This window comes from Bradyrhizobium jicamae (genome assembly GCF_018130695.1).
Taxonomy (GTDB): Bacteria; Pseudomonadota; Alphaproteobacteria; order Rhizobiales; family Xanthobacteraceae; genus Bradyrhizobium; species Bradyrhizobium jicamae_B.
The window spans coordinates 1-57671 of record NZ_JAFCJX010000031.1 but is presented as its reverse complement, the minus strand read 5'-3'; the positions used below and the strand labels follow the sequence as shown (position 1 = coordinate 57671).

48 protein-coding genes, 1 tRNA gene and 1 pseudogene (1 of these 50 running past the window's edge) are annotated in these 57671 nt (G+C 64.1%); 27 read left to right on the top strand and 23 right to left on the bottom strand.

Features of this window, described 5'->3' with window-relative positions; all coding sequences use genetic code 11:
- The 4 genes from JQ604_RS33540 to JQ604_RS33525 all read left to right on the top strand — a co-directional run.
- Window positions 1-427, top strand: the 3' portion of a protein-coding gene (locus JQ604_RS33540; RefSeq protein ID WP_212365002.1) for an aminoacyl-tRNA deacylase. 26 nt of this gene lie to the left of the window's left edge; 427 of the gene's 453 nt are visible here — the last part of the coding sequence; its start codon lies beyond the left edge, outside the window; it ends in the stop codon at window positions 425-427.
- Between the two features lie 56 nt (window positions 428-483).
- Window positions 484-639, top strand: a complete 156-nt coding sequence (locus JQ604_RS33535) for a response regulator (RefSeq protein WP_212365001.1) — start codon at window positions 484-486, stop codon at window positions 637-639.
- 97 nt (window positions 640-736) lie between these two features.
- Window positions 737-886 carry a hypothetical protein gene (locus JQ604_RS33530; RefSeq protein ID WP_212365000.1) on the top strand — a complete coding sequence of 50 codons (150 nt, stop codon included), beginning with the start codon at window positions 737-739 and terminating at the stop codon, window positions 884-886.
- Between the two features lie 84 nt (window positions 887-970).
- Window positions 971-2194 carry a threonine ammonia-lyase gene (locus JQ604_RS33525; protein ID WP_212364999.1) on the top strand — a complete coding sequence of 408 codons (1224 nt, stop codon included), beginning with the start codon at window positions 971-973 and terminating at the stop codon, window positions 2192-2194.
- Window positions 2195-2196: 2 nt separating this feature from the next.
- On the opposite strand, the gene JQ604_RS33520 is transcribed toward JQ604_RS33525, so the two are convergent.
- From JQ604_RS33520 to JQ604_RS33510, 3 genes are read right to left on the bottom strand one after another with little or no spacing between them, the layout of a single operon-like run.
- Window positions 2197-2709, bottom strand: coding sequence for a DUF1697 domain-containing protein (locus JQ604_RS33520; protein ID WP_212364998.1), 513 nt, complete (start codon window positions 2707-2709; stop codon window positions 2197-2199).
- 7 nt (window positions 2710-2716) lie between these two features.
- Window positions 2717-3358 (bottom strand): glutathione S-transferase family protein, encoded by a 642-nt coding sequence (locus JQ604_RS33515; protein ID WP_212364997.1) that lies wholly within the window; start codon window positions 3356-3358, stop codon window positions 2717-2719.
- 33 nt (window positions 3359-3391) lie between these two features.
- Window positions 3392-3694 carry a hypothetical protein gene (locus tag JQ604_RS33510; RefSeq protein WP_212364996.1) on the bottom strand — a complete coding sequence of 101 codons (303 nt, stop codon included), beginning with the start codon at window positions 3692-3694 and terminating at the stop codon, window positions 3392-3394.
- 170 nt (window positions 3695-3864) lie between these two features.
- Between JQ604_RS33510 and JQ604_RS33505 the strand changes: the two genes are divergently transcribed.
- The 6 genes from JQ604_RS33505 to JQ604_RS33480 all read left to right on the top strand — a co-directional run bounded on the left by JQ604_RS33505 (window position 3865) and on the right by JQ604_RS33480 (window position 12191).
- Entirely contained in the window at window positions 3865-5112 is a 1248-nt protein-coding gene (locus tag JQ604_RS33505) for a serine hydrolase domain-containing protein (protein ID WP_249159058.1), read from the top strand.
- Window positions 5113-5191: 79 nt separating this feature from the next.
- The gene (locus JQ604_RS33500) at window positions 5192-5956 is read left to right on the top strand and encodes a dienelactone hydrolase family protein (RefSeq protein WP_212364995.1); all 765 of its coding nucleotides are present in this window, start codon (window positions 5192-5194) and stop codon (window positions 5954-5956) included.
- A gap of 210 nt (window positions 5957-6166) precedes the next feature.
- Window positions 6167-6343, top strand: a complete 177-nt coding sequence (locus JQ604_RS33495) for a DUF3311 domain-containing protein (RefSeq protein ID WP_212364994.1) — start codon at window positions 6167-6169, stop codon at window positions 6341-6343.
- Entirely contained in the window at window positions 6333-7823 is a 1491-nt protein-coding gene (mctP, locus tag JQ604_RS33490; protein ID WP_212364993.1) for a monocarboxylate uptake permease MctP, read from the top strand. The genes JQ604_RS33495 and mctP overlap by 11 nt, the downstream gene beginning before the upstream one ends.
- Before the next feature lie 92 nt (window positions 7824-7915).
- Window positions 7916-11437, top strand: a complete 3522-nt coding sequence (locus tag JQ604_RS33485) for a hybrid sensor histidine kinase/response regulator (RefSeq protein WP_212364992.1) — start codon at window positions 7916-7918, stop codon at window positions 11435-11437.
- A gap of 112 nt (window positions 11438-11549) precedes the next feature.
- Entirely contained in the window at window positions 11550-12191 is a 642-nt protein-coding gene (locus tag JQ604_RS33480; protein ID WP_212364991.1) for a response regulator transcription factor, read from the top strand.
- Between the two features lie 175 nt (window positions 12192-12366).
- Here the strand turns inward: JQ604_RS33480 and JQ604_RS33475 are convergent, their stop codons facing one another.
- The 6 genes and pseudogenes from JQ604_RS33475 to JQ604_RS33455 form a co-directional block, all read right to left on the bottom strand.
- The gene (locus tag JQ604_RS33475; RefSeq protein ID WP_212364990.1) at window positions 12367-13461 is read right to left on the bottom strand and encodes a helix-turn-helix transcriptional regulator; all 1095 of its coding nucleotides are present in this window, start codon (window positions 13459-13461) and stop codon (window positions 12367-12369) included.
- A gap of 124 nt (window positions 13462-13585) precedes the next feature.
- A complete protein-coding gene (locus tag JQ604_RS33470) occupies window positions 13586-14695 on the bottom strand; it encodes a helix-turn-helix transcriptional regulator (protein WP_212364989.1) in 1110 nt (369 codons plus the stop codon).
- A 164-nt stretch (window positions 14696-14859) separates the two neighbouring features.
- On the bottom strand, window positions 14860-15252 hold the full coding sequence (locus JQ604_RS33465) for a GrlR family regulatory protein (protein ID WP_349631174.1): 393 nt from the start codon (window positions 15250-15252) through the stop codon (window positions 14860-14862).
- A 152-nt stretch (window positions 15253-15404) separates the two neighbouring features.
- Window positions 15405-15524: pseudogene (locus JQ604_RS41740) on the bottom strand (L-2-amino-thiazoline-4-carboxylic acid hydrolase); the annotation flags it as partial.
- Window positions 15525-15531: 7 nt separating this feature from the next.
- Window positions 15532-16248, bottom strand: coding sequence for a class I SAM-dependent DNA methyltransferase (locus JQ604_RS41735; protein ID WP_249159056.1), 717 nt, complete (start codon window positions 16246-16248; stop codon window positions 15532-15534).
- A 27-nt stretch (window positions 16249-16275) separates the two neighbouring features.
- Window positions 16276-17310 carry a UbiA family prenyltransferase gene (locus tag JQ604_RS33455; protein WP_212364988.1) on the bottom strand — a complete coding sequence of 345 codons (1035 nt, stop codon included), beginning with the start codon at window positions 17308-17310 and terminating at the stop codon, window positions 16276-16278.
- Between the two features lie 254 nt (window positions 17311-17564).
- Here JQ604_RS33455 and JQ604_RS33450 point away from each other — a divergent pair, with 254 nt between their 5' ends.
- A complete protein-coding gene (locus JQ604_RS33450) occupies window positions 17565-18551 on the top strand; it encodes a glycosyltransferase family 2 protein (protein ID WP_212364987.1) in 987 nt (328 codons plus the stop codon).
- A 206-nt stretch (window positions 18552-18757) separates the two neighbouring features.
- On the top strand, window positions 18758-20668 hold the full coding sequence (locus JQ604_RS33445; RefSeq protein ID WP_212364986.1) for a sensor domain-containing diguanylate cyclase: 1911 nt from the start codon (window positions 18758-18760) through the stop codon (window positions 20666-20668).
- Between the two features lie 116 nt (window positions 20669-20784).
- Here JQ604_RS33445 and JQ604_RS33440 read toward each other — a convergent pair whose 3' ends face one another.
- Both JQ604_RS33440 and JQ604_RS33435 read right to left on the bottom strand, forming a co-directional pair.
- The gene (locus JQ604_RS33440; RefSeq protein ID WP_212364985.1) at window positions 20785-21180 is read right to left on the bottom strand and encodes a TfoX/Sxy family protein; all 396 of its coding nucleotides are present in this window, start codon (window positions 21178-21180) and stop codon (window positions 20785-20787) included.
- Between the two features lie 104 nt (window positions 21181-21284).
- Window positions 21285-21482 carry a hypothetical protein gene (locus JQ604_RS33435; RefSeq protein ID WP_212364984.1) on the bottom strand — a complete coding sequence of 66 codons (198 nt, stop codon included), beginning with the start codon at window positions 21480-21482 and terminating at the stop codon, window positions 21285-21287.
- A 217-nt stretch (window positions 21483-21699) separates the two neighbouring features.
- On the opposite strand from JQ604_RS33435, the gene JQ604_RS33430 reads away from it, so the two are divergent.
- From JQ604_RS33430 to JQ604_RS33410, 5 genes are all read left to right on the top strand, one after another.
- Window positions 21700-21897: a hypothetical protein gene (locus JQ604_RS33430; protein ID WP_212364983.1), complete on the top strand. Its 198-nt coding sequence runs from the start codon at window positions 21700-21702 to the stop codon at window positions 21895-21897.
- Between the two features lie 106 nt (window positions 21898-22003).
- On the top strand, window positions 22004-22486 hold the full coding sequence (gene greA, locus JQ604_RS33425) for a transcription elongation factor GreA (protein WP_212364982.1): 483 nt from the start codon (window positions 22004-22006) through the stop codon (window positions 22484-22486).
- A gap of 59 nt (window positions 22487-22545) precedes the next feature.
- Window positions 22546-24573, top strand: a complete 2028-nt coding sequence (locus JQ604_RS33420; protein WP_212364981.1) for a YgiQ family radical SAM protein — start codon at window positions 22546-22548, stop codon at window positions 24571-24573.
- Between the two features lie 328 nt (window positions 24574-24901).
- Window positions 24902-26974 (top strand): S8 family serine peptidase, encoded by a 2073-nt coding sequence (locus JQ604_RS33415; protein WP_212364980.1) that lies wholly within the window; start codon window positions 24902-24904, stop codon window positions 26972-26974.
- 30 nt (window positions 26975-27004) lie between these two features.
- Window positions 27005-28255 (top strand): MBL fold metallo-hydrolase, encoded by a 1251-nt coding sequence (locus JQ604_RS33410; protein ID WP_212364979.1) that lies wholly within the window; start codon window positions 27005-27007, stop codon window positions 28253-28255.
- Window positions 28256-28420: 165 nt separating this feature from the next.
- Here the strand turns inward: JQ604_RS33410 and JQ604_RS33405 are convergent, their stop codons facing one another.
- The 3 genes from JQ604_RS33405 to solA form a co-directional block, all read right to left on the bottom strand.
- Entirely contained in the window at window positions 28421-31060 is a 2640-nt protein-coding gene (locus JQ604_RS33405) for a bifunctional diguanylate cyclase/phosphodiesterase (protein ID WP_212364978.1), read from the bottom strand.
- A gap of 360 nt (window positions 31061-31420) precedes the next feature.
- On the bottom strand, window positions 31421-31714 hold the full coding sequence (locus JQ604_RS33400; protein ID WP_212364977.1) for a DUF718 domain-containing protein: 294 nt from the start codon (window positions 31712-31714) through the stop codon (window positions 31421-31423).
- 156 nt (window positions 31715-31870) lie between these two features.
- Complete coding sequence (gene solA, locus JQ604_RS33395) at window positions 31871-33022, bottom strand: N-methyl-L-tryptophan oxidase (RefSeq protein ID WP_212364976.1); 1152 nt, start codon at window positions 33020-33022, stop codon at window positions 31871-31873.
- 261 nt (window positions 33023-33283) lie between these two features.
- On the opposite strand from solA, the gene JQ604_RS33390 reads away from it, so the two are divergent.
- Window positions 33284-33958 (top strand): hypothetical protein, encoded by a 675-nt coding sequence (locus tag JQ604_RS33390; RefSeq protein WP_212364975.1) that lies wholly within the window; start codon window positions 33284-33286, stop codon window positions 33956-33958.
- Between the two features lie 43 nt (window positions 33959-34001).
- Here the strand turns inward: JQ604_RS33390 and JQ604_RS33385 are convergent, their stop codons facing one another.
- Window positions 34002-34541 carry a DinB family protein gene (locus tag JQ604_RS33385; RefSeq protein WP_212364974.1) on the bottom strand — a complete coding sequence of 180 codons (540 nt, stop codon included), beginning with the start codon at window positions 34539-34541 and terminating at the stop codon, window positions 34002-34004.
- A gap of 91 nt (window positions 34542-34632) precedes the next feature.
- On the opposite strand from JQ604_RS33385, the gene JQ604_RS33380 reads away from it, so the two are divergent.
- Window positions 34633-35499 (top strand): LysR substrate-binding domain-containing protein, encoded by an 867-nt coding sequence (locus JQ604_RS33380; protein ID WP_249159054.1) that lies wholly within the window; start codon window positions 34633-34635, stop codon window positions 35497-35499.
- Here the strand turns inward: JQ604_RS33380 and JQ604_RS33375 are convergent.
- Window positions 35484-36386, bottom strand: a complete 903-nt coding sequence (locus JQ604_RS33375) for a hypothetical protein (protein ID WP_212364972.1) — start codon at window positions 36384-36386, stop codon at window positions 35484-35486. The genes JQ604_RS33380 and JQ604_RS33375 overlap by 16 nt on opposite strands.
- A gap of 212 nt (window positions 36387-36598) precedes the next feature.
- Window positions 36599-39952 (bottom strand): adenylate/guanylate cyclase domain-containing protein, encoded by a 3354-nt coding sequence (locus JQ604_RS33370; RefSeq protein WP_212364971.1) that lies wholly within the window; start codon window positions 39950-39952, stop codon window positions 36599-36601.
- Between the two features lie 554 nt (window positions 39953-40506).
- Between JQ604_RS33370 and JQ604_RS33365 the strand changes: the two genes are divergently transcribed.
- From JQ604_RS33365 to JQ604_RS33355, 3 genes are all read left to right on the top strand, one after another.
- Window positions 40507-40941 (top strand): hypothetical protein, encoded by a 435-nt coding sequence (locus JQ604_RS33365; protein WP_212364970.1) that lies wholly within the window; start codon window positions 40507-40509, stop codon window positions 40939-40941.
- 15 nt (window positions 40942-40956) lie between these two features.
- Window positions 40957-41265 (top strand): YciI family protein, encoded by a 309-nt coding sequence (locus JQ604_RS33360; RefSeq protein ID WP_212364969.1) that lies wholly within the window; start codon window positions 40957-40959, stop codon window positions 41263-41265.
- 63 nt (window positions 41266-41328) lie between these two features.
- Window positions 41329-41991: a winged helix-turn-helix transcriptional regulator gene (locus JQ604_RS33355; protein WP_212364968.1), complete on the top strand. Its 663-nt coding sequence runs from the start codon at window positions 41329-41331 to the stop codon at window positions 41989-41991.
- A gap of 121 nt (window positions 41992-42112) precedes the next feature.
- On the opposite strand, the gene JQ604_RS33350 is transcribed toward JQ604_RS33355, so the two are convergent.
- Window positions 42113-42189: transfer RNA gene (locus tag JQ604_RS33350), tRNA-Arg, on the bottom strand.
- Window positions 42190-42531: 342 nt separating this feature from the next.
- Between JQ604_RS33350 and JQ604_RS33345 the strand changes: the two genes are divergently transcribed.
- The 3 genes from JQ604_RS33345 to JQ604_RS33335 all read left to right on the top strand — a co-directional run bounded on the left by JQ604_RS33345 (window position 42532) and on the right by JQ604_RS33335 (window position 45955).
- Entirely contained in the window at window positions 42532-44430 is a 1899-nt protein-coding gene (locus JQ604_RS33345; protein ID WP_212364967.1) for a patatin-like phospholipase family protein, read from the top strand.
- A 95-nt stretch (window positions 44431-44525) separates the two neighbouring features.
- Window positions 44526-45605, top strand: a complete 1080-nt coding sequence (locus JQ604_RS33340) for an LLM class flavin-dependent oxidoreductase (protein ID WP_212364966.1) — start codon at window positions 44526-44528, stop codon at window positions 45603-45605.
- A 92-nt stretch (window positions 45606-45697) separates the two neighbouring features.
- Entirely contained in the window at window positions 45698-45955 is a 258-nt protein-coding gene (locus tag JQ604_RS33335) for a GCG_CRPN prefix-to-repeats domain-containing protein (RefSeq protein WP_249159050.1), read from the top strand.
- A 200-nt stretch (window positions 45956-46155) separates the two neighbouring features.
- Here the strand turns inward: JQ604_RS33335 and JQ604_RS33330 are convergent, their stop codons facing one another.
- The 4 genes from JQ604_RS33330 to JQ604_RS33315 form a co-directional block, all read right to left on the bottom strand.
- Complete coding sequence (locus JQ604_RS33330; RefSeq protein ID WP_212364964.1) at window positions 46156-46560, bottom strand: YccF domain-containing protein; 405 nt, start codon at window positions 46558-46560, stop codon at window positions 46156-46158.
- Window positions 46561-46777: 217 nt separating this feature from the next.
- Window positions 46778-49879, bottom strand: a complete 3102-nt coding sequence (locus JQ604_RS33325; RefSeq protein ID WP_212364963.1) for a bifunctional diguanylate cyclase/phosphodiesterase — start codon at window positions 49877-49879, stop codon at window positions 46778-46780.
- A 262-nt stretch (window positions 49880-50141) separates the two neighbouring features.
- The gene (locus JQ604_RS33320) at window positions 50142-51875 is read right to left on the bottom strand and encodes a putative bifunctional diguanylate cyclase/phosphodiesterase (RefSeq protein WP_212364962.1); all 1734 of its coding nucleotides are present in this window, start codon (window positions 51873-51875) and stop codon (window positions 50142-50144) included.
- Between the two features lie 255 nt (window positions 51876-52130).
- A complete protein-coding gene (locus tag JQ604_RS33315; RefSeq protein WP_212364961.1) occupies window positions 52131-53102 on the bottom strand; it encodes a sensor histidine kinase in 972 nt (323 codons plus the stop codon).
- 411 nt (window positions 53103-53513) lie between these two features.
- Here JQ604_RS33315 and JQ604_RS33310 point away from each other — a divergent pair, with 411 nt between their 5' ends.
- Window positions 53514-54539 (top strand): adenylate/guanylate cyclase domain-containing protein, encoded by a 1026-nt coding sequence (locus tag JQ604_RS33310; RefSeq protein ID WP_212364960.1) that lies wholly within the window; start codon window positions 53514-53516, stop codon window positions 54537-54539.
- A 110-nt stretch (window positions 54540-54649) separates the two neighbouring features.
- Here the strand turns inward: JQ604_RS33310 and JQ604_RS33305 are convergent, their stop codons facing one another.
- A complete protein-coding gene (locus JQ604_RS33305) occupies window positions 54650-56029 on the bottom strand; it encodes a cytochrome P450 (RefSeq protein WP_212364959.1) in 1380 nt (459 codons plus the stop codon).
- Between the two features lie 294 nt (window positions 56030-56323).
- Between JQ604_RS33305 and JQ604_RS33300 the strand changes: the two genes are divergently transcribed.
- A complete protein-coding gene (locus JQ604_RS33300; RefSeq protein WP_433996310.1) occupies window positions 56324-57133 on the top strand; it encodes a DUF4886 domain-containing protein in 810 nt (269 codons plus the stop codon).
- Window positions 57134-57671: the final 538 nt, after the last annotated feature.

Sequence of the window (57671 nt, the reverse complement as noted above, 5' to 3'; positions counted from 1 at the left end):
TGCGGTCTGGGGCGTTGGGGTGAGCATTCAGATTGCCATTCTGAAAGTATTGGCCAGTCACGGCAGTGGCCGTGCGACGCTCGATTCGCTCAAGCACGATCTCGCAATTCTCTCATCGAGCGGTCCGGAGTGGCAGGCGCGCATCAAGCGTCTGGCATCGCGGGTTCGGGACGTCGATATTTTCAGCAACGGTTATGTCGTGCGTGACGCCGACGGCTGGAAGATCACACAGGCAGGCCGCGATTTCCTGCAGACGCTGGAAGCGGTGACGCAGGACAACCGCGCGCCTGCGCCAGTGGCCGACGTGACCACGCGAGAGGGCGCGCTGATCGTCGTCGGCCATCGTTTCAAGACCAACGCGCGGCGTCCGCGTGATCTCGCGCACACGGGAACCGTTCGCCGCGGTCCCATTTCCGAGCAGCGTTGAACCGCAACGCCATCCAACGTGACTCACTCGCGGGGCACGGCTCTGGAAGGTCGCAAATGACGGCTATAACTCAATCGATCGCCCGCGCATTTCCCGCAAATTCAATTCAAGTCACCGTCGTCAGGCAGCTGCTGCTGTTCGCGCTTGCGGGTCTCTGCGTCTCGCTGCTGGTGGCCACTTACGGCCTCGATCTCAGTCCCGGCCTGTTCTGACGCCGCAACATTTTCGATCGCCAGGTCATATTGGATTAGCCGGGCCGGGTTAGCTAAGCGCACGCTTCCCTCTCATCGAACCCGGGCCGGATCTCCCATGGACAAGCCGATGCGCTGCCAGTGCGGCAGGACGCGAACCATTGCGCTCGACCAGCATTTCCGCACCGCTCTGCTGTGCCCGAAATGCGATGAGGTCGAACGCGCCAAGCCGGCGCCCTCGCGCGAGGATGCGCTGGCCGCGAAATAGGCGGGCCTTTTCGGGAACTCGGCCGTACCGATCGCGCGCAAACGCGCTATAAGCGTCGCTTGATCCGTAATAAGCGACGCTGAGATGGCCCGGAATACCGATGAAAGTCCCGTGACGCTCGCCGATATCCATGCGGCGGCGGCGGCCATTCGCGACCAGGTCCAGGTCACGGCCTGCAACGAGAGCCGCACGCTCGGCGAGATCTGCGGCTGCCGCCTGTTCCTCAAATTCGAGAACCTGCAGTTCACCGCGACCTTCAAGGAGCGTGGCGCGCTGAACCGCCTGCAGGCGCTCTCGCCTGACGCGCGCAAGCGCGGCGTCATCGCGATGTCGGCCGGCAACCACGCCCAGGGCGTGGCCTATCACGCCAAGCGGCTCGGCATTCCCGCCACTATCGTGATGCCCGTCGGCACGCCGATGGTGAAGATCGCCAACACACGGCGGCACGGCGCCGAGGTCATCATCACCGGCCAGACCCTGGAGGAGGCCGCCGCCTTCGTCCGCGAGCAGACGGTCGCACGCGGCCTGATCCAGATCCATCCCTATGACGATCCCCTGATCATTGCCGGGCAGGGCACGATCGGGCTCGAGATGCTCGCTGAAGTGCCTGACCTCGACGTGCTCGTGGTGCCGATCGGCGGCGGCGGCCTGATCTCGGGGATAGCGACCGCGGCGAAGGCGCTCAAGCCCGATATCCGTATCATCGGTGTGCAGGCGCAGCTCTATCCCTCGATGTACAACGCTGTCAGAGGCGAGCAGCTGCCGATGCGCGGCGACACGCTCGCCGAAGGCATCGCGGTGAAGGCGCCGGGCGCGATCACCACCAAGATCGTGCGCGATCTCGTCGACGACATCGTGCTGGTCAGCGAAGACCAGATCGAGGGCGCGGTCGCGATGCTGATCTCGATCGAGAAGACGGTGGTCGAAGGCGCCGGCGCCGCGGGCCTTGCCGCCGTGCTTGCAAACCCTGCGCAATTTGCCGGACAGAATGTCGGGCTGGTGCTGACCGGCGGCAACATCGACACGCGCCTCATCGCCTCGGTGCTGACGCGCGAGCTCGCGCGCGAAGGGCGGCTGACCCAGCTGGCGCTCGACATCGTCGACCGGCCCGGCCAGCTCGCCGCGGTCTCGATCCTGCTGGCGGATGTCGGCGCCAACATCATCGAGGTCTCGCATCAGCGCACCTTCTCAGACCTGCCGGCGAAGGCGACGCTCTTGGAACTCGTCATCGAGACCCGCGACCGCGCGCATCTGGAAGAGGTGCTGCTAAGGCTCGGCCAGGAGGGGTTTTCGGTGAGGGGCGGGTAGGCCTACTCGCCCGCCGCCATCTCGGCGAGCTTTGCGATCGTGTTGATGTTCCGAGCGGTGCCCTGGGCGGCCGCGGGAATCCTGAGCTTCGATTGTCCCATGCCGTTGCGATAGGCGACATAGATCTCGCGCTTGCCCAGCCGGACCTGCTCGTCCTGCTGACCCTTGATCTCCTTGAGCACGTCTTTCGGCGGCGCCTCGTCGAGGAAGATCGCAACGGTCCGGTTCGGCGGCTCCTTCGGGAACGGATTGGCCTTCAGCACCGCGGCCATTTCCTCGGCGGTGCGCACGGCGACGCCGACCGGTTTTCCCGCATAGGCCTGCAGTCGCGCCTCCAGCGCTGTCTTCACCTTGGCTGCGCCGAGTTTTGACGAGAACACCACATTGCCGCTGGCGATGTAGGTCGCGACGTCGGCAAAGCCTGCGTCGACGCACATCGCCTTCAATTCGGTCATCGGCAGCTTGCCGGTGCCGCCGACATTCACCGCTCGCAGCAGCGCGACATAGCGGGGCATGCGTGCCTCAGGTCAAGAGTAGCGCCATGCCCGGATCGCCCTTCTCCATCGCGCGGCGATAAGCGGGGCGTTCGGCGATACGGCCGAGATAGCTGATAATGTTGGGGCAGCGCTTCAGGTCATAGGGCAGGAAGTATCGCATCGTGGTCAGCGAGAAGCCGATCATGATGTCGGCCGCAGTGAACGCGTCGCTCGCCAGATATTTGGCGTCGCGCACCCGCGCATCGACGAGATCAAAGGAGCGGTCGACCCGCGCCTTGGTCGCGACCAGCATCGGATTGTCTGATGGCAGGTTGAGCCGGTTCAGGATCATGCTGCGGCCCATCTGCGCCTGCAGCGTGCCGTTGGCGAAGTGGAACCAGTACAGATAGTTCGCGAAGTCCGGATGATCCGGCTTCAGCGTCAGCCTTCCATTGCCGTATTTGCCGATGATGTACTCGACCACGGCGCCGGACTCCGCCAGCACCAGATCGCCGTCGGTGATGACAGGCGCTGCCCCGATCGGATGCAGCGCCTTGTAGTCGGCGGGTGCCAGCATGGTGACGGGATCGCGCACGGTGTGCTTCAGCTCATAGGGGATGCCAAGCTCCTCGCACAGCCAGACGATCCGCTCCGATTGCGACTTGCCGAGATGGTGGACGGTGAGCATCGGGACTCCTCCTGCAGCGTTCCCGGAATGGCTTTAGGCCTCTTCCTTCTTCGCCGGCTTCTTGGTCGGCAGCGGCTCTTCCATCGCCCGCTTCATGGCGCGGACATAGGCCTCGGCGGCGCTCTCGGCCGAGTTCTGCAGCCGCTTGGTCGTTGCGGCGGCGTTCAACGCGGTGCTCTTGGCCAAAAACTTGAAGCGCGCCTTGGCGTCCTTGTCCTTGGCCTTGGCGGCCCGGGCCGTCCATTGGGTCTGCTGCTTCTTCGCGGCGGCCATCACGGCCTTGGTTTGGGCTTTGACGGTCTGTCGGATTACGGCGTTGAGGTCGGCGTCGGCCATCAGGGGTCACTCGTTGGGCGCGATGTGCGCGTGGGCACATGGATTTTGGATGAGGAGGTATCACTAGCGCACCTGATCCGGTTTGAACATGTGCTCTTCCGGTCATGGTTGCTCGATCCCAGCCGTTGTAGGCTCCGATTCGAAACGGCCGGGGAGGGAGCCCGCAACCGATGGGGCAGCTCAATCGACGCGAGCTGATGGCGCATGCGGCCGTGATGGCCGCGGCCGGCTTGTCCGCCGCGCATGCCGCGCCATTGCGGGCGCTCGCCGCGAGCGGTGAGGTCGATGCCGTCCTGAAGGCCAAGGTCGAAGCGGGCGAGGTACCTGGCGTTGTCGCCATGGCCGCGACCGCACGCGCGACCATCTATGAGGGCGCCTTTGGCCCCCGTGCACTCGGCGCGCCCGCAACAATGTCCGTCGACACTGTGTTCCGCATCGCCTCGATGGTGAAGCTGTTGACCGCGGTCGCGGCACTTCAACTCGTCGAGCAGGGCAAGCTCAAACTCGACGAGCCCGCCGCCAGCATCGATCCGTCATTGGCCGACCCGCAGGTGCTGATCGGCTTCGATGCGAAGGGCGTGCCGCAGTTGCGCCCGGCGCGGCGCCCGATCACGCTGCGCAATCTGCTGACCCACACCTCGGGCTTCAGCTATCCGCTGTGGGATCCAAATGTCGGCCGCTACAGAAAGGCGGCGCGGGCCAATGCGGGCCTGCCGCGCAGCGCGCTGATGTTCGAACCCGACAGCAAATGGGCCTATGGCGGCAGCATCGATCGGGTCGGGCGGCTGGTGGAGATCGCAAGCGGCAGCACGATCGATCGCTATTTCCACGACAACATCACCCATCCGCTCGGCATGAACGACACCGGCTTCACGATCACCGAGACGCAGCGCGCCCGCGAGGCGCATCTGCATGTCCGTGATAAAGGAAAGCTGGTGCCACAACCGCAGGAAAAGCCGAGCGCGACAAAAGTGTTCTCGGGAGGCGGCGGCATCTATTCCACCGCGCCCGATTATCTCACGCTGCTGCAGGCACTGCTCAATGGCGGCAGCCTTGGCGGCAAGACCATCCTGCGGCCGCGGACGGTTGAGCTGATGGCGGCCAACCAGATCGGCGATCTCGAGGCCGGCGTGATGAAGACGACCAATCCGGCCATATCGGCCGATGTCGATTTCTTCCCGCACAGGCGGCTGCGCTGGGGCTTTGGCGGCATGATCAATCTCGACGCCGGGGCCGATGGACGCAAGGCCGGCAGCATGACTTGGGCCGGGCTCTACAACACCTATTACTGGATCGATCCGGCCGCAGGCCTCGCCGGCGTGATCATGATGCAGGTGCTGCCGTTCGCCGATCCGCGCTCGCTCGGCGTCTATCGCGCCTTCGAGCGCGCGATCTACCGGGCGCTCAATTCGGCGTGAGCGGCGAAATGCCATGCTATGTTGTTCGCCCTCCGCGCCGTCTCTGATGTCTTCCGAAACCGCCTCGCTGGATGCCCCGATGCCGATCATCAATCGACGAAGCCTTCTTGGCGGCCTTGCACTTGCGGCGGCGTCGCGCCCGTTGTCCGCGGCCACAGCCGAGATGCTTGCCGTTGACGCCGGCGAAGGCCAGGTCGCAGTGACCCGCTACGCAGCGGACAGGGGCGGCAAGCGCCCTGCGGTCATCCTGTTGCACGGATCGCGCGGCTTTGACCTCAACCGGCGGGCCTATGAGCGTCATGTCAACGCGCTGACTGCAGGCGGCATCGATGCCTATCTCGCCCGTTACTTTACTGACACCGACGCGCAGTTGCTTGGGAAGATGACCTCGCCTGCGCGCCGAGAGGCTTACGAGAGCGAAAGATTCAATGCCTGGGCCGAACGCACCTCGTCCGTGCTGACGGCGGTACGCGGTGCGCACGGTTCGGGCGGGATCGGTCTACTCGGCTTCTCGCTCGGCGGTTACGTTGCCGCAGTGACGGCCGCGCGCGACGAGCGCGTGTCAGCACTGGCGGTGATGTACGGTGGCATACCCAAGGACATCGCGACTGATGTGAAGCGTCTGCCGCCCCTGATCGAACTGCATGGCGAGGCCGATCGCAACGTGCCCCTCGCCAAGGGTGAGGAACTGGTCAGGCTCGGTAAAGCGGTCGGCGCATCAGCGGAGATCGTCAGATATCCAGGCAAGGCTCATGGTTTCGACTTCTCGGACGACGATCCGATGACCGCTGACGCGGTCGGCCGCGTCGCGCGATTCTTCCAAGCGCACCTGAACCCCGTCTAGCTGCGTCGCGCATTCCCAGCGCAACCTTCGGTGCCGTCTTGCTCCGACAAATAGAACGGAGGCGCACCCACTTGGGAAGAGGCCGGCGATACGAAAGTATGGGGGTGACGCGGAGCGAATGTAGGGGGCAGGGAAAACGCCGATCGGCGCTATAGCGGACGCAAGTCGCGCGCATTGAAGCGCGCATTCTCATGACATGGGGAGGAGAGCTTGATACGCCTGCTATTGCTGCTGCCGTTTGTCGGCCTGATGATCGTGCCCTTCTATAATATCAAGGAGCCGATGCTGTTCGGCTTCCCGTTCTTCTATTGGTATCAGCTCGCCTGGGTGCCGCTGACCTCGCTCCTCACCTGGATCGTCTACAGGAGCGTGCGCGATGCTGACTGATGTCGACACCCCCGCACTCGCCGTCTTCATCGCCTTCTTCGTGCTGGTCACCGGCATGGGCTTCGTCGCCTCGCGCTGGCGCAAGCCGGAGACGCTCGCCCATCTCGACGAATGGGGCCTTGGCGGCCGCAAGTTCGGGACCTGGATCACCTGGTTCCTGGTCGGCGGCGATTTCTACACCGCCTATACCGTGATCGCGGTGCCGGCGCTGGTCTATGCGGTCGGCGCCTACGGCTTCTTCGCGCTGCCCTACACCATCATCGTCTATCCCTTCGTGTTTGCGGTGATGCCGGTGTTGTGGAAAGTCGCCAAGGACAAGGGCTACGTCACCGCCGGTGACGTGGTGCGCGGCCGTTACAATTCGCGCAGCCTCGAGCTTGCGGTCGCCGCCACCGGCGTGGTCGCGACGATGCCCTACATCGCGCTGCAGCTGATCGGCATGGAGGTCGCCATCAAGGCGCTCGGCCTGCATGGCGAGCTGCCGCTGATCGCGGCGTTCCTGGTGCTCGCGCTCTACACTTATTCGTCGGGCCTGCGTGCGCCGGCGCTGATCGCCTTCGTCAAGGACATCATGATCTACATCGTGGTGATCGCGGCGATCGCGATCGTGCCGTCCAAGCTCGGAGGTTACGGCGAGATCTTCACCGCGGCGGATACCGCCTTCAAGGCCAAGGGCTCCGGCGGCACGCTGTTGTCTCCGGCGCAGGTGTTCCCCTACGCCTCGCTGGCGCTCGGCTCGGCGCTCGCGGCCTTCATGTATCCGCACACCCTGACCGGCATCTTCGCCTCGTCGGGCGGCAACACCATTCGCAAGAACGCGGTGCTGCTGCCGGCCTATACGCTGCTGCTCGGTCTGCTCGCATTGTTGGGGTACATGGGGCATGCGGCGGGGCTGAAGCTTGCCAGCAACAATGACGTCGTGCCGGAGCTGTTCAAGACCCTGTTCCCGGGCTGGTTTGCAGGCTTCGCTTTCGCTGCGATCGCGATCGGCGCGCTGGTGCCGGCCGCGGTGATGAGCATCGGCGCGGCCAATCTGTTCACCCGCAACTTCTGGAAGGTCTGGATCAACCCTGCCGTCACCCCGGCCGGCGAGGCCCAGGTCGCCAAGGTCACCTCGATGCTGGTGAAGGTCGGGGCGCTGCTGGCGATCCTGTTCATGCCGACGCAGTTCGCGCTCGACCTGCAACTGCTCGGGGGCCTCTGGATCCTGCAGACGCTGCCGGCGCTGGTGTTCGGGCTCTATCTGAACTGGTTCTCCAGCACCTCGCTGCTGATCGGCTGGGCGGTCGGCCTTGCCGGCGGCTCGTGGCTGGCGTGGTCGGACGGGCTGAAGCCGCTGCACAGCATCGACTTCGGCGCCGGCAAGGTCGCGATCTATACCGGCCTGCTCGCGCTCGCGCTCAATGTCGTGGTCGCGGTCGTGGTCAATCTGGGGCTCAAGGCCATCGCGCAACCGCGCCCGGCCAGCGAAGCGGCCTGATCCGGCACCCACGCGGCCGGAAAACGCTCTAGTATCGGCGGCCCGCGGCGTGTCATCACGCGCCGCGGGTCGATCGCATCAGTGAGGGCTCCTTGCAGGGCTGGTTCGTTCTTGCCATTTCGGCGGCCTATGTGACCGCGCTGTTCCTGATCGCCTGGTGGGGCGACCGGCGCAGCGCCGCTGGTCCGCTGGTGCCTGCGAATTCCTGGGCGGCCGCGGTCAGCTATTGCCTCACGCTCGCGGTCTACAACACCTCCTGGAGCTTCTACGGCTCGGTCGGCCGCGCCGCGACCAGCGGGCTCGACTTCGCGACGATCTATATCGGCCCGACCTTGGTGCTGCTGTTCGCGCAGCCGCTGCTGGCCAAGGTGATCGCGATTGCGAAGGCGCAGAACGTCACCTCGATCTCGGACTTCATCGCCGCGCGCTACGGCAAGAGCCAGTCGCTCGCCGCACTGGTGACGCTGGCCTCGCTGCTCGGCGTGCTGCCTTACATCGCGCTGCAGCTGAAAGCCGTCGGCAAGAGCTTTGACTATCTGATCCTGCAGCCGGAGCGCGCCAGCATTGCCGCGATGCACTTCTGGCAGGATTCCGCCTTTGCCGTCGCGGCGTCGATGGCGCTGTTCGCAATCGTGTTCGGCGTCCGCCACGTTCATGCCAGCGAGCACCATCGCGGCCTGATGCTGGCGATCGCGTTCGAGAGCGTGGTCAAGCTGGTCGCCTTCCTTGTCGTGGCGTTGTTCGTGCTGTTCGGCATCGCCGGCGGGCCTGCCGAATTGCTGGCGCAGGTGCGGGCCGATCCGCAGCTCGAACGCGTCGTCGCGTTCGATCTCGGCCAGCCGGTCTGGCCGGCAACGATCATCATCTCGGCGATCGCATTCCTCTGTCTGCCGCAAGCCTTTCATGTCGCGATCGTCGAGAACGAACAGCCCGCCCATACCCGCACCGCGAGATGGCTCTATCCGCTCTATCTCGCCGCCTTCAGTCTGCTGATCCTGCCCATCGCTGCCGCGGGCCTGGCGCGGTTCGGCGGCATGATGGATCCCGACACCTATGTGATCTCGCTGCCGATCGCCTCCGGCGCCGAGACCGTCAGCATGATCGCCTTCCTCGGCGGATTGTCGGCCGCGACCGGCATGGTGATCATGACCGCGGTGGCGCTCAGCACGATGCTCTGCAACGACGTCATCATGCCCTTGCTGCTGCGCTGGCGCTTCCTCGGCCGCCGCGCCGCCGACTGGTCGGTGTCGCGCACGCTGATGGCGGTGCGCCGGCTCTCGATCGTCGGCATCCTGCTGTTTGCCTATCTGATGCATCGGCTGGTCAATCAGGGCTATCCGCTCACGGTGATCGGCTTGCTGTCATTCGTCGCGGTGGCGCAGTTCGGCCCGGCTTTCATCGGCGGGCTGTTCTGGCGTCGCGCCAACAAGGCCGGTGCTTCCATCGGCATCGCGGTCGGCTTCGTCGTCTGGGCCTACACGCTGCTGCTGCCGTCCGCCGGCCTGCTATGGCCGGCGCTCGCGCCGGTCGCGCATGACGGGCTGGTGCCCTGGCTCAAGCCGGGCGCGCTGTTCGGTCTCGAAGGGCTCGATCCGATCTCGCACGCGACGCTGTGGAGTCTTGGCGCCAACATCGTCTGCTTCACACTGTTCTCGCTGCTCGGTCGACAATCGACCATCGAGCGCAACCAGGCGGCTGCGTTCACGCACGACGCGGAACTCGGAACTGCATCGGTCCTGTCGTCGCGTGTGGTGATCCGGCTCGATGATCTGCGCGCGCTCGCGATCCGTTTTGTCGGGGCCGAGCGTGGCGGGGCCGCCTTCGACACCTATCTGGCAGCACGTCGCGCCGGCCGCGCGCCGCCGCTCGATCCTTCCGGACTGGTCGATCTCGATTCGATCCGCTTCACCGAAAACCTGCTGGCCGGCGCGATCGGCGCGGCGTCGGCGCGCGTGGTGACCGCGGCCTCGCTGGAGGGGCATTCGCTGTCGCGGCGGGCGGCGATGGAGATGCTGGACGAGGCCTCCGAGGCGCTGCGTTTCAACCGTCATCTGCTGCAGAGCACGCTGGAAAGTGTGCCGCAGGGCATCTGTGCCTTCGACGCTGATTTCAACATCTCGGCCTGGAACGGCCGCTTCATCGAGCTGCTCGATCTGCCGCGCGATTTCGTGCGCGTCGGCCTGCCGCTCGCCGACCTGATCGCGTTCAACGTCGACCGCGGCGAATATGGGGCTGCCGAATTCGCAGCGCTGCTGGTCAATCGCGACGTCGCGACGACGATCTGGCCTTACGTCTACGAGCGCAAGCGGCCCGACGGCACGGTGCTGGAGATCGTCTATGATCGCACGCCCGAGGGTGGCTACGTCTCGACCTATGCCGACGTCACCGAACGGCATCGCGCCGCCGAGGCGCTGCGCCGCGCCAACGAGGATCTGGAGCTGCGCGTCCGCGAACGGACCGAAGCGCTGGAGCGCGCCAAGGCCGACGCCGAGCAGGCCAATCTCGGCAAGACCCGCTTCCTCGCCGCAGCCAGCCATGATCTGCTGCAGCCGCTGAATGCGGCGCGGCTGTTCCTGTCGGCGCTCGACGAGAGCCTGCGTGCGCAGCCGACCGCCGGCGACAAGGAACGGACGCTGGCCGGCAGCGCGATCACGGCGTTGCGCTCGACCGAGCATATGCTGGATACGCTGCTCGACATTTCCTCCTATGATTCCGGCGCAGTGCGCGCCGAGCCCGTCGACTTTCCGATCGCCGATCTGCTGGCACAGCTCAGCGTGGAATTCGGCGCCATGGCGCGCGAGCGCGGCCTGTCGTTGCGCGTCGTCGAGAGCGCGTGCGTGGTGCGGAGCGATCCGCATCTGCTGCGGAGAATCCTGCAGAACCTGCTGTCGAATGCGGTGCGCTACACCCCGAAGGGCCGCATCCTGCTGGGCTGCCGGCGCAAGGCCGGCGCGCTCCGGATCGAGGTCTGGGACACCGGCATCGGAATCGCCGAGGCCGATCGCGCCAGGATCTTCGAGGAGTTCCAGCGGCTCGTGCCCGCTTCCGACAAGGGCCTCGGCCTCGGGCTTGCGATCGTCGACCGCATCTCGCGTCTGCTCGGGCACAGCATCGACGTTCGCTCGCGTCCCGATCAGGGCTCCTGCTTTGCCGTGACCATTCCTCTGGCATCCGGTCCCGGCGTCACGCTGCGCCCTGCGCGTGCCGCGGCTGTACCGTTGCCGGCCGAGCAGCCCCTCAAGGTGCTCTGCCTCGACAATGACGCCGCGATCCTGCAGGGGCTTGCGGCGCTGCTCGGCGGGTGGGGGCATCAGGTCGTGACTGCGCCCGACCCCACTGCAGCGATGGCGGCTGCGTCCGCGCAGCCGCCGGATGTCGTGCTCCTCGATCATCACCTCGATGGTGGCCGCAACGGCCTCGACTTCCTCGATGATCTCCGGCGCGTCTCCGGGCGGAACGTCCGTGCGCTGCTGATCACCGGCGATCGCAGCGAGGAGGTTCGCCACGCAGCGAAAGCACGCGGCTGCGAAATCCTGCTAAAACCGGTGAAGCCCGCCGCGCTGCGCCGCTTCCTGAGCGGCGAGGCGACCCGGCGGCTCGCTAAAGCGCAATGAGACTAGATTGAATCGTCATCGCGCTTTAGCTCTTTCTTTGAGCATGGTCTTATCGGAAAACCGCGTCACACTTTTCCGGATCATGCTCTAGCCAAGAGGATCCCCACGCGGCATGACCACACGCATCGTCATTGGCGACGACCATCCGCTGGTGCAGGCCGCACTGCAGAGCGCATTGTCGTCCGTGCTGCCTGATCTCGAGATCATCCCGTGCCAGTCGCTGGACGAAATCCTGGCGGCGGTGCCCGATCGTATCGCGGAAATCGATCTGATCCTGCTCGACCTGACGATGCCGGGCGTGCAGGGCTTTGCGGCGCTGTTCATCCTGCTCGCGCAATTTCCGACCGTGCCGGTTGCGATCATCTCGGCGCGGCAGGATGCGGCCACCATCCGCCGCGCCATCGCCTATGGCGCCTCCGGCTACATCCCGAAATCGCTCGGGTTGCCGGCGATGGCGGAGGCGATCACGCGCATCCTCGGTGGCGAGATCTGGATGCCGCCGAATATCGGCGGCCGCGGTTCAGTGCAGAGCGAGGACGTCGAGCTCGCCGCGCGTGCGGCCTCGCTGTCGGCGCAGCAATTGCGCATCCTGGCGATGATCGTCGACGGCAAGCTCAACAAGCAGATCGCGGGCGAGCTCGGCATCGCCGAGCAGACCGTCAAGGGGCATGTCTCCACGATCCTGCGCAAGCTCGACGTCGGATCGCGCACCCAGGCCGCGGTGCTGGCTGAGCGGCTGGCGTTCGGACGCTGAGATATCGGCCACGGACGAGCCGCGCCCCCTCGCCCCGCTCTTGCGGGGAGAGGGTTGGGGTGAGGGGCTGCTTCCACGAGTTGCGCTCTATCGATAGACCTGTACCCCCTCACCCGGAACGCATCTGGCGATGCATTCCGACCTCTCCCCGCAAGCGGGGCGAGGTGGAGCGGAACTACTCCGTCCCCGGATTGAGCGGCAGCTTGTTGCCGGCGAGCAGGCCGGCAAGTTCCACCTGACGGCGCAATCCGGTCTTGGCCATGACAGCCTTGAGCTGGTTGCGGACGGTCTCGCGCGAGATGCCGAATGCAGTGGCGATGGTCTCGATGGTCCGGCCCTCGCCGATGCCGCGCGCGACGCGGGCTTCGGCCGGTGTCAGGTCGAACAGGCCCTGCAGCAGTTCCGGCGTCGGCACCTCCGCCTGCACCACCGGCGTGACGATCAGGATCGCGATGGCCTGGGCGAACACGTCATGCGCGGCGCCGCGGATCGGTACCAGGTGCACGATCATCGGCGGATGATCCCGCTGTGCCGTGACCGGGATCGAGCGAACGTCTGGCGTGATCAGGCCGTGCTCGAACGCGGCCAGCGCCCGGGCGAGCAGCGCGTCGGCCGTCTCCGAAGTCAGCGCGACACGGTCGCGGCGATCCTGGATCACATCAGGCATCAGCCGCTCGAGCTGCGCGTTGGCTGCCATCACCTGGCCGCCGCGTCGAAGCACAGCCGCCGGCAGACCGAGCAACCCGAGCGAGGTGGCCGCGGCCCGGGCGCGATCGAGGCCGAGGCGGGCGGAGAGCAGCGATGCCCGCGCCAGATGCGGACGAAGCGGATCGAGTTGCTCGGCGACCGCCCGCGGCACGGGGCCCTTGTCGTGCGCCTTCTCGATCGAGAACACCAGCGTGTCGCCGGCCGGTGAGCGGATCGCGGTGCCGACGCACCAGCCAAGGCCGTTCGGCCGCAGCCAATCGGTGTAGAACGCGGAGGCGTCGATCTCCTCCATCGTCATCGCGTCGAAGTCGGTCAGGAATCGCGGCTCGGTGAGCGGCACCAGCCGCTGCCCGCGCGGATTGTCGAGATACCATTTGCTTTCGGTCCACTCCGCCATCGCGTCATGGATGCGCTGCGACGACAGCCAGCGCGGCTCGCCGGGGCCTGCCGCGAACAGCAGCGTGCCTTCGGCGTCTGCCATCTGCGCCAGCCGGTCCAGTACCAGCTGCCATTTCTCAGGCACGATGGCGGCTTCGTAGATGTCGTCGATCAACAGGCTCATCGGCACCGCATGTCCTTCGCGCGTCGTCCCCCCTTTCCGGTCTTGCGCGCCGGCTTGCCGTGCATGATTGGATTGTGCCGCAGCGCGGTCAATCCGGATTGTTGCGTGGAAACTCAGTCGGAGTTCACTTCGGCGCGGACTGCGTCGGCAGTTTCACGCCGGCGAGCAGGCCGGCCAGTTCCACCTGTCGCCGCAGCCCGGTCTTGGCGAGCACGGCTTTGAGCTGGTTCCGCACGGTTTCGCGCGAGGTGCCGAAGGCGCCGGCGATCGTCTCGACGGTCTGGCCTTCGCCGATGCCGCGCGCGACGCGCGCTTCCGCCGGCGTCAGGTCGAACAGGCCCTGCAGCACTTCGGCCGTCGGCACCACCGATGGCACCACCGGCGTCACCATCACGATCGCGGCGGCGTCGGCGAAGATGTCGCGCGCGGCGCCGTGGATCGGCACCAGGTGCACGATCATCGGCGGCCGATCGTCTTCGGCCGGAATGGGCACCGAGCGGACGTCGAGGCTGACCAGGCCGCTGTGCAGTGCCGACAGGGCCTGCGCAAACAGCGGATCGGCCGTTGCAGCGCTCAGCGTCAGGCGTTCAGTGCGGTCCTGCATCACCTCGGGCATCAGCCGCTCGAACAGCGCATTGGCCGTCATCAGTTTGCCGCCGCGCCGGAGCACTGCGGCGGGCAGGCCGAGCAGCGCCAGCGATTCCGTCGCCGCGCGGGCGCGCTCGAGTCCAAGTCGTGCCGACAACAGCGCAGCGCGGGCGAGATGCGGCCGCAGCGCATCGAGCTGCGTCAGCGCGTCGTCCTCGATCGGGCCGAGATGGAATTCGCGCTCCACGCTGTAGACCAGGAAATCGCCACTCGGCACCGGGATCGCGGTGCCGGCGCCCCAGCCGAGCCCGCGCGGCCGGAAGAATTCGCGGATCTGGTAGTCCTGCGGAATCTCCTCCGGCGTGAACAGGTCGATCTCGCGCAGGAAGCCCGCGTGCTTGGCGGCGAGCAGCCGCGGCAGCCGGCCATTGTGCTGGTGCCAATTGCCTTCGGCATAGGCCGTCATGTCGTCGACGATGTCGGGGGAGGCAACCCAGCGCACATCCTTCGGATCGGCGGTCAGCAGGATCACGCCGCGCGCGCCGGCGATGTCGGAGACGCGGTGCAGCACCTTCGGCCAGAACTCCGGCACAACCGCGGCCTCATAGACCAGATCGATCAGATGCTCCTGCAGATCGTTCTTCATCGGCCATCCCGCACATATGCACGCTAAAGGGGATAACCCGCGAGCGGCGGAATCCTTCCACGAGCCGCATGGCAATTTCGGGTCCGATCGTGAGAGCAGGGGGTGGTTCCAAAGAGTCTCGACATCCCGCCGTTTCGCAGGGCGAAACGCCTGCGGCGACGCGGTCAGCGCGGCGCGCGCAGCGTCAGTCTGGCGTGGAAAGGGACACTCAGATTGCCGACCAGCGCGGTGCCGTCGACCTCGGCCGCGCCCTCCGAATAGGTGCCGGTGAAGCCGCAGGATACCTCGCGGTTGCCGAACACCAGATTCAGGCCGGGCGCGTCCTTGTGCTGGTTGACGATCATCTCGCCGCGCCACTTGCCACGGCTGAAAGTGTAGGAGCCGGTGTAGTAGAAAAAGGTATCGCCGCCCATGATGCGGCCGCCCTCGAGCACCAACACGCCGGTGGCGTGGCCGCGCTTGGCGCCGCTCATCTCGATCGCGATCGTGTAGAGCCCATCCGTCACCCGCGATTCCTGGCTTGCACCGGCGGGATCGGGTCGTTCGGCAATGCTCACGGTTCCACCCACTGCCGCTACACCGCGGCTAGCACATTACAGCCGCTCTCGCGGTTGCCCGCAATGGGCTAAAGCATGATCCGGAAAAGTGTGAAGCGGTTTTCCGAAAAGATCATGCTCAAACAAAGAGCTAGAGCATGGTTCGCGATCGCTCAATCGGCCGGCTTGATCCGCCGGTAGCGGAAGTCGCAATGCGACGCGCCCTGCATGATGGTGCGCATCCGCGTCAACTCGATGTCGTCGCCAAATCCTTTCGCGGTATCGAAGTCCGCGCGGCGATCAGGGTTTCGGTTGTGCCCGCTTACCCGAAGCCAGAATAGCCGGACGCCCGGCCCATCCCGGAAACGCCGGGGGATAGCGGACCAGCTCGACCTTGTCGAAGAAGGTCTCGAACTGCTCGACCATGAACTCGATGTTCGGCGCCAGCATATGGGAATGCACCTTGGCGCCGTCGTTCTCGATATAGCTCCAGACGATGCCTGTGATCATCACCTTGCCGGCATTATGCGTCGGCGCCTGATAGGGCAGATTGGTGCCGGTGATCAGCCGGGGGTCGGCGAGCGGCACGAAGCAGGTGCCTGACGGCGCGGTCCACGCCCAGAGATTTTGGATCAGCTTGCCGATGTCCTCGATCGTATCGACGAGACCATAGGCGTACCACATGCAGGAGACCACGCCCCAGCGGTCATTCCATTCCGCAAACGGCTCGCGGAAATCGCGCCGCACCAGCGGGACGCCGTCATTGCCGTCCCGCGCGCGTTCCAGCATCGCCGGCGACAGATCGAGGCCGGTGCGTTCGATGTTCGGAAACTGGCGCAGGAAATAGCCGGTGCCGCAGGCGACATCGAGCCACGTCGTATCAGGCGTCAGCAGATTTCGCAGCAACTCGACCTCGGCATCGGTATCCGAACGCACCAGCGGCGCCAGCAGGAACTCGCGCTCATAGGCGGCCGCATAGTCGCGGTCGTAAAGGGCCGTGATCTCCTCGGGCTTCATCCTGTTGTCCTTCGCATCATGCAGTGTTCAGCGCCCGAGCCGCCGCTGGTTTTCCGCTGTTACGATCATGCCCCTGATCTCCGCGATCAACTCGATGGCAGTCGGATAGAACAGCACGACATGCGCGATGGGAAGCCAGATCCAGAAGGGATCATGGATCGCCAGTTGCAGCGCGGCTGCAATCGGGAGCCAGAATATGTAGAAGGTCTCATTGGCGAAGGGTACGCTGCGGCGGACAGTCCACGGCTCCGCCGTCAGCGCGAAGCGGAAGCCGAGATATGATTTGATCAGCTCGATCGCGCAATAGACGACGAAGACAAGCGCGATCAGCGGCGCGAAGCGCCAGGTCACGATCGCCAGCACCGCGCTGACCGGCAGCTCGATATAGAGGTTGAAGAAGGTGAGGAACCGGATCAGTGCGTTGGGTTGCGCGCGCGTGGCGAAGGTCACCGTGCCGGAGCGCAGATCATTGGCGCGGTCGCCGATCTGGTGATGCAGGATGCCCTTGATGCCGAGCACCGTGGCCCACAGCGCGATGACGAATGGAAAGGCCGCGCTGTGGCCGGCCGCGGTGCCGAACACGGCGAGCGCGAGCAGGGTCGGCGTGACATGCGATCCCAGCGCGTCGCAGGCAAGGCCGGCGAGGCCGCGTTCCTTCAGGCGGATGCCGGGCAGGGAGTAGATCGCCGGCCACAACAGATTGAGCGTCAGCAACAGCAGTGCCAGCGCGGAGTAATGCGCGGTCAGTGCCGGCACGTAGCTCGCGAGCAGGAACAGCAAGCAGAGCAGGATGCGCGTGCTCCAGTTGGTATCCGTCAGCTGGTTCGGCTTGCCCGCGCGCAGATCGGTTTCGACATCGAAGGTGTCGTTGATGACATGGCCGAACGCCGCCACGAGGCAGACTGCGCAGAGATAACTCGCCAGCAGTGCCGCCGATGTCAGCGCGGGCGCGTCGCCTCCGGTGATGGCGAGATAGGCGATCGCCAGGAGCGGCGGTATCTTGGCGCGCCACCAGTTCTGCGGGCGGATCGCCAGCAAGGGTCGGATCGCGGCACCGCTCATCGCCGGTCATACCTGCTTGCGGAATGGCTCTCGGTTGTCAGTGGAAAAATCATCGTTGCCGGGAATCCATTTCGCAGGCTGAAGGTCCGGAGAAAGCCTCTTTCGCGCAGCCCCATGCCCGACTAAAAGTGACCCGGAACGATCCCGTTATAGGGGATGGCCCGATCTTTTGCGACGCTGATTCGCGGCCGTCTCGCTGCGCGGGCCCGCATTGGCGGGCGGATGACGCTGCTTTTCGATGCAGGGAGTGCTGAGTGCTCGACGACGAATTCAAGGATCTGGTGATTCGTCGCCTCGACGAGATCTCGAGCAAGATCGAGCGTATCGAGAAGCGGCCGAAGCGGCCGCCGTTGCGGATCTCATTGCGCAACTGGCTGATGACGCCGCCGATGTGGAAATTCCAGCAACATGCGCCGCGCCCGCTCGATCTTGCCGCGTTCGGCCCGCCGATGCCGCTGCCATCGGAGGCGCCGCGGATCGCGATCGTGACGCCGAGCTACAACCACGCGCATTATCTCGATGCGACGATCGACAGCGTGCTGGCGCAGGACTATCCGCAGCTGACCTATCGCGTGCAGGACGGCGGTTCGATCGACGGTACCAGGGAGCTCCTGGAAAAACGCGGCGATCGCATCGCCTGGCGCAGCCAGCCGGATCGCGGCCAGGCCAATGCGATCAATCTCGGTTTCGAGGGCCTCGACGCCGATATCATGGCCTATCTCAACAGCGATGATTTGCTGCTGCCCGGCACGCTCGCCTATGTCGCGAATTATTTCGCCGATCATCCCGACGTCGACGTCGTCTACGGCCACCGCATCTTCATCGATCTCAACGGCATGGAGGTGGGCCGCGCCGTGTTGCCGCCCTATCACGACAAGGTCCTGCAATATGCCGATTACATCCCGCAGGAGACGATGTTCTGGCGCAAGCGGGTGTGGGACGCGGTCGGACCGATCGACGAATCCTTCGACTATGCGATGGACTGGGACTTCATCCTGCGCGCGCAGGAGGCCAATTTCAAATTCGTGCGGCTGCCGCGCTTCCTCGCCTGCTTCCGCGTGCATGACGCGCAGAAGACCGCAGCGAATCGCGATGTCGGGTTGATGGAGATGGAGCGCCTGCGCAAGCGCGCGCTCGGCTTCGAACCGACCTATCTCGACATCAACCGCTTCATCGCCCCTTACCTCGCCTTGCAGTTCGGCTATCACTGGGCCTACCGGCTCGGTCTTTTGTGGCACTAGCGCTTTCTCGCAGTCGTTGAATTGTGGTTCGGCGCCGTCCGTTTCGGCAGCTTTTTTAGCAAATGCGTCGCGCGTCGTTTACTCCGGATTCAGCATGAATCCACCGCGGCTCCGGTACTTTCCCGGCCTGCGCCTCCGAGCGGCGGCGATCGGCAATATGACGTTAATCGCGCCATGCGAAGCCTCGCAGGTCGGAGCATTGTCATATGGACGCCAGCCGTCGCGATCTGGGCAAGACCCGCCTGCCGCTGTGGGCCGCGGGATTTGTCGTTTTGGCCTGCGCGGCGGTCCTGGCGATGGGCGGTTGGCGCGAATGGGAATCGCGCAGGGTCGATCTCAGCAGGGCCGAGGTCGATATGGCCAACCTTGCGCGCTCGCTGACGCAACACGCCGACGATACATTCGATCTCGCCGACACCATCCTGACCGGAATGGTCGATCGGCTGGAGACCGGTGGCACCGAGCCTGCGGCAATAGCCAGGGTCCAGACCTTTCTGCAGCAGCGCCGGTTCAATCGACAGCGCATTCGCGGCATCTTCGTCTACGACGACACCGGCCGCTGGCTCGCGACCACGGAACAGGTCAATCTGGCCGGCCTCAACAACAGTGATCGCGACTATTTTCAGCATCACAAGGCGTCGCCCGATCGCGGCAGCTTCTTCGGGCGCCCGGTGAAAAGCCGTTCCGGCGGCCAGTGGATCGTCACCGTCTCGCGGCGCTTCAATCATCCCGATGGCAGCTTCGCCGGCGTCGCGCTGACCACCATCGACGTCTCCTATTTCATCAATTTCTACGAGCAGTTCGACGTCGGCGCGAATGGCACGATTTCGCTGCTCAACACCAACGGCATCCTGCTGGCGCGCAGTCGCGACAAGGATGGTGTCTATACCGGGCGCGATATGTCGAAAGCGCCGTTGATGCGCGAGCTGGGCAGCCGGCCGGCCGCCAGTGTCTACTATTTCAAGTCGCCGATCGACGGCGTTCAGCGCCTGAGCTTCTACCAGCGCAGCAGCCGCTATCCCATCATGGTGCTCGCCACGCGGGCGTACGACGAGGTGCTCGCGAACTGGCGGCGCGAGGCGGTGACGCGGGCGATCCTGGTCGGGGCGCTCACGCTGCTGATCGCGCTGATCGGCTTCTATCTGGTGCGCGAGCTGCTGCAAGGCAGGCGCATGGCGGTGGCGCTGGTCGCCAAGGAGGCCGATTTCCGACTGCTGGCCGAGCAATCCAGCGACATGGTCACACGGATCGACCTGGAGGGGATCATCCTTTACGTATCACCCTCGTGCGCCCGCGTCGTTGGCTGGAGCGCGGACAAGCTCCTGGGCACGCCTGCGCTGGCCGGCGTCCATGATGAGGACCGGCCGCGGGTCGAACGCACGGTTGCTTCGCTCAAAGCCGCCGAGACCGAGGAAGCGAGGATCATCTACCGCACACGCCACCGCGAAAAGGGCGAGATCTGGATCGAGAGCGCGTTGCACGTGACGCACGCGTCCGATACCGGCGCCATCGATGGCGTCGTGGCGATCTCGCGCGACATGACCGAGCAGAAGGATCTCCAGGACAAGCTCGCGGCGCTCGCGATTTCCGACGGCCTGACCGGCCTGTCGAACCGGCGTCATTTCGACGAGCGGCTGGCGGATGAATGGGCGCGCGCCCGGCGCGACGGCACGCCGCTCTCGCTGCTCCTGATCGACGTCGACCATTTCAAGAAGTTCAACGATCTCCACGGCCATCAGGCCGGCGACCTCTGTCTGCGCACGGTGGCGACTGTGCTCGGCGCGCAGGCGCTCCGTCCGGCGGACATGGCGGCGCGCTATGGCGGAGAGGAATTCGCGTTGCTGCTGCCGAACACCGATGCCGCCGGCTGCGCCGAGGTCGGCGAACGGGTACGCACGGCGCTGCATGCGCAGGCGATGCCGCATCCAGGCAATCCGCCGTCGCGCATCGTTACTGTGAGCCTTGGTGCCGCAACGCTCGTGCCGACACAGGTGGTCGCCGATTCCGCGCTGTTGCTGGCGGCTGCCGATCGCGCGCTGTATTGCGCCAAGGAGAGCGGGCGAGACCGGCTCGCGACGTCGGGCCAGGTGATCGCGTGGCCCGCAAGATCCGCGTAGGCTCGGCTATCGCGATGGCTCTCATCAGCGCCGTCAAAGGCGTCGGCACGAGGCTCTCGAGCAATCCGCCACCATCAGCACGTCGTTGAAATAAGGCGCACCGGCTCGTCGCCACGTCAGCCGACGTCACGAGCTGCGATGCGCCGTCGTCGCGGGCCTGGCACGGCTCGCGCGCGCTTGGCCGCGATGCGCCCGGCGGCCGCCAGCGCCGCGCGCGCCCAAATCAGGAACTCGTCGGGCTCGTCGAACAGCCGCTCCGGAACGCGCCAGAAGGCGAGGTCGATCGTACCGCCCTGCTTCGCGTAGTTGAGCGGCGGATAGGCTTCCGCCTCCTTGAAGACGTCGCGGTTGTCGTCATCGACGCGGAGATAGAGTGTGTTGTCCCTGACCATGCCGAGCATCAGCGCGTCGCAGAACACGCCGGTCTTGCCGAACATCCGCCGCAGCGTGACATGGCCGAGCGGCGCGAGCTGCTCGCGCAGGAATTCGGCAAAGCTGTCGCTGGCGACCATGGCGCATGATCCGGAAAAGTGCGAGGCGGTTTTCCCTCGCGACAAACGCCGGAGGCGTTTGCGCGGAGATCATGCGCAGGCAAAGACATAAAGCGCGCTTCGCTTTAGCGCTCGGACGCCCCGTCGCTCTGGCGGGTGAGCTTGAGATCGGCCGGCGTCGCGGCGAGGCGCGTCGGGCGCCGTTCGGCCTTTTCATAGGAGGTCGCGAGCTCCAGCAGGCGTTGCCTGACAAAGGGATCGGCGTGTTCGGCCAGCTCGCGCACCAGGCTGGCGCGCTGTTTCCTGAATTGCTCGTCCAACATGGCAACCCCCGGACGCAACAGAAATGATCAAATGGACGCCGGACTCCGCCGATGCCCGCAATGCTCGGAGCCTAGCGGGATTCTGCCCGTTCACCTGTCACCCGCGCGCAACAACCCGGTGTTTCCTGTGGAGATTTGGCCCCGCGACGGTATCGGCCTGCCACGGGAACCCAATCGCCTGGGCGGCGTTATTGCTGTGTCGTGGAGGGCTTTGCCCATGACCCAACACCGAACTGCGCTGATCCTGTTCGCGGCCGCTCTCGCCATCGCGCTGGTCGCGGCATCGGTGACCACGCTGGAGAATGTCAACACCCGCGAGGTGAGCAGCGATGCGGCCCCCGGCACGACCGGGTTGGCACGCCCCCATCCGCCGCTCGATCGTGCACCCGGCCAGCCGCTGCAAACGACGCGGTGAGGCGTACCCCATCAGGGGACGTGAACAAGCCACGACATCAACTTATATAAGTGGCACGGTGCCGGCATTGCCGGAATCGGCCCACTTGCCTGATGGAGCTTATGGATTGAGCGTTGCCTTCACCAAGGAAGAAAGCGCCGAAACGGCGTCCGAGACGCTGTTGCCGGACCGCCCGATCTCGCCGCATGCCAACCTTGTGACCGCCGCAGGCCTGAAGGCGCTGGAGCGCCAGCTCGCAGAGGCGCGCGAGGCTTATGAGGCCGCGCAAAGCATCGAGGACGTCAACGAAAAGCGGCGCCAGGCAGCAGTCCCGCTGCGTGATTTCAGGTACTTCACGGACCGGGTTCGCACGGCGCAACTCGTCCCTGACCCGACGTCGACCGACACGGTCGCGTTCGGCAGCACCGTGACCTTCAGTCGCGCCGACGGGCGCGTGCAGACCTATCGCATCGTCGGCGAGGACGAGGCGGACCCCAAGGCGGGCTCGATTTCCTTCGTCGCGCCGGTCGCGAGGTCGCTGATGGGCAAAGCCGTGGGCGACGTCGTGGGGTCGGGGAACCAGGAACTGGAAATCACCGCCATCGCATAGGTATCGTTTGCGGGCTGCTCGGTTGAATTCGGGCCGCCGCGGGCTTATGCGTGGGCGCCATGGATACCGCCATTCTCACCGCAAAACCCCTCGCGTCCTGGCCTCGCCACCGGACGCAGCCGAAGCCTGCGCCGTTCCTGCCGATGAGCCGCGCCGAGATGGCCAGGCTCGGCTGGGACGCCTGCGACATCGTGCTGGTGACGGGCGACGCCTATGTCGATCATCCGAGCTTTGGCATGGCGATCATCGGCCGGCTGCTGGAGGCGCAGGGTTTCCGGGTCGGCATCATCGCGCAGCCGGACTGGCAGTCGGCCGAGCCGTTCAAGGCGCTGGGCAAGCCGAACCTGTTCTTCGGCGTCACCGGCGGCAACATGGATTCCATGGTCAACCGCTATACGGCCGATCGCCGGCTGCGCCATGACGACGCCTACACACCGGGCGGCGAGGGCGGCAAGCGGCCCGACCGCTGCACCATCGTCTACGCCCAGCGTTGCCGCGAAGCCTACAAGGACGTGCCGATCGTGCTCGGCGGCATCGAGGCCTCGCTGCGCCGTATCGCGCATTACGACTACTGGTCCGACAAGGTGCGTCGCTCGGTGCTGGCCGATGCGAAAGCGGACATCCTGCTCTATGGCAACGCCGAGCGCGCCGTCGTCGAAGTGGCGCATCGGCTGGCTGCCGGCGAGTCGCCGCGCGAACTCGGCGCGGTCCGAGGCGTCGCGCTGTTCCGCCGCGTGCCCGAAACCTACACCGAGCTGCATGCCGACGATCTCGACTCTGCCGACGAGGGCGCCGCCCGCCGCGCCGGCGATATCGTGATCCGGCTGCCGGCCTGCGAGCAGGTCGAGCAGGACAAGGAAGCCTATGCCCGCGCCTCTCGCGTGCTGCACCGGGAGAGCAATCCCGGCAATGCGCGCGCGCTGGTGCAGCGTCACGGTGATCGCGATCTGTGGCTGGCGCCGCCGCCGATTCCGCTCACCATGGAGGAGATGGATTCGGTCTACGATCTGCCCTACGCCCGCGCGCCGCATCCGTCCTATGGCGATGCGAAGATCCCGGCGTGGGAGATGATCAAGTTCTCGGTGACGATCATGCGCGGCTGCTTCGGCGGCTGCACCTTCTGCTCGATCACCGAGCATGAGGGCCGCATCATCCAGAGCCGCTCCGAAGGCTCGATCCTGCGCGAGATCGAGCGCATCCGCGACAAGACACCGGGCTTCACCGGCGTGATCTCCGATATCGGCGGTCCGACCGCCAACATGTACCGGATGGCGTGCAAGGATCCGAAGGTCGAGGCGCTGTGCCGCCGGCCGTCCTGCGTCTTCCCCGACATCTGCCCGAACCTCAACACCTCGCACGACGACCTGATCCGGCTCTATCGCAAGGTGCGCGAGGTCAAGGGCGTCAAGCGCGTGATGGTCGCCTCCGGCGTGCGCTACGATCTCGCGGTGCAGAGCCCGGAATACGTCAAGGAGCTCGTCACCCATCACGTCGGCGGTTACCTGAAGATCGCGCCGGAGCATACCGAGCGCGGCCCGCTCGACAAGATGATGAAGCCGGGCATCGGCGCCTACAACCGCTTCAAGCAGATGTTCGAGGCGGCGGCCGAGCAGGCCGGCAAGAAATATTATCTGATCCCGTATTTCATCGCGGCGCATCCGGGCACGACCGACGAGGACATGATGAACCTCGCGCTGTGGCTGAAGAAGAACCGCTATCGCGCCGACCAGGTGCAGACCTTCCTGCCGTCGCCGATGGCAACGGCAACCGCGATGTATCACACCGGCGTCAATCCGCTGCGCGGCATCCGCCGCGGCGGCAGCGACAAGGTCGAAGCGATCAAGGGCCTGCGCCAGCGCCGGCTGCACAAGGCGTTCCTGCGCTATCACGACCCCGACAACTGGCCGGTGCTGCGCGAGGCGCTGATCCAGATGGGCCGCCGCGACCTGATCGGCTCGCGCCCCGACCAGCTCGTGCCCGCCCATCAGCCGCCCGGCACCGGCAAGGCCGCCGGCACGCGGCGCCCGGTGCGTCCGGGCGGCAAGATGCAACGCTTCACGACCAAGGGCGTGCCCATAAGGAAATGACGGGGGAGGCGCGTCCGGGGCATGCCTCTCAGGCGCACGCGAATGAAGACCTTCGAGCTTCAATTCCTCGCGGAGTGCAAGGCCCCATAGGGCGCGTAGCGCATCAAGGATATCAGTGAACGACGGCGGGTAGCGGTCCCGGTGCGACCGCTGCCATCGGGACCTGTCGCCATCGCTCAGAGGTAGTGGGCGAAATGTCGCACTCTTCATCCTGCCCGCTATAGCTTAAGATTGTATCTCATAGTGACACACCGAATGATTGTTTATTGAAACGGTTGCAGGATCCGCCTTGATGGCGGTCCACGCTCCAAGACCCTTGGAGAAGGCAATGGCCAAGACCCCGAGCGGCAAAATACATCCGAAGTTGCGAATGGTCGGAAATGCAAATTTCGAAGTCAACCAGATCCGAGCGGAACTGTCATCGACCCTTTGCTTGCCTGCTTCAGTACCAACAAGCTCGCAATGCCGAGGTGAAGGCGCCGTTCCCATCGCACCCAATTCCAGTGCACCCATCGTCGCCGTCACCAGGAACTGGGAGCCGGACAAGCGAACGCTGGTGAACGTGTTCGTCGATCTGCGGAATCCTTCGGTGCCTGCCATTCCCGGAGAAAAGCACCGAAAGGGCAGCATTGCGCTCGCCGAAATTGCCGTCGCGGACGTCCAGAAGATTGCCGCGAGGAAAGGCGTCGCAATGGTCTCGCCGTCCGAGTCCCTGAAGTTTTCCGAGCCCGTCCAATCGGGCGATGTGGCTGAAAACAACGCTCAGAAGGCACCCGCCCTGCCGAAGGGGGCCAGGCAGGGGCCGGTCCTCGTCGGAATCGTGGACGTTCAAGGTTTCGATTTCGCCCACGAAGATTTCCTTGCGCCGCTGCAGGCTGGAGGCAAGGCCACCCGCTTTGTCCGAATTTGGGATCAAGGCGGCCGGTCGCGGAAACCGCCTCAATACCTCGGCAAAGGCGGCAAGCCCAGATTTGACTATGGGTCGGAAATTCGCGCCGATCACATGAACAAGGCGCTTGCGGACAGCGCCGCGACAAAATTGCCGGCGGTCGATCTGGAGCCGCAATCCCAAACCATCCCCGGATCGCACGGAACGCATGTTGCAAGTATCGCCGCCGGGAATAGCGGCGTCTGTCCGTATGCCTTCATCGCCGGGGTCTTGATCGCTCTGCCCGCCTCGGACCTCGACCGCCGCAAGTCCTTCTACGATTCAAGCCGGCTCGTCGACGCTATCGAATATCTCATCGATGTTGCCGAAGAACTCGGAAAAACAGAGAACAATGGCAGCCCGCTGCCGATATCCATCAACGTCAGCCTGGGTACCAACGGGGATGCGCATGATGGCAGCAGCCCGCTTTGCCGCTGGATCGAGAACTCGCTCTCGATCTCCGGCCGCTGCGTCACGGTGGCAGGCGGCAATGCCGGCCAGTCCGCGCCGTTGACCGCCGGCGATCTGGGCTTTGTGATGGGCCGGATACACACGGCCGGAAAAATTGCTTCTCGCGGACTCGAGACGCGTCTCGAGTGGACCGTTATCGGCAACGGACGATCGGATATTTCGGAGAATGAGCTCGAAATCTGGTACAGCGGTCAGGACCGCTTCCGGGTTTGGCTGCAGCCGCCGGATTCCAGTGAATGGATCGGGCCGGTCGACGAACGGCAATATATTGAGAACAGGCAACTGCCGGACAGTACCTTCGTCAGCATCTACAACGAGATCTATCATCCGGTAAACGGTTGCAATCAGATTGCGATTTACCTCTCGCCCTACCTGAAGCGCGGCCAGGTGATCGGCGTCGCGTCCGGCATATGGACGGTTCGCCTTGAAGGGACGGACATACGTGACGGACGCTTCCATGGATGGATTGAGCGCGATGATCCGGCGCCGGTGGGAAAAATCGGAACCCGGGAAGCGTGGAGGTTTCCATCGTTCTTCTCGGAACGGACCAACGTACCGGTGTCGCAGATCAGCTCGCTCGCCTGCAGCCCGCGCGTCATCTCGGTGGCTAATCTCGATTTGCGCAAGAGCCGAATTCACGCGACGAGCAGCCAGGGACCAACCCGCGATGGCCGCCTCAAGCCCGACATCGCGGCGGCGGGAACCGACATTGTCGCTGCAAAGGGATTTTCCGGTGCGAGCAATGAATGGATTGCCCTGACGGGCACCAGCATGGCGAGCCCGTATGTTGCCGGCATCGCCGCGACCATGCTCTCGTTATCGCCGCAGCTCAATGCGGCGCAAATCGGCAGCATCATCCAACGAACCGCGCGGCCTCTGCCCGGCAAGACGTTCGACTGGGCCAATGATGCGGGGTTTGGCGTAATCGACCCACAAGCATGCCTCGATGAAACGCTGAAGGCGAGTCGGCGACAAGACATCACGGACATTCCGACAAGCTAGTTTTTCGTTCAATGTTTGGAGCGCGACGCCATGGAACTCAGGGTTTTTCATTCCGACAAGGGCGACTGCTTGCTCATCAAAGGCAGCGGCGGCGGCAAGATATTGAGCGACGGTGGGATGCGGGAAAGCTTCGTGAATCATGTCGCCGCGCATCTCGCCGAGGAAGACGCCATTGACCTGCTGTGCGTCTCCCATGTCGACGACGATCACATCGGCGGCGTGCTCGAACTGCTCGACAATGCGATGGCCTGGAAAGTCTTCAGGCATCATCAGGCTTCAGGCGACAACGAATTCAATGAGCCGGACGTGCCGGAACCGCCGAAGATAAAGCGAATCTGGCACAACGCCTTTCACGATCAGATCGGACAGAACGCCGGAGAGATCAGCGACATGCTTGCGGCCATGGTCCCTATTCTCGCCGACGTCGACGACGACCAGCTCCGCGACGCTGCCCTGGAAAACCAGGCCATCGTGTCGAGCAACAAGCAGGCAATAAAGGTGTCCCAGCGCGTCAGCGCCGAACAGCTCGACATCCCGCTGAACGAGAATCAGAAGCTGATCATGTTTCGGAGCAACAATGCGACCGTCGCGTTCGGCAGCCTCAAATGCAGGATTGTCGCGCCGTTCGAAGAGGATCTGGACGCCTTCAGAGACGTTTGGAACGACTGGCTTCGCGACAACCGGGAGACGGTCAGGAAGCTGCGCGACCAGGCCAGGAGGGATGCCGGCGAACTTGAGGAAAATGTCGACACGATCCTGGGGCCTGCCTTCGCCGCGACCCAGCTGGGCGACAGGACAAAAGTCACGCCGCCCAATCTGGCGTCCATCATGCTTTATGTCGAAGACGGCAATACCACGCTCCTGCTCACCGGTGACGGACACGCGAATGACGTGATCAAGGGGCTGGACAAGCTCGGCCTCCTCGAGAACGGCAAGCTGCACGTCGACATTCTGAAGGTTCCGCATCACGGTTCTGAGAAGAATACGACCAAGGAATTCGCCAGGAATATCACGGCCGACAATTACGTATTCTGCGGCAATGGATTCAGCGGAAACCCCGAGCCCATCGTTCTCGATGCCATTTTCAACGCGCGCTCCAACGACGGAACGAACAGGAAATTCAAGTTCTGGTTCAACAGCTCGAAGGAAAGCGAAACGAAGCAGGATCGCCTGAAGCACATGAAAGCGATCGAGGACAAGGTCAGGACTCTGCGCGATCAGGACAACCGACTGCAGTTCTTCTTCCTCGGGGAGGCGGACTTTTTCGATTTCACTCCCTGACTGGCGGTCATGCGTCAGATAGTAGGCCTCACCAGCCTCGGCCCCGTATCTAAAGCAAGACGAGATCAGGTTGAGGTGGCGCCGAATCGGAAGTTCACCTCTCCCCGCTGGGGAGAGGTGGACCGAACCCGCGGTCAGGTCGATTCATCCCAATCTCATCGCGCCTTAGGCCACGGCCTGCCGTTTGCGCGAGGCATGCGATGGCCATGCGAGATCGGCGAGCGGTGCGGGCTTGCTGAAGACATAGCCTTGACCGAGAGAAATTCCGAGCAGGCGGATCTTGTCCAGCTGTTCCTCGGTCTCGATGCCTTCAGCAACGATGGACAGGTGCAGCGTCCTGGCAAGCTGAACGATCGAGCTCAGCACAGCAAGCGTCTCGGGGCGGCCGATCCGGTCGACAAATGACTTGTCGATCTTGACCTTGTTGAATGGGAAGGCGGTTAGATAGGACAATGACGAATAGCCGACGCCGAAATCATCGAGGGCAATGGAAACACCGAGCCTCTGCAGGCGCTGCAGCGTCTTGAGAGTCTCCTGGCTGTCGGCCAGGAAGACGCTCTCGGTGATCTCGAGCTCCAGCCGTTTCTCGGGAAGGCCGCTGTCGGAGAGTGCGAACATCACGGAATCGACGACGTCGCTCGTGGCAAATTGCACGGCCGACAGGTTCACCGCCACCTTGATGTCGTCAGGCATCGTCATGGCGTCACGACACGCCCTGGCGAGCACCAGCTTGCCAAGCTCGACGATCAGGCCGCCTTCCTCGGCCACCGGGATGAATTCGGTCGGGGAGACGAAGCCCCTGGTCTTGTGGCGCCAGCGCGCGAGCGCTTCGACGGATTTGGTCCGGCCCGTGCCGAGCTCGATCACCGGCTGGTAGTAGACCTCGATCTCCTCGCGCCAGATCGCCTCGCGAAGCTCGATTTCGAGGATGTTGCGCTCGTCGGCTTCGGCCTTGAGTTCGGGCGAATAGATGTTGAAGCAGTTGCGCCCGGCATTCTTCGATTGGTACAGCGCGAGATCGGCGTTGCGCAGAATCTCGTCGATCAGCGTGCCATGCTCGGGGACCACGGCAATGCCGATGCTGCATCCGATCACGATCGGATGGCCGGCTATGTCATAGGGCGCGGAGATCGCATTGATCAGTCGCCCTGCAAGCGCCGCTGCATCTTCGTGAAGCAAGCCCTGGCCCAGATTGACGATCAGCGCGAATTCATCTCCGCCGATCCGGGCTGCCGTATCGGTCGCGCGGATCTCGGTCTTGATCCGGCCGGCAACCTGCTTGAGCAGCGCATCGCCGGACTGATGGCCGAGCGCGTCGTTGACGGGCTTGAACTTGTCGAGGTCGAGCAGCAGCACGGCGAAAGGCGTGTTGAGGCGGCGATACCCTGCCAGCGTTTCGTCGACGCGCTCCCTGAACAGGTTGCGGTTCGCAAGCCCGGTCAGGCTGTCATAGTGAGCCAGCCTCTCGATCCTGTCCTCGGAGGCCTTGCGTTCGGTGATATCCTCATGAGTGGCGATCCAGCCGCCGCCCTGGCGCCGCCCGTAGGAGATGTAGATGACGCGCCCGTCCGGGAATGTCACCGTGTTCGAGGTGTTTTCCGCGACCGCGAGCCTGTCCTTCAGATTTCGCAGGTAGCCGTCGAGGTCGGGCACGGCATCCTGCTTCGCGAACACCTCCTGGAACGTCATGCCGAGCCGGGTCTGCTCCGGCGAAAGATCATAGGCGTCCAGCCAGCGCCGATTGAATGCGATCAGGCGGTCGTTGCCGTCGAACATGCTCAGCCCCTGGGACAGGTTGCGGAGCACGTCCTCGAACTTGCTGACGGAATCGCGCAGCTCTTGTTGCGCCAGATCGAGCGCCCGCTGGCGCCGCCAGTGGAACGCGGCCGCGCCGGCGATGATGAAGGTGAGAAGTAGCGCGCCACCCAGATAGATCTTCTGTCGCGATTGATAGCGCGAATAGATCTCCTGTTCGGAAACGCCCACCGTGAAAATGAGAGGAAACAGGGACGATCTGCGCGCAGTAATCAACCTGTTGCTGCGATCCGGACGGCCCTCGCTCCAGTATTGCGTATAGTTGGTGTCCCGCAATGCGTCTTCCAGCCGGGACACGCGACGTTGGCCGAGCACCGTGCCCGGGTCTATTCCCCGCGTCGCCAGCACGACATAGTCCTGATTTCGAAGGACAAGCGTCCCTCCTGTTCCGAGCTTTGCGGTGTCGTAGAAATTGCCGACCAGGTCGACACTGATCGAGCCCACGACGACGCCGATGGAATTGTGTTCGAGGTCGAACAGCTTTCGCGCGATCTGGATGGTCCACTTGCCGGACGCGCGCCCCAACACCGGCTTGGCAACATAGAGATTGTCGCCGGATTGCCTGAGCACATTGGCGAAGTGCTCCCGGTCGCCAAGATAAAGCGGCGGTCCGGAATAACCCGTCGTCGTCTGGTGCAGGTAGCCGTCCAGTCCGATTAGCGAGAACTGAACGACATCGCCGCTCGCGATGCGCGCCCTGTCGGCCCATGATTTCAGGTCGAAGCCGGCCGGATCCTGCGCATTGAGGGCCCGCACGATCAGCAGCGACTGATCGACCCGTTCAAATATCCGTTCGGTGTTTTCCTCGAACAGCTTGGCGACGCTGTCGCCATGCGCGCGGGCTTGCTGGAGCGCATCGGTTCTTTCCGAAGAGCTGATCGCGAAGTAGCCGATCCACACCAGCGGCAGGAAGAACAAGGCGAGCTGCAGCGGGGCGCTGCGCCAAATGATCGCCGCCGCGTCGACAATGATGTTGCGGAGTTTGCTCAAAACGTTCGGCTATCCGGTCGGTGACGAAAATTGTGTCTGCAAACCACGGTGGCGGCGTTGAAAGCGAAGCCCTTGCCAAGCGACGGCGGCAACAAGGCGTTTCCTGACCGGGAGCCTAGGTCCACGTCCTTAAGGTTTGGTTCCGCAAGATTCCGATGATTTGCTTCAAAATGCCCGTGGAATTCCGGCCGCAGCGTCCCTGCGTTATCGTGATACCGGCGCGTGGCTGTTGCTGTGCGAGGCGCCGGCACGCGAGGGCTGATGTACTGCAGCGTCGGGCGCAGCATTTCACCACGAAGGGCGTGACGATCAGGAGATGAATCTGCGCCTTGGCGTCAGATGCGTTGCGGACGTCGCGTGCTAGAGATCGAGCACGACCGTTCCCGACACGGCATCGGTCACGCCGCGTCCGTTGCCCTGATCCTCGAGCACGGATCGGAAGCTGTCGAGAGTCTTGATCATCGCGGGGCGCGCCGCGGCCATCGCCTCCTGGCTCGACCAGGTGCCGATCAGGCAGAAGGTCTGCTCGCCGGTCTTGATGATGACGCCATGCGCGAGGCCCGGCCATTTGGCCTTGCCGTTGCGGTGCGCATCGAGGAAGGCGGCCTCCTCCCCCTGCTTCACCTTGAACCTGACCACATTATAAACCTGCATGATGCGTCTCCGAAAAATGGATTGAGGAAAACGGGTGTCGCTCACGGTCTCGGGCGACATATCCAAACGGTCGCCCCCGGTCGATTGTCGCCCACGAGGGCGGTGCCGTCGACGCGAATGATGTCGCAGGCGCAGGGGGGTTGAGCGATGTTCGCCTCAAAACAGCTGCACCGGCGACAGGCGGCGCGACATGTCGGCGGAGAAGCCATCGATCGGAAATGCCGGCGTCTTGTCTTCGGCCATGTCGGCGAGAATTGCGCCGATCACGGGCGCAAACTTGAAGCCGTGTCCGGAGCACGCCGACGCAACAATGATGCGGGCGTCGTGTGCGGCCCGATCGATCAGGAAATGGCCGTCAGGCGTATTCGTGTACATGCATGTCTGCATCTTCCGGAGCGGACCGTTGCCGTCAGGCATGTAGTCGGACACCATCCGCCTGATCTGCGCCTCATCATCAGGCGCCGCGTCCTGGCGCAGGGCGTCCGCGTTCTGAAGCGATCGGCCGTGCAGATGCGATGCCGCCTTCCATCCCGACTCCCTGTGGTTGGGAAAGCCGTAATAGGCATTATCCGGGGTCGCCAGCAAGAACACCGGCAAGGCCTCCGGCGTGAAGCTCGCGGCGACCTGCGGCTCGAACCAGCCCACCACCTGCCGCGAGATTTCGAGCGGAAGCGGAATATCGACCAGTTCGGTGAGCCAGGCGCCGGCGGTGACGATCACGCGCTCGGCGCTGACGCGTCCGGCGCCAAGATCGATCTCCGGATATTTCGATCCGCTTTCGATCCGCCTGACCTTCGTGCCGGCCATCAGCGTTCCGCCCAGCCGCACGGCTTCGCGGACGAAGGTCTTGATCGCCAACTCGGGGATCAGCAGGCCGCCGTCGGCTTGAAAGTGCCCGGTCCAATCATCGGGCACGTCGAACGCCGGAAATCGCATGCGGATGTCCCGTGCGTCCATCTCGTCCACGTGAAGCGAATGTTGACGCGCGGCTTCCAGCGAGCGACGGATCAGGGGCGCGCCCGGGAAACCGATCTCGACGCAGCCGATGTCGAGGAAGATGGTCTCGTCGGCGCGCTGCTGGATCTCGGCCCAGCGATGCCGCGCCTCCTGAACCAGCGGCACATAGGACGGATGCTCGAAGTAGGCGAGGCGGATGATGCGGCTTTCGCCATGCGATGACCCCCTGTCGTGACCGGGGTCGAATTGCTCGATGCCGAGCACGCGCGCGCCGCGCTTCGCCAGCTCGAAGAAGGCGGCACTGCCCATGGCGCCGAGGCCAATGACGACGGCATCATATCGATCGTTCATTCCGGCGCCTCATGATGCGCGTCTTGCATTCGGATATTGCGCGCGCCGCCACCGTAATTCCACGGAAAATCACCAAGGACAAGCGCCGATGCCGATGGCATAGAAGCCAGCGTCGTCTCACGAGCGGCGCGCTGAGCGCGCTAACGTGGAATTAATCTCATCGGTTCATAATTCACGAAAGTTGTAGATGGGTGCTGCGTAGAGGAGCCGTCGCGAGGACGTCCCAGCGACGGCTTCCCTTTGCCCGCTCATTCGAGGTCAATGCACATGACCACAACATCGGAAGTGCAAAGCCTGGCCGAACAATTCGACCCTGCTGCCCTTGCGGCCGCGGCCGCAGCCATCGCCACGGCATCCGAACCTGCAGCTGTCGAGGCTGCAATGCCGACCAGGAAGGCCAGCCGCAAATCGGTCCTCGTCCTGTCGGTGTGCGCCTTGGCCATCAATGGCACGGCGGCCATCTATGCATGGCGGTCTGAGTTGCCGTTGCCGGATGTCAGCCGTCTGGCCGAGCTGCTTCCGCACCAGAAAGCGTCCACGCCAACGCCGGATCCGGTCGTTGCCGCCTTGAAGGATGTTCAATCGGCTCAGCAGCAACACACGGCTTCGCTGCAGCAGAACAATCAATCACTGCAGCAAAACACCGCTCTGCTGCAGCAGGACTCGCTCATACTCTTGTCGCTCCGACAGAGCATAACGGACGAGCGGGTCGATGTGAGGAAGATATCCGCGCAGCTTTCCACGCTGATCGCGAAGGTCGACTCGTTGCAAGGTTCAATGATGTCGGAGATTACGTCGTCCATCCGACGAGGGCACGCCTACCGGCTGGCGCTGCGCAAACGAATGACCCGGGAATCGAAACCTGCAGGGCCGGTCTCGATTGGCGGAGCTCCCCTCACTGTTCCGGCGACGACACCGGCAGCCCCGGAAAGCTGACGACCTGCCAGGGGGTGAAATCGCGACAGCCCGATTTGTGAGATCACGCCGGCGTGGACGAGCCCAAACGCTCGGCGAGGTTGGGCGGCGGCAGCCCCCGTTGAAACAGCAGCAGATCGAGCGGGGGCGGCTCCTGCTTGGTTGTGATCGACAGGCATGAGTGCGCCTGACCGCGGTGGTGCGTCTGATGATTGAAAAGATGCAGCAGGATGTCCGATAGCGGCTGTTCCTGCGGCTTCCCCGACGTTGTCTGATAGGCATGCGGCCGCGCGAGAGTTGCGTCGTCGTAACCATTGACCACTGCGATGAGGCGCGAGTCCTCGGCGAGGCGCGCCCGCGCAAGCTCCCGGCGATCCTCGTAGAGGATCCCGTCGAGACGCGTGGGCTGCTGGCCGACACCCGTGAGCCGGGTCAGCCAAAGCCTGTCGGTCAAGAGGAGGTGGTTCAGCGTCCCATGCAGGCTGCGGAAGAACACGCCTGCGTCGGCGCGATACAACTCCTCCGGCAGCGCAAGCGCCGCTTCGTAAAGCCGGGCATTGGCCCAGGAATTATAGGCAGCAAGCTGCTGGAACACATTCGGCATCGGCGGTCCTCCCGCTTGATCGGTAGCAGTTTGCGGCGGGATCGAAGCGTGAGATAGTCTCACCTGTCATCACCAGTCGATGCGGCGAGTCATGCTTCCATCGCTCAGAGGTTTGCAGGCGCTTTCTCTGCTGTCGCGGACCGGCAGTCTCACGGCAGCGGCTGATGTTCTTGGGGTCAGCCGTTCGGCCCTTTCCCATCGGGTCGCAGATCTCGAGCGCCAACTCGGCGTTACACTCATGCAGAAACGGGGGCGCAGTGTCGTCCTGACCGATGATGGCGACGCGCTCCTCGCGGTGATGGGCGACGCCCTCGACCGCATCGAGGCGGCTGTCGAACCGATCCGCCGGCGACGCTCTCAGTTGCGCATCAGCACGGTCGCGACATTGGCGTCGCACTGGTTGTTGCCGCGATTGCCGGAGTTCCGGGCCCGGCATCCCGACATCGAGGTGGCACTCACAACGACGCGTCGGGTTATCGATCTGGAGGCCGAGGATTTCGACTGCGCCATTCGACACGGATCGGGCAACTGGCCTGGACTGACCGCGACCTTGCTGTTTCGCGAGACCCTCGCTCCGGTTGCAGCGCCCGGCGCCGATCAGAACCTTAAAGGAACCTCCATCATCCGCGCCCGATCACGCTTTCGCGACTGGTCGCTTTGGTGGGCGGCATCTCAGCGGGCTGGAAAGCCAAGTGAAGGCGGCCTGGTTGTCGAGTCGCGCGCGCAAGCTCTCGAGGCGGCGCTTGCCGGCGGGGGGATTGCGATGATCGACATGGCCTATGTCGACGAGCACCTTTCCGGCCGGCGTCTACAGCTTCTCGCGCCACCGATCACGCTCGACGAGGGCTACTATCTCCTGCGCCGACCCGTTCGTCGAAATGATCGGCTCCTCGGCGCATTTGAGAAATGGATTCTTGCGGTTTCAGCGCGCTCTGCGGGCCGTCACAGTTTTCCATAGACCTGCGCTGCGACCGCCTTCAGGCGCACGACCGAGCCGGACTCCGGATGCGGCTTGACCGGCGCGAACAGGATCGAGGCCTGCCTGCCGTTCTTCCAGACATAGATGTTGACGGCGTTGCCGTTGCCCTTGGTGCAGGAATGCTCGCCGAAGGCTTCGCGGCCGAGCTCGGGTATCGCCACGTGCTTGCACGGGCCTGCGCGCTTCATCATGCCGATGACGGTGTCGCGCGACATCTCGATGACCGCGACAGTCATGGTGTTGGCCTCGCGATCGAACATCATGCAACTGCCCGCGCCGGTCCGCTGGAGCGTCAGCGTGCTCGTGTCGAGAAAGCCGTCGGCATCCGCGGCAGTGAGCCATTCGCAACTGCCGAACCGCTCGCTGGTCTTGCCCACATTGCCGATGGCAACGCGCGCGACGTCGGTGAGCGGTCCGAGCAGCGTGCCGTCGGCACGCCGGCCGACCGGATAGACGCTGATCTGCACAATGTAATCGCCGGACAGGGCGACGACCGAGGCCTCCTGGCGCTGTGCGTCGGCGGCGCTCGTTCCGCCCTGGCCTTCGTCACCGATCCCGGACACCGCGCCAAGCGGCATGCGCTCGCCGAGCGTCTTGACGAAGGTTGCGTACAATTCCCTGGCGCGGTCCTTGTCGGGATTGCGGAACACGGTCAGCATCATCGTGTCGCCGCGCCCGGCCTGGTAGATGCAGCCGCGGCCGTCCTGATTTGAAATCAGCGACCATTTGATCGCCGGCATCGCGCCGGCGAGCGCCTGAGCGCCGATGAACGGGCAGGTTTCAGCAGCGCGCGCGGGAGGCACCGGGACGGCTGCGATTGCAAGGAAGAGAGCGAAAGAGGAGAAGAGACGATCAATCATGCGCATGGGATCGTTGACTACCGCAAATGGCGCACCCGACACGATTCGAACGTGTGAGCCTTGCCTTCGGAGCAAGATAACGTGCCCGTTCGCAAAAAGCGATAGGGCAAGCAACTGGGTGGACAGAGGAGAGCCTTCGCCCGGCCGCCCGCAATGCGAAGCGTGCACACGTGCATACAAAGCCGGAAGGAAGAGCAGGCAAGCAATGATCGTCGCAATCAAGTGCGGGCTTGGTCCTCAAGCCCGTGCAGCATTTCGCTAGCCCGCTTGAAATCGGGCGTATCGTGCCCTTCGGTGAACCTGTCGCAAGTCGATCTTAGCAATTTCTGCGCTTGGTCACGCTTGCCATTGTGACCCCACAAATTGGCGAGATGGATAGCAGTGCGCAATTCGAGGGCCTTGGCGCCTTGCAAGGACGCGAACTCCAGGGAGCGCTTCAATCCTGCTTCGACCGCTTCTTCGGCTTGGCCCGTTTCCCGCATCAGCAGCGCGCGGTTCAGAAGCAGGCGATCCATATAGAAGAATTCGCCGATGTTTGACGCGACGTGAATCGCCCTTTCTACTTCGCTCAGACCTTCCTGATATCTTCCGGTCATCAAGTGGATTTCGGCGATAACCCCGTAGGCGCGCGATAGAAGAATTTGGTTTCCGGTCCGCTGCAGTAAGCCGGTGCCCTCCGTTGCAAGCGCAAGACCTTCTTCCGCTTTGCCAGAGTATGCCAATGCCCAGCCGCGATAGATCAGTCCCATCGCGCGCGGCAGCGGAAGTCCGTATTGCTCGGCGAGGTTTAGGAGTTCCGCCGTGTTTGCAGTCACGCCGAAAACATCACTGCGTGTCATCTGCGATTCAATGACGAACCAAAGGCCGTGCATAAGCGTGGGCTCATGGTTGAGCCTCCGGGCCAACGCCAGGGCCTGATCGCCCCGGTCCTTTGCTTGTGCCGCATAACCGAGACTCGAACAGAGTTGTGAAGCGATCGCCAAGCCGCAAACGGCGGGGTCGTGCCCGAGATACAAGAACCGGTGATGCGCGTGGCGCTGCTCATCATAAAGCGCCAATCCGGCATCGATATGTCCGAGAGCGTCCTTCATTGCCCCTCGGCCCCACCGCACGGGCCACGCGGTATGATGTGCTTGCAGCAATACCTCCTGACTGTCCAGATCCCGAGCAATCCTGTGCAGATCGCGTGACACTTTCTCCGCTGCATCGAGCCGGCCATTGGCATAGTGGAAGAGCCAGAGGTTTGCGATAGAGGGTGCGACCTCCTGTGAACTGTCGAGCTGATGGCCCACTTCAGTGGCCCGTTCGACAACTTCGCCGACTTCGGTCGCACCCCAGCCATAAACGCTCATCAACGCCGGCGCGAGCTGCGACAGGATCGCGAGCTCGATGCCAAGGCGGTCACTCGCTTGTGGATGCCGCTCCAGCAGGGCCAGCGCGCGACGAAAGTGGGCCGCCGCTTCGCGATTGTTCGCCCTACGAGCACATTGTTCTCCTGCCTTCCGCCAATAGGCTATCGCTTCGGCCGGTCGGCCGGCTTGCTGCAGATGAAAGGCGACGATCTCCGGCGCAGCGCTGTCGGCGGTTCCCCTGGACAGCATTGCAGTGGCGATGCGTGCATGGATATCCCGCCTCGAAGTCCGGAGAAGCGTGGAATAAGCGGCATCCTGCACAAGGGCATGCTTGAAAAGGAAGGTGGCCTCGGGAAGCGATGCGCTCTGGAGGATCAGTTCCTTCTCGACCAGCCGGGCAAGTGCATCCTCCAGGTAGACGGGAGGGCGCTGCGACGCCGCCGCAAGAAGATTGTATGAAAACTCGCGTCCGATCGCCGCGCCAAGCTGGGCGATCTCCTTTGCTGGCTTTCCCAGACGGTCAAGACGTCCAATCAACGAGGCCTGCAAAGTTGAAGGGATACGACGGTCCGGTGCCGACGGGGTGGAGCCGTTCCTGACGACATTGGCGTCTCCGACTTCGAGCACAGCTCGTGTCACCTGCTCGAGGAACAGCGGCACACCGTCCGACCGATCGATGATTTCCTGCACCACTCCCTCGGAGAGCGGCGCATTGGTGCGTTCGATCTGCCGTACCAGGGTGACCGAGTCTTCCGGCGAAAGCCGCGGCAGCGGCAGCGATGTCACGTGAGATTGGCCTGCCCAGGACGATTGAAACTCTGTTCGGGATGTGACGAGCGCCAGAACCGGCAATTGCCGCATCTGCCGAACGGCGAGATCCAGCCATTCGCGCGAGGTCGGGTCGATCCAATGGACATCCTCAAAGATTAGCAAGACCGGCTGGCGCCTTGCCGCGCCAACCACGTAACGCAAAAGAGCGTCCAACGTCTTTTCTTTCGTACGCTGCGGTGAATAGTCCATTGCACGGTCGTCGTCGGACCGCGGCAGCGCGAGCAACTCTGCAATCAAATGGACATCCTCGGCCACGTCTGAGCTGGACGTGAGGAGCGTTTCAATCTTGTTGCGCTTGGCCTCTGGAGTATCTTCATGTTTGAAGCCGGCCGCCCGTTCCAGGCAGGCGATGATGGGGAAGAGCGCGCTGTCGCGAGTGTGGGGCGCACAAAAAAATTGCAGAATGGTGTGGGGCTCGGACCGAAGCTGCTCGGCGAATGTCGCCACGAGATGCGACTTTCCCAGTCCCGCCTCGGCCGAGACCTGAACCACGCGGGTCTCACCACTTTTTGCCAATCGCCAGTAACGTTTGAGCAGTTCGATTTCTGCCTCGCGCCCGACGAACGTCATCGTGCCTGCGTGAAGAGCTTCGAACCGGCTTTCAGCTGCGCCGGCCCGCAGCACTGCCCATGACGTCACAGGTTTCGGAATGCCTTTGAGGTCCTTTGCTTCGAGTTCTTCAAGATCAAACAGCCTGCCGAGTTGCTCTCGGGTGCTTTCGGCGATGACAACCATTCCGGGCTCTGCCACGCCTTGCAATCGCGCCGCCAGATTCGGTGTTTCGCCGACGATGCCGCGTTCGCGCGCTTCGTCTGTCTCGATCAGATCGCCGACGACGACCATGCCGGTTGCGATGCCTACGCGCGTTTGCAATGCGACCAGCGTCTTGAGTTCACACACCGCCGCGACAAGCTCCAACCCCGTCCGAACGGCGCGCTCCGCGTCCTCTTCATGGGCTTCCGGATAGCCAAAGTAGGCGAGCACGCCATCCCCCATGTATCGGGCAACAAATCCACCAGAGCGGCGGATGATCTGCGTCACGCAATTCTGGTAAGATGAGATGATTTCTCTGAGATCTTCCGGGTCCAGGCGCGTGGAGAGGGCTGTCGAGCCTACCATATCGGAAAACAATACTGTGACCTGGCGGCGCTCGGCGATCTCCCGTGGTTGCGGCTCGGACGGGCTGGCGGGTGCGGGCGATGCTGGTGCGATTGCGGGCCGGCCAACCGCCGCGAGTATTTTCCGTCGATGTCCGAGGAGAATGCCAAGCTCCTTAAGATCCTGATCAGTCAGATGCGGAAGCACCGAGATGTCGATGCCATTCTCGACGAAGCGCTGCGAGTACTCGGACAGGCCGATATCTTCCAGCCACTCGGCGATATGCTGCATCTCCGTCCCCATGTCGGTAGCCGGGCTCGATCGACCGTTCCAGCCATCTAACGACGATGCGAGTAGCCAAGCAATCGAGGTCGCGCGCCAAATCGATCCAACATGACAGCACTACTTACTTTTCAGCTTCAGCTGTCTGGGTGCGGATATTCAGCAGAGAAGTCAGGCACCGCATCCGCGATCCAATACCAGCGGCTCTCCTTGCGATAGCGCCTGCAGAATTCTATTGCGTGAGCCCGCTGCAGATCGTCGCTGCGCGCTTTTGGTCTCCCAGCACATCGACTGGCTGACGGGGAAAGCCTCCCACAGGCAAATTCAGCTTTACTTCAGAATATGAAGTAGATAGTATTATATCTATAGTAAGCGGCAGGGAGCCATGCGCCTGGCGGGCGGCCGTCTTTGCGAAGCGATTGCCGCATTTGATCTTTCCGCGCGCATCTGCGCTCGAGACCCCGTTGTTTGCGCCCCGGCTTGCCGCGGGGCGCGGGGGATGCGGTGTCGGCGCATCTGCTCGCCTTTTCCGAAGCGCCGGTCGGCACTGGAAGGAGGAGATGATGGCGGTAACTGAAGCGGATAGCGGGGTGTTGTCCAAGAGCAGCTTCTGGATGGGAGTCGCGGCTTATCTCGTGCCGACATTTGCGATAGCGTATGTCTGGCACCTGGTCCTGTTCGCGCCGACCTACGACGCGCTCGGGATATATCGTCCTGATCCCATCATTCCTTTCGGCTTCGTTTCCATGGTGATTCAGGGAATCATCTTCTCTTGGGCCTATCCGCGGCTCTTTCCCGCGCGGGGCAGCGCCACCTTCAGGCCGGGCGTTGCCTACGGGCTGGCGCTTGCCGTGCTGTCGTGGTCGTTCACGACGCTGGCCGTTGCCGCCAAGAGCATCATGAGCTCCGTCCCGCTCTATGTGCTGCTGGAGACGGGGTTTACGCTGCTCCAGTTCGCAATTGTCGGACCGCTGATTGCGCTCGCCTATCGAAACTGAGGACGGAGAGACGAGATGCCGAAATACGTCATCGCCTATCTCGGCGGCAAACAGACGGCGAACCCACAAGAGCGGGCGGCGCAGATGGCCAAATGGAAAGCGTGGGTCGATGGACTGGGCGACCGCATGATCAACCCTGGGATGCCACTCGGGCAGGGCAAGCTTGTAACCTCGAATGCCGTGTCCGAGCGCGGGCCGAACCATTTGACCGGATTTTCGATCGTGCTTGCCGACAACATGGACGCGGCGCTCGACATCGCGCAGCGTTGTCCGTTTCTCGAGATCGGGACGATCGAGATCGCCGAAGCGATGGAGATGCGCTGAAGACCGGTGGATCGCCGCGATCGGTGGATTGACCAGACCAAGCGGAGCAGTCATGTCATCTGAATGAGCGGAGCTCGCTATAATCAGTTTTGCGCGCTCGCGCGCGCGGCCGAAATTGTCGGCGAGCGCTGGACGTTGCTGATCATCCGCGAACTGTTGCTCGCGCCGAGGCGGTTCGGCGACCTTCGCGAACGTCTCGGCGACATCAGTCCGGCGCTTTTGACGGATCGGCTCAATGCCTTGATGGAGGCGGGCGTCGTGCAGCGTGTGGTGCTGCCGGCCCCGTTCAACGCCCAGGTCTATGAGCTCACCGGAACAGGCCGCGCGATCCAGCCCGCGATTCGCGAGCTGATCCGTTGGGGTGGGCGTTTTCTGTTTCCCATGCGCACGGGCGAAACCTTCGAGCCGGACTGGGTGTTGCTCGCACTCGAAGCGATTGCGAGCCGCACGGCAGTGCGGCAATGCCGCATCGGTTTGCGTATTCCGTACCCGGATGGAACGACGGGATTCATCATCGAGGGCGGTCCCGCGGGGACCAGTATTGCCAAAGGCGAAAGTTCCGGGATCGCAGCGATCGAGGCGCGCTTCGACGTCCTGCTACAGATATTGGGAAGACATCTGCCGCTTGACGATGCCGTCGCCAGTGGGGCAGCCAAGATCGAGGGGAGCGTCCATACACTACGCAAGCTGCCAAGCCTGTTTGAGCTTGCGACAGCAAAGCGTTGATGGCTGCGTGCGCGTCAGCCGCCGTTCGCGACGACTTTCTTTCCAGATAGCTTGCTCGCTCGAATGTGGCAGGACTCGAGTTTCGATTCGAGCGCGGATAATGCTCTGCAAGACACCAATTTGGCGCACCCGACACGATTCGAACGTGTGACCTTTGCCTTCGGAGGGCAACGCTCTATCCAGCTGAGCTACGGGTGCGTGCGGGGTTCATTTAGCTGATTGGCCTGCTCCGGGCAACGGCTTTGCGGGGCCGGTTGGGGCAGGCAATTGGGCCCGAACGGCCAGGTCCGACGTGCGAATCGTGCCGGATCGCGCTTGCCGGGAGAGTCGACGCCGTGTGGGCGGCCCGCGCCGGCTGCCTCTCACTGCGGCCTCGAAGAAGGCGGCCCGCGCCGGCCGCAACGGCGCTTGGCTGCATGCTGCAGCGCTTCCATTGGCAGGAGTCGCGGCCAGTTGGCGCATGGACGCGTGTTCATACTGCTCGCCGTGACGGCAGGGCGGCGCTAACATCCGCTGAAATCGTCGGGTTGGATGTCGCCAATGAACGAAGCCGGCGCGACATTTGCGTTGGGAAACGTGCTGGAGGATTTTGCGCTGTTCCAGACCCTCAGTCCGGAACAGCGGCTGAAGGCGTTCAAAGCCATGATCCGCCTGGATCTGGTGCGTGGGCAAATGCTCGTCGCCCAGGGCGGCGCGTCGGACTCGTTGTTCATGGTGCTGCATGGCGCGCTGGCTGTGCGCAGGAAGGGTGACCTCGAGCCGATTGCGGAGCTTCGCGCCGGCGAGCTGGTCGGAGAAATCGGCTTCTTCGGCAATGTCCCGCGCACCGCCGACGTGATCGCGATCCGCGACAGCAGCGTGCTTGCGCTGACGCGCACCGCATATGAGGCGCTCTCCAGGGATGCCCCGGCGATCGTCGAGGCGCTGCTCGGGGCGCTGGCGCGCCGCTTCGCCAAGGAGACTGCGCGTCTGTTGCCGATCCGCGCCTCACCGAAGGCGCGAACGGTCGCGCTGATCGACGGCGGCCGCGAGATCGTGCCCGATGTCTTCGATCGCCGCATGCGTGACGGGCTCGCCGCCACCGATGCCGAGATCGTCGATCCCGCCCGGGTCGGTGCGATGTTTCCCGGTCGCGCCCTCGACGCACCGGAAGTATCCGACTGGCTCAACAGGCTCGAGCACGCCGCGCCGCTGGTGATCTATCTCGGCGGGCGCGATGCGCCCATATGGGTGCGCAAGGCGATCCGCCAGGCCGACATGGTCGTGTTCGCCTGCCGCGGCGATGCGCCCACGGGACCGCTGACGGAGGTCGAGGCCTTCGCCTGCGAGGTTCATCCGTCGTCGGCACGCCGCATCGTGCGCATTCATGACCGGCGCAGCAGTCACGTCAGCGGGACCACGGCCTGGCTCGCCCGGCTGCCGTGCCTCATGCACCACCACGTCGCGCTGGAGGATCGGGTTGACATCGACAGCCTGATCCGCTTCCTGTCCGGCCGCGCGATCGGCTTCGTGGCCGCCGGCGGTGGCAGTTTTGGCACGGCGCATGTCGGCATCTACAAGGCGTTTCGCGAGCGCGGCGTGACGTTCGACATCTTTGTCGGCACCAGCGTCGGCTCCGCCATGGTGGCGGGGTTTGCCAAGAATCACGAGGCGGAGCATCTCGAGCGCGGCACGCACGAGATCTTCGTCACGAGCCGCAGCTTCCGGCGGCCCACCTGGCCGCGCTATTCGCTATTGGATCACAAGGCGTTCGATCGTGCGCTCGCCAATCAGTACGGCCGCGACGTCCGGATCGAGGATTGCTGGCGGCCGTTCGCGGCGGTCGCAACCAATCTGTCGACCCATAGTCTGGAGCTGATCCGCTCGGGGCCGCTCTGGAAGGCGGTGCGCGCGTCAAGCGCCATTCCCGGACTGTTGCCGCCGTTTTATACGGCCGAGGGCGCGATGCTGGTCGATGGTTGCCTGATCGACAACGTGCCGCTGGCACCGATGCATCAGCTCAAGAGCGGCCCCAATCTCGTCGTGCATTTCGGCGAGCCCGCGGCCGAGATGTTCGACGTCGCCTATGACGAGCTGCCCGGGCGGTTCGAGCTGTTCGCCGCCATGCTGACGCCGTTCCGCAAGAAGCTGCTTCCGGCCGCGCCGAGCGCGGTCAACGTGCTGTGGCGCAGTCTCGTCGCCCATCAGCGTTACGATACCTTGCCGACCGCGCCGTTCGATCTGGTGATGCGGCCGCCGCTGTCGCCCGATATCGATGTGACGGACTTCGACCGTCATACGGAGATTTTCGACACATCCTATCTTTGGGCGCGAGAGGCCATCGCTGCGCTCGAGGCCGAAGGCAATTCGGCGATATCAGCCATCCTGTCGTCCAGCCGGCCGGCGACTGAGCAACCGCGCCATGCTGCCGAGCTTGCTCGCAGCGTCCGATCCGGTTGAGCGACGGGCGCGTTGTGAGCGATTGTCGCCAGCGATGCAGGCGGTAGACTGTCTCGATCAAGGCCGTCCAACGGCTGCTTCTCGGGGAGATCGGCATGCGTCCGCTGGAATTCGGCTGGTATCTGCCCACGCATGGCGACACCTGGGCCTATGGGCTGATGGAAGCCCAGATCGCAGGCTCGCCGGAACTTTGTGACCGCGTGGTGCAGGCGGCCGAGCAGGCCGGCTTCGAGTATCTGCTGATCCCGGTCGGCTCGGTGTGCTGGGAGGCCTGGATCACGGGCGCGTTCATGGCGGCGCGGTCGTCGTCGATCAAGCCGCTGATCGCGGCGCGGCCCGGCTACATCAATCCGGTGCTGCTGGCCAAGATGATCTCGACCTTCGACCAGATGTCTGACGGCCGCATCTGCATCAACCTGATTGCCGGCCAGAACGAGAGCGAGGTCGAGGCCGAAGGCGTCCGCTACGCCAAGGAGGAGCGCTACGCGTTGATGGAGGAGGAGGTCTCGATCCTCAAAGCGCTGTGGACCGCGCGCGGCCCGGTGCATTTCGACGGCCAATTTCACCAGATTGCCGGCGCGCACATCCGCCCGCGGCCGCTGCAGCAGCCGTTCCCAAAATTCTATCTCGGCGGCGGCTCGCGGCAGGCCTGGGAGCTGTCGGCCAAACATTCCGACGTGCATCTGTTCTGGGGCGATCTGCCGGAGCGGATCGCTGACAATATCGCCGAGATCAGGCGGATGGCGCGCGCACATGACCGCGAGGACGCCATCGGCTTCGGCATGCGGCTGCAGGTGATCTGCCGGGAGAACGAGGCGGATGCGTGGGAGGCTGCCGACACGCTGGTGCGCCACGCCACCGCGCGGCAGAAGCAGGAAATGAAGACGCTCTACAACCGCTCGGAAGCCAACCAGCGCGTGCAGCAGCTCGCGCGCGACTATGGCGATCTCCTGATGCCGCATCTGTGGACCGGCATCACCAAAGTGCGGCCCGGCGCCGGCATCGCCGTGGTCGGCAACCCCGCGCAATGCGCCGCGACGCTGCAAGCCTTCATCGATGCCGGCTGTCACTCGTTCTGCCTGTCCGGCTATCTGCATGATGAGGAGGCGGAGCGGTTCGGGCGGTTGATCCGGCCGATCCTGGCGGCGAACAACCCCGGGCGGTTGGTGGCGTGATGGATCAACGCTGGCGGTAGCGAACGTCCCCGAGACCGCTTATGATGAGGTGAAGCCGAACGCGTCCGACGACAGCCCAGATGGAGGACATCATGAGAGCAGCTTTGCTCGCGGTTCTGACGGCAGGTTTCTTCCTCGGCACGAGTGCAGCCAACGCCGCGGACGGCTGCGGTGTCGGCTGCCACGCCACCGCGATGGGCGCCTGCGTCGTCGATGGCTGGACGTCAGGCGCGCGCGTCAGGAACGAATGCCCTGCCACCTCGCGCCCCCGTCCTCCCTGCGGCGGTCACGGCTACATCTGGCGGCGGACTCACCAGGCGTGTCTGCAAACCGTTAAGGATTGGCTGTAGAAATTGTAGGGTGGGCAAAGCGACTTCTCGCACCGTAGCTCAACAAGCGAAGGTGGAAGCGTGCCCACCATCACGAGCAAGCCGTAAATGGTGGGCACGGCGCTGACGCGCCTTTGCCCACCCTACGGCACTGAGCATGATCCGGAAAAGTGTGAAGCGGTTTTCCGAAAAGATCATGCTCAAACGAGAAGCCCAAAGCGTTACGCCGGCACAATCACCTTGCCGATCGGCCACAGCGCGATGCCTGCGAGCTTCAGGTGCGCCCAGGCAAAGGGGATGCCGATAATGGTCACCGCGAGCAGGATCGCGGTGAAGAGATGCCCGAGCGCGAGCCACCAGCCGGCGAGGATGAACCAGATCAGATTGCCGATGAAGCCGAGCGGCCCGGTGCCGATGTCGGAATAGCCGGTCACTTCGTCGCGGCGCACCGCGCGCGAGCCGAACGGCAATAATGTGTAGACCGCGATGTTGAAGGCGGCGCGGGCCCAGGGCAGGCCGATGATGGTGATCGCCATGATGACAGCCGCAATCATCCAGCCGGCCGCCATCCAGGCGCCGCCGATCAGAATCCAGAGCAGGTTCAGAAGGATAGAAACAGGCTGCATGACACGACATCCTCACGTCGGGGACAGGCACGCCTGATATAGGTGGGCCGGTCCGCAAGCGGTAGATGGGGCCCCTCATGGTCAGGAGCGCGTAGCGCGTCTCCGGACGATGCTTCGCATCGCCGGGCGAACCATGCGGCCCCGTCCGTGGCCTACATCCTTCGAGACGCGGCCAAGCGGCCGCTCCTCAGGATGAGGGGGGTGTCACGCCGCAAGATTACGCTGTCGCGCGCGTTCGTTCGGCGGTCGCGCCCAGCAGCGCGCGGATGTCGGCCGCCGGCTTCGGCGGGCTGAACAGGTAGCCCTGCATCTCCGTGCAGCCGAGCTGGCGCAGCAGCGCGCGCTGCTGCTCGGTCTCGACGCCTTCCGCGGTCGTCGTCATGTCGCGGGAGGCGGCGATGCTCACCACCGACTTGACGATGGTTGCGGAGCCGTCGAGCTCGATGTCGCTGACGAAGGAGCGGTCGATCTTGATCTTGTCGAACGGGAAGCGCTTCAGATAGCTCAGCGACGAATAGCCGGTGCCGAAATCGTCCAGCGCGATGCGGACGCCGATCGCGCGCAGCTGATGCAGCACGGTCAATGCCGCCTCGTCGTCGCCGATCAGCACGGCCTCGGTGATCTCGAGCTCGAGCCTGGACGGCTTCAGCCCGGAATTGGCCAGCGCGCTCGCGACCTTCAGCGCCAGCGTCTGGTTCTTGAACTGCACCGGCGAGACGTTGACGGCGAGGCGAACGTGGTCCGGCCAGTTCACGGCTTCCGCGCAGGCGGTGCGCAGCACCCACTCGCCGAGCTCCGAGATCAGGCCGGTGTCCTCGGCGACCGGAATGAATTCGGCCGGCGACACCATGCCGCGCTCGGCATGCCGCCAGCGCAGCAGCGCCTCGCAGCCGGTCACCGCGTTGGAGTGCAGGCCGAGCAGCGGCTGGTAATGGATCTCGAAGCCGCCATCGACCATCGCCTGGCGCAGGTCCTGCTCCATCATCAGCCGCGCCTTGGCGCTCAGGCCCATCGCGGGCTCGAAGAAGCGGTGGGTGTGGCGGCCCTCGGCCTTGGCGCCGTACATCGCGATGTCGGCGTTCTTGATCAGCTGGTCGAGCTCGGTGCCGTCCTGCGGCGCCAGCGCGACGCCGATGCTGGCATCGGTCGACAGGTGATAGCCGAGGCAGTCGCAGGGCTGGCGGATCGCCTGGTGCACGGCGGTGACGAACGCCTCGACCTCCTGCGTGTCCCTGATGCCGGTACGGATCACCGCAAACTCGTCGCCGCCGAGCCGCGCGATCAGGTCGCCGCCGCCGAGGCAGGCCTTGATGCGGCTGGCAACCGTTTTCAGGAGCTCGTCGCCGATGTGATGGCCGAGCGAATCGTTGATGCCCTTGAACTCGTCGATGTCGATATAGAGCAGCGCGAACTGCTCGCCGGCCTTCGCCTTCTCCAGCTCGCGCTCGATCTGCTGACGGAACAGCACGCGGTTGGGCAGGTCGGTCAGCGCGTCGTAATGGGCGAGGTGCGCGATCCTCTCATTGGCGCGCCGCTTCTCGGTGACGTCCTCGACGACGTTGATGATGTAGCGCGGCTGGCCCGCCTTGTCGCGGATGCCGATCCGCCGCGAGGTGATGTAGCGCGAGCCCTTGGCCATCGAGCCCTGCAAATGCTCGTCCTTGAACAGGCTGCAATCCGGGGTTTGCAGCAGCTCGTCGTCTTCCGAGGTGACGATATCGGCCCATTTTTCCGGCTGGAAGTCGAACGCCGTCTTGCCGATCACCTCGTCGCGCGACCGGCCGAACTCGGCTTCGGCGACGCGGTTGATCAGGACGTAGCGGCGACTGTCGGCGTCCTTGACCGTGATCTGCGAGGGGATGTGGTCGATGATCTCGCGCAGGAAGGTCTGGTTGCGGTCGCGCTCCTGCTCGAGCCTGCGCCGCTCGGTGATGTCTTCCATGGTCGCGACCCAGCCGCCATGGCTCAGGGGCTTGCTGACCAGGCTGATGGCGCGGCCATCAGGGCATTCCATGACGGAGCTGCTGACCTTGCCCTCACTGATGTTCTTGCGGACCCGCGCACAGAATGCATCGACGTCGCCGGTGAACGAGCCGGTGTCCTTGCGATGCTGGATCATGGCGCGGAAATCGATCCCGGGCTTCACGATCTCGGGGTCGAGGTCGAACATGTCGAGGTAGCGGCGGTTCAGGGTGATGACGCGCCCCGCGGCGTCGTGCAGCACCAGGCCCTGCACCATGTTGTTGATGGCGATGTCGAGCTGCTGCCGCTCCGCCTCGACGCGCTGCTGGGCCTCGCGGCCCTGCCGCACGATCTGGCGGACGATGGCGAACAGCACCATGGCGACGATCGCGGCCGCCAGCGTCGCTGCGATCAGCAGGAAGCGGGTCTGCGCGCGCCAGTCGGCGAGCGCGGCGGTCACGGTGTTGGTGGCGACGATGACGGCGGGGAAGTGGTTGAGCTTGGCCGCGGAGCCGAGCCGCTCGGTGTCGTCGATCGGGCTCCGCACCCGCATGGTCTGCAGGCCGCCCTTGCTCAACACCAGCTCATGCAGCGGCGCGGAGAATTTCCTGCCGAGCAACTCCTCGACATGCGGATAGCGCGCCAGCAGCGTGCCGTCGTTGTGGAACATGGCGATCGCCGCGCTCTTGCCCGGCGCGATCGAGGCGAAAAACTTCTCGTAATTGAGCGGATCGATGCGGCGGGTCATGACGCCGAGGAACGTGCCGTCCGGTCCCGTCAGGCGATGGGCGATCACGGTGCTCAATCCGCCCACGATCAGGCTCTTCAGCGCCTCGGCGCGTACCGTGTCGGGATGCGGATCGAACTTGAAGTTCTTGAAATAGGCGCGCCCGGAGATGTCGAGCTTGGGCGCCGGCAAGTCGCCCGACCAGGCGATCATCTTGCCGTCGGCGTCGAACAGCGAGATGTGCCCAAGGAAGGAGACGCCCTTGGCCTTGAGGATCCGATGGGCTTCCGGCGTCGACATCCTGGTCTTGAACATGTCGGCGGATGCGATCTCGGAGATCCCCAAGTGGTCGATCATGTTCGCGGCGATGGTGTCGGAATCCTCGAACTGCTGGTCGAAATGCCGGGCGAGCAGCAGCACGGTGTTCTCCAGCTCGCGCTCGCTGTTGGCCAGCGCCCGCTCGCGGAATTCGCCGATCATCGTGATGGTGCCGAGGAAGATCACGGTGACCAGCAGGGTGCCGCAGACGCTCAGCCACAGCACCGGCCCGCGCAGCGTGGCCACGACCCGCTGCCAGCTGGCGCTTCGTCCGGACGGGATGCTCTTCAGCCCCTGCAACGATCCATGCATCTCTCTAAACCCCGAGACATGCATACGATGCAGGTGTTCGATATCAGGTTAGCAAATCCGGTTACTCAACATTTAATCGCGGCTTTTGCGGCGCTGACGCACCGGTGGTCCGCATTGCAATGGCCGGCGCGGGCACCAGGCCTGCCCGGTCATCAAGGACGGCAAGAGTCCGTTAAGCAAACCAAAAGGGAGATCGGCGCTGCGCTCCCTCGCCGAAGCCCGCCTTCGGGCGAAGGCGGATGCCGGGGAGAGGCGAGGAGAATCACCGCCGATAGCCGCTGGCGCGGGAGTAGGCGACGCGGCCTTCGGGGGCCGGGCGGGCCGACAGGCTGGCGCGGGATTCGCTCGTCTGCGGGATCGCCGGGCGCAGATCCTCCAGGAAGATCGGCTTGGAGAAGTAGTAGCCCTGGGCGTAGCGGATTTTGGTCGCCGCCTGCAGATAGGCGAGCTCCTCGTAGGACTCGATACCCTCGGCGATCACGGTCATGCCGAGCGCCTCGCTCAGCGACTCGATCGCACGCAGAATGCCCTGGCTGCGCGGCCGCTGATGGATGTCGGTGATGAAGGAGCGGTCGATCTTGATCTCGTCGGCGGTGATGTCGGCGAGCGCCGACAGCGACGAGTAGCCGATCCCGAAATCGTCGATCGAGATGCCGACGCCGATGCCGCGCAGGATCGGCAGGATCTGGTCCTGGAAATGCGACTTGGCGACGAAGGCGTCCTCGGTCACCTCGACCATGAAGCGCGTCGGGAAGCCGGTGTCATCAAGCGCGCGCGCGAACGAGCGCATGAACTCGGGATTGCCGGCCTGCTTGGCGGCGACGTTGATGCTGATGGTCGCGGCCGGGCCGAACGTGTCGTTGATCAGGTCGATCGATTTGACGATCTCGGCCAGCACCAGATGGGTCAGCTCGTCGATCAGGCCGAGCTCGACCGCGAGGTCGATGAAGGTGCCGGGCGCCTGGATCACGCCCTCGTCGTCGCGCAGCCGGACCAGCGCCTCGATGCCCTTGACGTCCTGGGTGCGGATGTCGACCTTGGGCTGGAACGCGCAGCAGAAGCGCTTTTCCAGGATCGCGAGCCGCAGCGACTGCTCGATCTTCATCCGCGCCAGCGCCTCGCGCTCCATGCTGGAATCGAAGAACGCGGTCGAACCCTTGCCGTTGTTCTTGACGCGGTACATCGCGATGTCGGCGTTCTGGCGCAGCGCCTCGTAGCTGCGGCCATGCGCCGGATACAGGCTGACGCCGATCGAGGTCGAGGCGAAGATCTCGGACTGGTCGATGAAGAACGGCGCCTTCAGCCGCTGCTGCATGGTTTCGATGAAATCGCCGACCTCGCGCTGGTCGCGGATCGGGTTGAGCAGCAGCAGGAATTCGTCGCCGGAGATGCGGGACAGGATGTCGGTCTCGCGCAGCGCGTGGCCGAGCCGCTTCGACAGCTCCACCAGCAGCGCATCGCCGACGGCGTGGCCGTAATAGTCGTTGATGTGCTTGAAATTGTCGATGTCGAGGAAGGCCAGCGCGAACGGGGCCACCGGCCCATCGCGGTGGATCAGGCCGTTGACGCGATGCTCGATCACCCGCCGGGTCGGCAGCCCCGTCAGCTCGTCGTAATAGGCCGAGCGGAACAGCTGATCCTCGAACGCCTTCTGCTCGGAGATATCGGTCGAGTTCGAGATCAGGAGCTTGCGGCCGCCGACCTGCGCGGGCCGGTGCGCGGTCAGGAACACGTGCCTCGTCGCGCCATGGGTCAACGCTTCTTCCAGCACCACCGGGCGGCCGGCACGTAGCAGTTCGAGACAGTTTTCGTGGCGCTCGTCGAGCTGCGCGGATTGGCCGGCATTGGCGGCGAGCCGCAACTGCGCCGCGGCGGCGTCGTTCACCAGCAGGAATGTGCCGTTCTCGTCCTGAACGGTCACGCCTGATGGCAGCAGGCGGAAAAGATCGCGCAAAATGCGAAGCTCTTGGTCGCAATTGCTTTCATTAGCGGGCATTGGCGCTCCAGCCTGAAAGTCATGTTTGGAAAGAAGATGCATCCGCCGAGCTTCGCAAGGTCTCTCTTCATTTTGGTTAAGTGGACCCGGGAAAACACGGGTCATAAAGGCGGCGATCGGTCTTTTCACGGCGCTGCCCGCGATCGTCATTAACAGACCATCAATGCGATGCGACGGCGCTTGCGGAAATGGTTGCGACTCCGCGGGCTTGCCGCGCGCGTGCGAAACACTATTCGCTTTGCTTATGCGCTCCGCCTAGTCGCGTTCCGATTGCGGAATCCGGCACTGCATCGTGCAGTGGACGCCGGTCCTGAGATAGCTGATCTCGGTCTTGCCATCGAACGGCCGCAGCGCCGATTTGAGCAGCCTGGTGCCGAAGCCGGCTTCGCCGATGGTCGTGACCGCCGGGCCCTCGGTTTCATCCCAGATCACGTTGAGGCGCTCGTCGTCGGTTGTCCACGACACTTGCAGGAAACCGCGCGGCGAGGAGAACGCGCCGTATTTGGCGGCATTGGTGGCGAGCTCGTGGAAGATCAGCGCCAGCGAGACCGCGAGCTTGGCCGGCAGGAACAGCTTTTCGCCATTGAGGTTGAAGCGGACATGGCCGTAGGGCCCGAGCTCGGAGCGCAGCAAGTCGCCGATATCGCAGCCATGGCCGTCGACGCGCGTGATCAGATCGTCGGTCGCAGTCAGCGCGCGGATGCGGTGGTCGATACGGTCCCACACCTCGGGGCGGTCCTGCAGCGCCTGATGCAGCACGGCATGGATGGTCGAGGATTTGTTCTTCAGCCGGTGCTGCAGCTCGTCGACCACCAGCTTGCGGTATTGCTCCTCCTCGATCAGCCGTTGGGAGATCTCGCGTTGCTGGGTCACGATGGTGCGATAATGCTCGACGCCCCAGATCGCGATGCCGCAAACCGCCCAGAAAATCATCAACAGCGCAAAACGCGCCGGATCGGCATGCACGCCGGAGAAATTCACGAGCACGCCGAGCGCGCCGCTCACCACCGCGGTCGCGATCCCGACCCGGTAGCCGCCGAAGGCGGTGGCAAAGAACACGGCTGGAAAGTAGGGCGTGAAGAACACGTCGGGGCGAATCTGGGCAAGCCCGAACCGCGCCGAGGTGGCCAGCACCAGGCAGAGCACCGCAAATGCGGTCGCAAACATCAGCGAGGGCTGGGAAATCCCCTGCCAGCCCCGCCTGAATTCATCGATCAACTTCGCCATCCCGTTTGTTACTTCACGTGATCAGCGGACCCAAAATAAGGCTGCCGTGACGAAATTCCCGCAGTTGTGGTTTTGCGGTCACAATCGGAACCTCGTGAGGCGTCGAGAAACGCGAATGAGGATTGAGGTGATGTGAGCAGTGCCGCTGGACGCCCTCTCCCGCTTGCGGGGGAGGGTTGGGGTGGGGGTGTTTCCGCGTTGGGAATCTCGATGTGGAGACACCCCCACCCGCCACGCATCTTCGATGCGCGTCGGCCTCCCCCGCAAGCGGGAGAGGCGAAGTGAGCCAGCGGGTCCACCGGCGCTTGCGTTGTGGAAGCCGGTGGGGAATATCGAGATCGCAGGCGCCGACGATGGTTTCCGACCGATCCCATCACGCTTTGGGTGCCTGATCCGCCGGATGGGGACCGCATGAACGCAAGGGTCGAGCGAAAACTGCGCTTCCTGGCCGCGATCATCGCGACCGGCATCATTGCCGGCGTTGTGATCAATTTCGCGCAGGGGCGTACCAGCCCGGTCCAAATACTGACGGGCGCCTGTTACGGTGTGCTCACCTGCGTGGCGCTCGGATCGATCGAATTGTTCATCTTCGACGGCCCGCTCTGGGATTGGCTCAACCGGCTGTCCTTTCTCGCCAATCTGGCGGTGCGCAGCGCGGTCTATGCCGTCGTGATCATTGCCATCCAGTTGCTGCAGCCGGGCGAGATCATCGTGGGATCGCCGCGCGAAACCTCGCTTAGCGTATTCTGGATCAGTGTCGCCTATTCCGCCGGGGTTTCGGTGCTGCTGAACCTCGGCTTCCGCATCGCCACGCTGATCGGCCCGCGCGTCTTCATGAATTTCGTCACCGGGCGCTATCACTTTCCGGTCGAGGAGAACCGTTTCGTGCTGTTCGTCGACATCGCCGGATCGACCGGCCTTGCCGAACGGCTCGGCGGTGTCGGCATTCACCGCTTCCTCGACCGCGCGTTCCGCCTGCTCACCCATTCGGTCGTGGATTATCGCGGCGAGGTCCTCAACTATGTCGGCGACGAGGTGATCGTGACCTGGCGGGAGGAGGCCGGGATGGTCGATTGCCGGCCGCTGCGATGCTTCGCGGCGATGCGCGATGCGCTGCAGGCCGCCGCGCCGCAGTTCGAGCGCGAGTTCGGCGCCGTGCCGCAAATCCGCGGCAGCCTGCATTTCGGTCCCGTGATCGTCGGCGAGATCGGCGACGTCAAGCCCGCGATCGTGTTCAACGGCGACGTCATGAACACTGCGGCGCGGCTGGAGGAACTGAGCCGCAAGGTCGACGGCGGCTTCCTGGCCTCACGTGCCGCGATGGCGCGCTTCAAGGCATCGCCGCCGTTCCCGCTCAGCGATCTCGGCACGCTCCCGATCCGCGGCCGCGTCGACGGGATCGATGTGGTGGGGATTGGGGCGGCAGTGACTGCGTAGCTGCGTAGGGTGGGCAAAGGCGCTCTTGCGCCGTGCCCACCTTCGAGAGCACGCTCGTGATGGTGGGCACGTCGCTGCGCGCCTTTGCCCACCCTACAAGATCTACGAATCTACGAAGTGGGCTTCACCACCACCCTTAAGCCATCCCTTGGCTTCGGGATCGGCCACATCTGCCAGCTCGGCGCATAGTTCGCCGGCAGCGAGACCTCGAGATTCCCGAGGAAATGCCGCGCAAAGCATTTCGCCTGCATGTAGGCGAAGTGCAGGCCGAGGCACATATGCGCGCCGCCGCCGAACGGTATCCAGGCGAAGCGATGGCGGCCGCGCTGCGCCTCGTCGGTGAAGCGCATCGGGTCGAATTTGTCCGGCTCGGGCCAGATCTCCGCCATGTGATGCGTGAACAGCGGATTGATGCCGACCAGCGTGCCGGCCGGGATCGCATAGCCCTTGAACGTGAAGTCGCGCACCGCGCGGCGCGGCATCGACGGCACCGGGGGCTTTAGCCGCAGCGCCTCCTTGAACGCCATCTCCGTCAGCGGCATGGCATTGAGATTGTCGAGGCTGGTTGGCTGGCCGGCGGCGATGCTGAGCGCGCCAATCTCCGCGCGCAGCTTCCGCTGCCAGTCCGGATGCGCCGCCAGCTCGCCGACGAAGGAAGTCAGCGACGACGTCAGCGTGTCATGCGCCGCCATCATCAGGAAGCTCATATGGTCGATGATGTCCTGCTCGGACAGCAGCGCGCCGTCCTCATGCGTCGCCTGGCACAGCTGCGAGAACAGGTCGTCGCCGCCGCCCTTGGCGCGCCGGATCGGAATCTGCTGCGAGAAATAGGCGATGATGCGCTTGCGGCCCTTGACCCCGCGTCCCATCTGCGTGCCCGGCAGCGGCGTGCGGATTGGCGCCACCGCCGCCGCCACCATGTCGACGAAGGCGCGATTGACCTCGTCGACCTCGGGCCCGATCTCGGCGCCGAGGAATGAGGTCGCCGCGAGGTCGAGCGTGAGCTGCTTCATCGCGGGATAGATCTTCATCTCGCCGGGCTTGGCCTTCCATCGCGCCACCCGCGCCGCAATGCCCTTGTCGAGCTCGGTGAAGTAGGACTTCATCGGCTCGGATTTGAATGCCACCGAGAGCGCGCGGCGATGGATGCGGTGCTCGTCGAAATCGCGCAGCATCAGGCCCTTGGGAAACAGCAGGCCGAGGACGCTGCCCCAGCCGTGTTCGGAGGAGAACTGCCTGGCCTGGTCGAACAGCAGGAGCTCGTTGGCTTCGGGGCCGAGCAGCGTGACGCTGGTTTCGCCGAGCAGGTAGGTGCGGTACACATGGCCGTATCTGGCGGCGTTGCGCTCCACATAGCCCTTGGGGTCGGCGAGCGCCGCCAGCGTGTTGCCGATGATCGGCCAGCCCTCATTGCCCGGAATATGCGTCAGCGTGTTGCGCTTTGGCGGCGTGAAGGTGGAGGCGGTGGACGCCACGCTCTGCATCGACATCGGCAATGCTCCAATTGCAACCAGCGGCGGACCCGGATCCTGGATCGGACCCGCTCAATTCCCCGAAAGATCATGCCCAAGCAAAGATGCCCGCTGCCTGGCCGTGGAGGGAAAATAACCCTTTGCCGGTCCGCTGCAAGGCGCGGCCTGCGACACCCAAATCGTGTCGCGGCACCGCCCGTCCATGCTATAGCGCTCTTTCCAATAATGCGGGCAGGGTTTGCGATACGACGTCGCCATCGCTGGGCTCGCTCAAAAACAAGGCGAACGCAGGGAGCAGGCGTCATGTCGAACTTGGTCCGCGGATTTGTGATCGCGCTCACACTCGGCTGCATGACGGTCGGATCGCAGGCCGTGGCGCAGAGCAAGCCGAAGGTCACGAGCCTCGGGCCCGACTATCCGAAGACGGCCATCTTCATCGGCAACAGCTTCTTCTATTACAACAACGGCCTGCCCGGCCATGTCAGCCTGCTCGAGAAGGCCGCCGATCCCGAGCACAAGGCAGCCTATCGCAACACCATGGTCACGATCGGCGGCTCCGGCTTCGACTGGCACGACGTCGAGAGCTATTTCCGCCCCAACGCGGTCGGCAAATATTCCTTCGACGACAACAACGTCGTGGTCTTCAACAAGCCCGGCAGATTGTTCGACGCCGCGGTGATGATGGATTGCAGCCAGTGCCCGATCCATCCGACCTTGAAGCCGGTGTTCATCGAATACGCCAGGAAGGATGCCGACATCGTCCGCACGCACGGCACGCGGCCGATCTTCTTCATGTCCTGGGCCTATGCCGACAAGCCGGAAATGACCGCGCAGCTCGCGGAAGCCTACACCGTCGCCGGCAACGAGAACGATGCGCTGGTGATCCCGGCGGGGCTTGCGTTTGCCCGCGCGCTCCAGCAGCAGCCTGAATTGGTGCTGCACGTCGCCGACAAGCGCCATCCCACACTCGCCGGCACCTATCTCGCCTCCTGCGTGGTGTTCGCCGCACTCACGGGAAAATCACCGGTCGGCAATCCCTACCGCGCCGGCATCGACGAGCAGACTGCAAGATTCCTGCAGCAGGTCGCCTGGGACACCGTGCAGGATTATTACGGGAAGTAGATGACGTTGTGAGGTGAGCACGCCGTTCAGGCTCCCTCCCCCCTTGCGGGGGAGGGCTGGGGAGAGGGGTAAGCCCCGGGCGAGATGATTGCTCAGTGCACCGTTCTCGCAATCCTTCAACCGCTTGTCGTTGCAAAGACTATGGAGAGACCACCCGTGTGAACCCCTCTCCCTAACCCTCCCCCGCAAGGGGGGAGGGAACCCTACCGTCGGCGCGTCCCTCACTGATTGAGGAGCATCGACCTTCCCAGGTAAAATATTTTTCAGAAACTAGATTCGGGTTCGACGAATTTAACTTGACTCCCGACCCAAATCAGTGGTCTAATCCTCGCCGTCTCACCCGACACGAGGGGCGCTCGCGAACGCCACGAACGTGGGTGAGGATGCGGTGGCCGCCGGGCGTGCGACAGGCGTGTGTGCGCAAGGCGGACGGTGAAGTCGTGTGGGCCTGCCGCCCCGATGTTGGTGGCAAGCACGCGAACAGGCTAACGCCTGTCGCTGGCGATGGTGGCACAAAAGCAGAGTCTCACCAGGGCGA

Coding starts and splice junctions, on each gene's coding strand:
- JQ604_RS33360 (WP_212364969.1), top strand. CDS start 40,957: ATGCCGAAATACGTCATCGCCTATCTCGGCGGCAAACAGACGGCGAAC.
- JQ604_RS33500 (WP_212364995.1), top strand. CDS start 5,192: ATGCCGATCATCAATCGACGAAGCCTTCTTGGCGGCCTTGCACTTGCG.
- JQ604_RS33345 (WP_212364967.1), top strand. CDS start 42,532: ATGAACGAAGCCGGCGCGACATTTGCGTTGGGAAACGTGCTGGAGGAT.
- JQ604_RS33305 (WP_212364959.1), bottom strand. CDS start 56,029: ATGTCGATGCAGAGCGTGGCGTCCACCGCCTCCACCTTCACGCCGCCA.
- JQ604_RS33410 (WP_212364979.1), top strand. CDS start 27,005: ATGGAACTCAGGGTTTTTCATTCCGACAAGGGCGACTGCTTGCTCATC.
- JQ604_RS33435 (WP_212364984.1), bottom strand. CDS start 21,482: ATGTTGGACGAGCAATTCAGGAAACAGCGCGCCAGCCTGGTGCGCGAG.
- JQ604_RS33530 (WP_212365000.1), top strand. CDS start 737: ATGGACAAGCCGATGCGCTGCCAGTGCGGCAGGACGCGAACCATTGCG.
- JQ604_RS33525 (WP_212364999.1), top strand. CDS start 971: ATGGCCCGGAATACCGATGAAAGTCCCGTGACGCTCGCCGATATCCAT.
- mctP (WP_212364993.1), top strand. CDS start 6,333: ATGCTGACTGATGTCGACACCCCCGCACTCGCCGTCTTCATCGCCTTC.
- JQ604_RS33510 (WP_212364996.1), bottom strand. CDS start 3,694: ATGGCCGACGCCGACCTCAACGCCGTAATCCGACAGACCGTCAAAGCC.
- JQ604_RS33455 (WP_212364988.1), bottom strand. CDS start 17,310: ATGAGCGGTGCCGCGATCCGACCCTTGCTGGCGATCCGCCCGCAGAAC.
- JQ604_RS33365 (WP_212364970.1), top strand. CDS start 40,507: ATGGCGGTAACTGAAGCGGATAGCGGGGTGTTGTCCAAGAGCAGCTTC.
- JQ604_RS33445 (WP_212364986.1), top strand. CDS start 18,758: ATGGACGCCAGCCGTCGCGATCTGGGCAAGACCCGCCTGCCGCTGTGG.
- JQ604_RS33315 (WP_212364961.1), bottom strand. CDS start 53,102: ATGGCGAAGTTGATCGATGAATTCAGGCGGGGCTGGCAGGGGATTTCC.
- JQ604_RS33430 (WP_212364983.1), top strand. CDS start 21,700: ATGACCCAACACCGAACTGCGCTGATCCTGTTCGCGGCCGCTCTCGCC.
- JQ604_RS33355 (WP_212364968.1), top strand. CDS start 41,329: ATGAGCGGAGCTCGCTATAATCAGTTTTGCGCGCTCGCGCGCGCGGCC.
- JQ604_RS33415 (WP_212364980.1), top strand. CDS start 24,902: ATGGCCAAGACCCCGAGCGGCAAAATACATCCGAAGTTGCGAATGGTC.
- JQ604_RS33475 (WP_212364990.1), bottom strand. CDS start 13,461: ATGAGCCTGTTGATCGACGACATCTACGAAGCCGCCATCGTGCCTGAG.
- JQ604_RS33385 (WP_212364974.1), bottom strand. CDS start 34,541: ATGCCGAATGTGTTCCAGCAGCTTGCTGCCTATAATTCCTGGGCCAAT.
- JQ604_RS33400 (WP_212364977.1), bottom strand. CDS start 31,714: ATGCAGGTTTATAATGTGGTCAGGTTCAAGGTGAAGCAGGGGGAGGAG.
- JQ604_RS33480 (WP_212364991.1), top strand. CDS start 11,550: ATGACCACACGCATCGTCATTGGCGACGACCATCCGCTGGTGCAGGCC.
- JQ604_RS41735 (WP_249159056.1), bottom strand. CDS start 16,248: ATGAAGCCCGAGGAGATCACGGCCCTTTACGACCGCGACTATGCGGCC.
- JQ604_RS33335 (WP_249159050.1), top strand. CDS start 45,698: ATGAGAGCAGCTTTGCTCGCGGTTCTGACGGCAGGTTTCTTCCTCGGC.
- JQ604_RS33370 (WP_212364971.1), bottom strand. CDS start 39,952: ATGCAGCATATCGCCGAGTGGCTGGAAGATATCGGCCTGTCCGAGTAC.
- JQ604_RS33470 (WP_212364989.1), bottom strand. CDS start 14,695: ATGAAGAACGATCTGCAGGAGCATCTGATCGATCTGGTCTATGAGGCC.
- JQ604_RS33440 (WP_212364985.1), bottom strand. CDS start 21,180: ATGGTCGCCAGCGACAGCTTTGCCGAATTCCTGCGCGAGCAGCTCGCG.
- JQ604_RS33320 (WP_212364962.1), bottom strand. CDS start 51,875: ATGCCCGCTAATGAAAGCAATTGCGACCAAGAGCTTCGCATTTTGCGC.
- JQ604_RS33520 (WP_212364998.1), bottom strand. CDS start 2,709: ATGCCCCGCTATGTCGCGCTGCTGCGAGCGGTGAATGTCGGCGGCACC.
- JQ604_RS33380 (WP_249159054.1), top strand. CDS start 34,633: ATGCTTCCATCGCTCAGAGGTTTGCAGGCGCTTTCTCTGCTGTCGCGG.
- solA (WP_212364976.1), bottom strand. CDS start 33,022: ATGAACGATCGATATGATGCCGTCGTCATTGGCCTCGGCGCCATGGGC.
- JQ604_RS33330 (WP_212364964.1), bottom strand. CDS start 46,560: ATGCAGCCTGTTTCTATCCTTCTGAACCTGCTCTGGATTCTGATCGGC.
- JQ604_RS33390 (WP_212364975.1), top strand. CDS start 33,284: ATGCACATGACCACAACATCGGAAGTGCAAAGCCTGGCCGAACAATTC.
- JQ604_RS33325 (WP_212364963.1), bottom strand. CDS start 49,879: ATGCATGGATCGTTGCAGGGGCTGAAGAGCATCCCGTCCGGACGAAGC.
- JQ604_RS33505 (WP_249159058.1), top strand. CDS start 3,865: ATGGGGCAGCTCAATCGACGCGAGCTGATGGCGCATGCGGCCGTGATG.
- JQ604_RS33340 (WP_212364966.1), top strand. CDS start 44,526: ATGCGTCCGCTGGAATTCGGCTGGTATCTGCCCACGCATGGCGACACC.
- JQ604_RS33515 (WP_212364997.1), bottom strand. CDS start 3,358: ATGCTCACCGTCCACCATCTCGGCAAGTCGCAATCGGAGCGGATCGTC.
- JQ604_RS33420 (WP_212364981.1), top strand. CDS start 22,546: ATGGATACCGCCATTCTCACCGCAAAACCCCTCGCGTCCTGGCCTCGC.
- JQ604_RS33535 (WP_212365001.1), top strand. CDS start 484: ATGACGGCTATAACTCAATCGATCGCCCGCGCATTTCCCGCAAATTCA.
- JQ604_RS33375 (WP_212364972.1), bottom strand. CDS start 36,386: ATGCGCATGATTGATCGTCTCTTCTCCTCTTTCGCTCTCTTCCTTGCA.
- JQ604_RS33310 (WP_212364960.1), top strand. CDS start 53,514: ATGAACGCAAGGGTCGAGCGAAAACTGCGCTTCCTGGCCGCGATCATC.